Source organism: Cytobacillus oceanisediminis (assembly GCF_003182355.1).
GTDB classification, from domain to species: domain Bacteria; phylum Bacillota; class Bacilli; order Bacillales; family Cytobacillaceae; genus Cytobacillus; species Cytobacillus oceanisediminis_A.
On the sequence record NZ_QGTW01000001.1, the window covers coordinates 806,168 to 863,838 of the forward strand.

Annotated in this window: 58 protein-coding genes and 3 pseudogenes (2 of these 61 running past the window's edge); 9 read left to right on the plus strand and 52 right to left on the minus strand. The window is 40.3% G+C overall.

Going from position 1 to position 57,671, the window contains the following annotated elements:
• From DFO73_RS03860 to DFO73_RS29150, 19 genes and pseudogenes are all read right to left on the minus strand, one after another.
• Positions 1-736: the 5' portion of a PhnE/PtxC family ABC transporter permease gene (locus DFO73_RS03860; protein ID WP_110063426.1), read on the minus strand. 122 nt of this gene lie to the left of the window's left edge; only the first 736 of its 858 coding nucleotides appear in the window; its start codon is at positions 734-736; its stop codon lies beyond the left edge, outside the window.
• Entirely contained in the window at positions 736-1,521 is a 786-nt protein-coding gene (locus DFO73_RS03865) for a PhnE/PtxC family ABC transporter permease (RefSeq protein WP_110063427.1), read from the minus strand. The genes DFO73_RS03860 and DFO73_RS03865 overlap by 1 nt, the downstream gene beginning before the upstream one ends.
• Positions 1,511-2,299 (minus strand): phosphonate ABC transporter ATP-binding protein, encoded by a 789-nt coding sequence (gene phnC / locus DFO73_RS03870; RefSeq protein ID WP_110063428.1) that lies wholly within the window; start codon positions 2,297-2,299, stop codon positions 1,511-1,513. Before phnC ends, DFO73_RS03865 begins: the two co-directional genes overlap by 11 nt.
• A 22-nt stretch (positions 2,300-2,321) precedes the next feature.
• Complete coding sequence (gene phnD, locus DFO73_RS03875) at positions 2,322-3,356, minus strand: phosphate/phosphite/phosphonate ABC transporter substrate-binding protein (protein WP_110063429.1); 1,035 nt, start codon at positions 3,354-3,356, stop codon at positions 2,322-2,324.
• A gap of 118 nt (positions 3,357-3,474) precedes the next feature.
• Complete coding sequence (locus DFO73_RS03880) at positions 3,475-4,179, minus strand: phosphonate C-P lyase system protein PhnL (RefSeq protein WP_110063430.1); 705 nt, start codon at positions 4,177-4,179, stop codon at positions 3,475-3,477.
• A 42-nt stretch (positions 4,180-4,221) separates the two neighbouring features.
• Positions 4,222-5,400 carry a phosphonate metabolism protein PhnM gene (gene phnM / locus DFO73_RS03885; protein WP_110063431.1) on the minus strand — a complete coding sequence of 393 codons (1,179 nt, stop codon included), beginning with the start codon at positions 5,398-5,400 and terminating at the stop codon, positions 4,222-4,224.
• Between the two features lie 44 nt (positions 5,401-5,444).
• Complete coding sequence (locus DFO73_RS03890; RefSeq protein ID WP_110063432.1) at positions 5,445-6,290, minus strand: ATP-binding cassette domain-containing protein; 846 nt, start codon at positions 6,288-6,290, stop codon at positions 5,445-5,447.
• Positions 6,291-7,145: an alpha-D-ribose 1-methylphosphonate 5-phosphate C-P-lyase PhnJ gene (locus DFO73_RS03895; RefSeq protein ID WP_110063433.1), complete on the minus strand. Its 855-nt coding sequence runs from the start codon at positions 7,143-7,145 to the stop codon at positions 6,291-6,293.
• Positions 7,145-8,281 (minus strand): carbon-phosphorus lyase complex subunit PhnI, encoded by a 1,137-nt coding sequence (locus DFO73_RS03900; RefSeq protein ID WP_110063434.1) that lies wholly within the window; start codon positions 8,279-8,281, stop codon positions 7,145-7,147. Before DFO73_RS03900 ends, DFO73_RS03895 begins: the two co-directional genes overlap by 1 nt.
• A complete protein-coding gene (gene phnH / locus DFO73_RS03905; protein WP_110063435.1) occupies positions 8,269-8,889 on the minus strand; it encodes a phosphonate C-P lyase system protein PhnH in 621 nt (206 codons plus the stop codon). Before phnH ends, DFO73_RS03900 begins: the two co-directional genes overlap by 13 nt.
• Positions 8,890-8,905: 16 nt before the next feature.
• Complete coding sequence (gene phnG, locus DFO73_RS03910; protein ID WP_110063436.1) at positions 8,906-9,328, minus strand: phosphonate C-P lyase system protein PhnG; 423 nt, start codon at positions 9,326-9,328, stop codon at positions 8,906-8,908.
• Positions 9,329-9,472: 144 nt separating this feature from the next.
• Positions 9,473-10,174 carry a GntR family transcriptional regulator gene (locus tag DFO73_RS03915; protein WP_110063437.1) on the minus strand — a complete coding sequence of 234 codons (702 nt, stop codon included), beginning with the start codon at positions 10,172-10,174 and terminating at the stop codon, positions 9,473-9,475.
• Positions 10,175-10,312: 138 nt separating this feature from the next.
• The gene (locus DFO73_RS03920) at positions 10,313-10,948 is read right to left on the minus strand and encodes a DapH/DapD/GlmU-related protein (RefSeq protein ID WP_110063558.1); all 636 of its coding nucleotides are present in this window, start codon (positions 10,946-10,948) and stop codon (positions 10,313-10,315) included.
• Positions 10,949-10,995: 47 nt separating this feature from the next.
• The gene (locus tag DFO73_RS03925; RefSeq protein WP_110063438.1) at positions 10,996-11,859 is read right to left on the minus strand and encodes a PHP domain-containing protein; all 864 of its coding nucleotides are present in this window, start codon (positions 11,857-11,859) and stop codon (positions 10,996-10,998) included.
• Positions 11,860-12,093: 234 nt separating this feature from the next.
• Positions 12,094-13,500 carry a metallophosphoesterase family protein gene (locus DFO73_RS03930; RefSeq protein ID WP_258309206.1) on the minus strand — a complete coding sequence of 469 codons (1,407 nt, stop codon included), beginning with the start codon at positions 13,498-13,500 and terminating at the stop codon, positions 12,094-12,096.
• Between the two features lie 121 nt (positions 13,501-13,621).
• Complete coding sequence (locus DFO73_RS03935; RefSeq protein WP_110063439.1) at positions 13,622-14,824, minus strand: metallophosphoesterase family protein; 1,203 nt, start codon at positions 14,822-14,824, stop codon at positions 13,622-13,624.
• A gap of 225 nt (positions 14,825-15,049) precedes the next feature.
• The gene (locus DFO73_RS03940; protein WP_110063440.1) at positions 15,050-15,619 is read right to left on the minus strand and encodes a competence protein ComK; all 570 of its coding nucleotides are present in this window, start codon (positions 15,617-15,619) and stop codon (positions 15,050-15,052) included.
• 593 nt (positions 15,620-16,212) lie between these two features.
• Positions 16,213-17,220, minus strand: a complete 1,008-nt coding sequence (galE, locus tag DFO73_RS03945) for a UDP-glucose 4-epimerase GalE (RefSeq protein ID WP_110063441.1) — start codon at positions 17,218-17,220, stop codon at positions 16,213-16,215.
• A 61-nt stretch (positions 17,221-17,281) separates the two neighbouring features.
• Positions 17,282-17,377, minus strand: a pseudogene (locus DFO73_RS29150) (hypothetical protein); the annotation flags it as partial.
• 249 nt (positions 17,378-17,626) lie between these two features.
• On the opposite strand from DFO73_RS29150, the gene DFO73_RS28445 reads away from it, so the two are divergent.
• Positions 17,627-17,785 carry a hypothetical protein gene (locus tag DFO73_RS28445; RefSeq protein WP_181395907.1) on the plus strand — a complete coding sequence of 53 codons (159 nt, stop codon included), beginning with the start codon at positions 17,627-17,629 and terminating at the stop codon, positions 17,783-17,785.
• Positions 17,786-17,835: 50 nt separating this feature from the next.
• On the opposite strand, the gene DFO73_RS03955 is transcribed toward DFO73_RS28445, so the two are convergent.
• The 3 genes from DFO73_RS03955 to DFO73_RS03965 form a co-directional block, all read right to left on the minus strand.
• On the minus strand, positions 17,836-18,558 hold the full coding sequence (locus DFO73_RS03955) for a YwaF family protein (protein WP_110063443.1): 723 nt from the start codon (positions 18,556-18,558) through the stop codon (positions 17,836-17,838).
• Positions 18,559-18,826: 268 nt separating this feature from the next.
• Entirely contained in the window at positions 18,827-20,257 is a 1,431-nt protein-coding gene (gene aspA / locus DFO73_RS03960) for an aspartate ammonia-lyase (protein ID WP_110063444.1), read from the minus strand.
• A 23-nt stretch (positions 20,258-20,280) separates the two neighbouring features.
• Positions 20,281-21,270: an asparaginase gene (locus DFO73_RS03965; RefSeq protein WP_110063445.1), complete on the minus strand. Its 990-nt coding sequence runs from the start codon at positions 21,268-21,270 to the stop codon at positions 20,281-20,283.
• A gap of 201 nt (positions 21,271-21,471) precedes the next feature.
• On the opposite strand from DFO73_RS03965, the gene DFO73_RS03970 reads away from it, so the two are divergent.
• Positions 21,472-21,879: a helix-turn-helix domain-containing protein gene (locus tag DFO73_RS03970; RefSeq protein WP_110063446.1), complete on the plus strand. Its 408-nt coding sequence runs from the start codon at positions 21,472-21,474 to the stop codon at positions 21,877-21,879.
• 176 nt (positions 21,880-22,055) lie between these two features.
• Here the strand turns inward: DFO73_RS03970 and DFO73_RS03975 are convergent, their stop codons facing one another.
• The 3 genes from DFO73_RS03975 to DFO73_RS03985 form a co-directional block, all read right to left on the minus strand.
• On the minus strand, positions 22,056-23,288 hold the full coding sequence (locus DFO73_RS03975) for a PucR family transcriptional regulator (RefSeq protein ID WP_110063447.1): 1,233 nt from the start codon (positions 23,286-23,288) through the stop codon (positions 22,056-22,058).
• A 160-nt stretch (positions 23,289-23,448) separates the two neighbouring features.
• A complete protein-coding gene (pruA, locus tag DFO73_RS03980; protein WP_110063560.1) occupies positions 23,449-24,996 on the minus strand; it encodes an L-glutamate gamma-semialdehyde dehydrogenase in 1,548 nt (515 codons plus the stop codon).
• A gap of 23 nt (positions 24,997-25,019) precedes the next feature.
• Positions 25,020-25,937 (minus strand): proline dehydrogenase family protein, encoded by a 918-nt coding sequence (locus DFO73_RS03985; protein WP_110063448.1) that lies wholly within the window; start codon positions 25,935-25,937, stop codon positions 25,020-25,022.
• 445 nt (positions 25,938-26,382) lie between these two features.
• Between DFO73_RS03985 and DFO73_RS03990 the strand changes: the two genes are divergently transcribed.
• Positions 26,383-27,129 carry a YqcI/YcgG family protein gene (locus tag DFO73_RS03990; protein ID WP_110063449.1) on the plus strand — a complete coding sequence of 249 codons (747 nt, stop codon included), beginning with the start codon at positions 26,383-26,385 and terminating at the stop codon, positions 27,127-27,129.
• 69 nt (positions 27,130-27,198) lie between these two features.
• Here the strand turns inward: DFO73_RS03990 and DFO73_RS03995 are convergent, their stop codons facing one another.
• The 4 genes from DFO73_RS03995 to DFO73_RS04010 form a co-directional block, all read right to left on the minus strand.
• Complete coding sequence (locus DFO73_RS03995; protein ID WP_110063450.1) at positions 27,199-27,453, minus strand: sporulation protein; 255 nt, start codon at positions 27,451-27,453, stop codon at positions 27,199-27,201.
• A gap of 57 nt (positions 27,454-27,510) precedes the next feature.
• Positions 27,511-28,269: a TraR/DksA C4-type zinc finger protein gene (locus tag DFO73_RS04000; RefSeq protein ID WP_110063451.1), complete on the minus strand. Its 759-nt coding sequence runs from the start codon at positions 28,267-28,269 to the stop codon at positions 27,511-27,513.
• 783 nt (positions 28,270-29,052) lie between these two features.
• Positions 29,053-29,169 carry a biofilm-forming protein gene (locus DFO73_RS04005; protein ID WP_110063452.1) on the minus strand — a complete coding sequence of 39 codons (117 nt, stop codon included), beginning with the start codon at positions 29,167-29,169 and terminating at the stop codon, positions 29,053-29,055.
• Positions 29,170-29,251: 82 nt separating this feature from the next.
• Complete coding sequence (locus tag DFO73_RS04010; RefSeq protein WP_110063453.1) at positions 29,252-29,947, minus strand: YetF domain-containing protein; 696 nt, start codon at positions 29,945-29,947, stop codon at positions 29,252-29,254.
• A gap of 375 nt (positions 29,948-30,322) precedes the next feature.
• Here DFO73_RS04010 and DFO73_RS04015 point away from each other — a divergent pair, with 375 nt between their 5' ends.
• On the plus strand, positions 30,323-30,532 hold the full coding sequence (locus DFO73_RS04015; protein ID WP_110063454.1) for an alpha/beta-type small acid-soluble spore protein: 210 nt from the start codon (positions 30,323-30,325) through the stop codon (positions 30,530-30,532).
• A gap of 454 nt (positions 30,533-30,986) precedes the next feature.
• On the opposite strand, the gene DFO73_RS04020 is transcribed toward DFO73_RS04015, so the two are convergent.
• The 7 genes from DFO73_RS04020 to DFO73_RS04055 form a co-directional block, all read right to left on the minus strand.
• Entirely contained in the window at positions 30,987-32,177 is a 1,191-nt protein-coding gene (locus DFO73_RS04020; RefSeq protein ID WP_375137301.1) for a cytochrome P450 family protein, read from the minus strand.
• Between the two features lie 212 nt (positions 32,178-32,389).
• The gene (locus tag DFO73_RS04025; RefSeq protein WP_110063455.1) at positions 32,390-33,214 is read right to left on the minus strand and encodes a manganese catalase family protein; all 825 of its coding nucleotides are present in this window, start codon (positions 33,212-33,214) and stop codon (positions 32,390-32,392) included.
• A 282-nt stretch (positions 33,215-33,496) separates the two neighbouring features.
• Complete coding sequence (locus DFO73_RS04030) at positions 33,497-33,958, minus strand: hypothetical protein (RefSeq protein WP_110063456.1); 462 nt, start codon at positions 33,956-33,958, stop codon at positions 33,497-33,499.
• Positions 33,959-34,747: a hypothetical protein gene (locus DFO73_RS04035; RefSeq protein ID WP_110063457.1), complete on the minus strand. Its 789-nt coding sequence runs from the start codon at positions 34,745-34,747 to the stop codon at positions 33,959-33,961. It abuts the gene before it with no gap.
• Positions 34,748-35,480: 733 nt separating this feature from the next.
• Complete coding sequence (locus tag DFO73_RS04040) at positions 35,481-36,053, minus strand: hypothetical protein (protein WP_110063458.1); 573 nt, start codon at positions 36,051-36,053, stop codon at positions 35,481-35,483.
• Positions 36,054-36,135: 82 nt separating this feature from the next.
• Complete coding sequence (locus DFO73_RS04045; RefSeq protein WP_258309209.1) at positions 36,136-36,630, minus strand: MarR family winged helix-turn-helix transcriptional regulator; 495 nt, start codon at positions 36,628-36,630, stop codon at positions 36,136-36,138.
• A gap of 577 nt (positions 36,631-37,207) precedes the next feature.
• Positions 37,208-38,041, minus strand: coding sequence for a carbonic anhydrase (locus DFO73_RS04055; protein WP_110063460.1), 834 nt, complete (start codon positions 38,039-38,041; stop codon positions 37,208-37,210).
• Positions 38,042-38,286: 245 nt separating this feature from the next.
• Between DFO73_RS04055 and pdxR the strand changes: the two genes are divergently transcribed.
• Positions 38,287-39,723 (plus strand): MocR-like pyridoxine biosynthesis transcription factor PdxR, encoded by a 1,437-nt coding sequence (pdxR, locus tag DFO73_RS04060; RefSeq protein WP_110063461.1) that lies wholly within the window; start codon positions 38,287-38,289, stop codon positions 39,721-39,723.
• Positions 39,724-39,793: 70 nt separating this feature from the next.
• Here pdxR and DFO73_RS04065 read toward each other — a convergent pair whose 3' ends face one another.
• The 7 genes from DFO73_RS04065 to DFO73_RS04090 all read right to left on the minus strand — a co-directional run bounded on the left by DFO73_RS04065 (position 39,794) and on the right by DFO73_RS04090 (position 45,581).
• Positions 39,794-40,237: a YfmQ family protein gene (locus DFO73_RS04065; RefSeq protein ID WP_110063462.1), complete on the minus strand. Its 444-nt coding sequence runs from the start codon at positions 40,235-40,237 to the stop codon at positions 39,794-39,796.
• 58 nt (positions 40,238-40,295) lie between these two features.
• Positions 40,296-40,487: a hypothetical protein gene (locus DFO73_RS04070; protein WP_110063463.1), complete on the minus strand. Its 192-nt coding sequence runs from the start codon at positions 40,485-40,487 to the stop codon at positions 40,296-40,298.
• A gap of 625 nt (positions 40,488-41,112) precedes the next feature.
• Positions 41,113-41,454: a hypothetical protein gene (locus tag DFO73_RS04075; protein WP_110063464.1), complete on the minus strand. Its 342-nt coding sequence runs from the start codon at positions 41,452-41,454 to the stop codon at positions 41,113-41,115.
• 23 nt (positions 41,455-41,477) lie between these two features.
• Positions 41,478-41,690 carry a hypothetical protein gene (locus DFO73_RS28450; protein WP_181395908.1) on the minus strand — a complete coding sequence of 71 codons (213 nt, stop codon included), beginning with the start codon at positions 41,688-41,690 and terminating at the stop codon, positions 41,478-41,480.
• Positions 41,690-44,014 carry a hypothetical protein gene (locus tag DFO73_RS28455; protein WP_181395909.1) on the minus strand — a complete coding sequence of 775 codons (2,325 nt, stop codon included), beginning with the start codon at positions 44,012-44,014 and terminating at the stop codon, positions 41,690-41,692. Before DFO73_RS28455 ends, DFO73_RS28450 begins: the two co-directional genes overlap by 1 nt.
• A gap of 119 nt (positions 44,015-44,133) precedes the next feature.
• The gene (locus DFO73_RS04085) at positions 44,134-44,349 is read right to left on the minus strand and encodes a hypothetical protein (protein ID WP_110063465.1); all 216 of its coding nucleotides are present in this window, start codon (positions 44,347-44,349) and stop codon (positions 44,134-44,136) included.
• 611 nt (positions 44,350-44,960) lie between these two features.
• A complete protein-coding gene (locus DFO73_RS04090) occupies positions 44,961-45,581 on the minus strand; it encodes a YitT family protein (protein WP_110063466.1) in 621 nt (206 codons plus the stop codon).
• A gap of 316 nt (positions 45,582-45,897) precedes the next feature.
• Between DFO73_RS04090 and DFO73_RS04095 the strand changes: the two genes are divergently transcribed.
• Positions 45,898-46,545, plus strand: coding sequence for a 2OG-Fe(II) oxygenase (locus tag DFO73_RS04095; protein WP_110063562.1), 648 nt, complete (start codon positions 45,898-45,900; stop codon positions 46,543-46,545).
• A 57-nt stretch (positions 46,546-46,602) separates the two neighbouring features.
• Here DFO73_RS04095 and DFO73_RS29155 read toward each other — a convergent pair whose 3' ends face one another.
• The 6 genes and pseudogenes from DFO73_RS29155 to DFO73_RS04120 all read right to left on the minus strand — a co-directional run bounded on the left by DFO73_RS29155 (position 46,603) and on the right by DFO73_RS04120 (position 52,286).
• Positions 46,603-46,734 (minus strand): hypothetical protein, encoded by a 132-nt coding sequence (locus tag DFO73_RS29155; RefSeq protein ID WP_258309212.1) that lies wholly within the window; start codon positions 46,732-46,734, stop codon positions 46,603-46,605.
• A gap of 137 nt (positions 46,735-46,871) precedes the next feature.
• Positions 46,872-48,041, minus strand: coding sequence for a tryptophan synthase subunit beta (gene trpB / locus DFO73_RS04100; RefSeq protein WP_110063467.1), 1,170 nt, complete (start codon positions 48,039-48,041; stop codon positions 46,872-46,874).
• Between the two features lie 78 nt (positions 48,042-48,119).
• Positions 48,120-48,422 (minus strand): annotated as a pseudogene (locus tag DFO73_RS04105) (flavin monoamine oxidase family protein); the annotation flags it as partial.
• 144 nt (positions 48,423-48,566) lie between these two features.
• Positions 48,567-49,649 carry a Ger(x)C family spore germination protein gene (locus DFO73_RS04110; RefSeq protein ID WP_110063468.1) on the minus strand — a complete coding sequence of 361 codons (1,083 nt, stop codon included), beginning with the start codon at positions 49,647-49,649 and terminating at the stop codon, positions 48,567-48,569.
• Entirely contained in the window at positions 49,636-50,739 is a 1,104-nt protein-coding gene (locus tag DFO73_RS04115) for a GerAB/ArcD/ProY family transporter (RefSeq protein WP_110063469.1), read from the minus strand. Before DFO73_RS04115 ends, DFO73_RS04110 begins: the two co-directional genes overlap by 14 nt.
• A gap of 20 nt (positions 50,740-50,759) precedes the next feature.
• Complete coding sequence (locus DFO73_RS04120) at positions 50,760-52,286, minus strand: spore germination protein (RefSeq protein WP_110063563.1); 1,527 nt, start codon at positions 52,284-52,286, stop codon at positions 50,760-50,762.
• Between the two features lie 357 nt (positions 52,287-52,643).
• Here DFO73_RS04120 and DFO73_RS04125 point away from each other — a divergent pair, with 357 nt between their 5' ends.
• On the plus strand, positions 52,644-52,814 hold the full coding sequence (locus DFO73_RS04125) for an aspartyl-phosphate phosphatase Spo0E family protein (RefSeq protein WP_110063470.1): 171 nt from the start codon (positions 52,644-52,646) through the stop codon (positions 52,812-52,814).
• Positions 52,815-53,916: 1,102 nt separating this feature from the next.
• On the plus strand, positions 53,917-54,135 hold the full coding sequence (locus DFO73_RS04135) for a hypothetical protein (protein WP_110063472.1): 219 nt from the start codon (positions 53,917-53,919) through the stop codon (positions 54,133-54,135).
• A 131-nt stretch (positions 54,136-54,266) separates the two neighbouring features.
• On the opposite strand, the pseudogene DFO73_RS29755 reads toward DFO73_RS04135, so the two are convergent.
• Positions 54,267-54,384 (minus strand): annotated as a pseudogene (locus DFO73_RS29755) (universal stress protein); the annotation flags it as partial.
• A 253-nt stretch (positions 54,385-54,637) separates the two neighbouring features.
• Between DFO73_RS29755 and DFO73_RS04145 the strand changes: the two are divergent.
• Positions 54,638-55,009, plus strand: a complete 372-nt coding sequence (locus DFO73_RS04145; RefSeq protein WP_110063473.1) for a DUF5367 family protein — start codon at positions 54,638-54,640, stop codon at positions 55,007-55,009.
• 283 nt (positions 55,010-55,292) lie between these two features.
• On the opposite strand, the gene DFO73_RS04150 is transcribed toward DFO73_RS04145, so the two are convergent.
• On the minus strand, positions 55,293-55,850 hold the full coding sequence (locus DFO73_RS04150; RefSeq protein ID WP_110063474.1) for an isochorismatase family protein: 558 nt from the start codon (positions 55,848-55,850) through the stop codon (positions 55,293-55,295).
• 591 nt (positions 55,851-56,441) lie between these two features.
• On the minus strand, positions 56,442-57,671 hold the 3' portion of the coding sequence (locus tag DFO73_RS04155) for a malate:quinone oxidoreductase (RefSeq protein ID WP_110063475.1). The gene runs 273 nt beyond the window's last position; only the last 1,230 of its 1,503 coding nucleotides appear in the window; the start codon falls outside the window, past its right edge — the gene reads right to left on this strand; its stop codon occupies positions 56,442-56,444.

The following is a 57,671-nucleotide window of genomic DNA, read 5'->3' on the forward strand; positions in this document are numbered from 1 at the left end:
TGAACATATCATATCCGATTCCCCCTGCTCCTGCGGCAGCTCCCATGGCAACAGCTACCGCAAAGTTGATCTCAAAGCGCAGGAATGTCCAGGAGATCATGTAGGTGATGGAGGATGGAATGACTGCTTGGAAAACAATTTGCCACCAGTTGGCTCCGCTTGCCTGCAGCGCTTCGATGACTCCCCTATCCAGTTCTTCAAACGACTCGGAATAGGCCTTAATCAAGTAGCCAATGGAGTGAAAGGTCATGCCGATTACAGCTGCAGTACTTCCAAGGCCGGCAGCAACCGCAAAAATTAACACCCAAAGGACCGTTGGCACCGCTCTAATAAAAGCTACCATTCCCTTTATCATCATCGAAACCCGTTTTGAAGAAAGATTCTCTGCGGCCAGCAAACCAAAAAACACAGCGATGACCGCTCCAAACAAGGTAGTCAAAAAGGCAAGTCCCAGTGTTATTAAAACTTGATAAAGGGCATGGCCAAAGGAAAAATGCTCTAAATGGGGCTCAAGAAATATGACTTTCAGATTGGCGAATGTCGCCAGAAGCGCTTCTGTCAAATCCAATTCCTTATAATCAAAGCTGTAAAAAGCATATACTGTAAGCAAACCCAGGACCATAAGCGTCAGCCCTGCTACAATGGCCGCTTTATTTACAGGTTTGATCTTAATCCTTTCCCCAAGTAAATGTTCAGCAGGTGTAGATACGTTATTGAGCTGTCCTTTCACCTCCATTACAAAATCACCCTCCTAACATAATTGGATACATACTCAATGCCTAGTATGGCAGCGATGATCACAACCACGACCAAACTCGCAATATCATAATTCAGGCTTTTATAGTACAGGTTGAACGTAAAGCCAATTCCGGAGCCGGTCAGTAACCCAATTAAGGTCGCGCTCCGGATATTCGTTTCAATCATGAAGAGGACCCAACTGATTAATTGCGGAATGCATGAAGGAATGACCGATTGAAAGATGATGGAAAAGTAACCTGCTCCCGTGGCTTTTAAGGCTTCCACTGATCCCCCGCTTACCTCGTCAATTGTTTCCGTAAAGGCCCTTGTCAAAAATCCGAACGATCCAAAGAATAAAGCAAAATACCCTGTTAATGAGCTTTGCCCAAAGGAAAAAAGCAAAATCAGCGCCCATGCTGCAACATCGATATTCCTGAATACTGCGGCAATTCCTCTTGTGATGGCGCCAAAAAAGCCATTGACCCTCGTAGTATTGGAACCTAGAATGGCAAACAAAAGGGCGAAAACAGCAGCAACCGTCGTGGCTGCAATGGAAACAAGGAGTGTTTCCTGCAGCTTTTCAAGAATTGCTGGAAGCTTCTCCAGTGATTCAGCCGTTGGATAAAAGTTTGCAAGTCCCCATTGGACAGCCTTGGGGACAGATGTGAAACCTTTTACAGCATTGTATTCCGTTATAACCATGGCAAGAAATGTAACAACTCCAAGCAGGACAAGGAAGGCGAGCGTGTTTCGCTTCTTTTTTGCAAAGATATCAGCCTGCATGGATGCCTCCAAAGTCAAAGATTAACTCATCCGCTTCAGAACCATAAATGCGCTGAATGTCTTCAGAAGTCATTAGTTCTGCCGGTCCGTTATAAACGACCTGTCCACTGTTAATCCCGATGATTCGATCCGAATACTTGACTGCCACATCTACCTGATGAAGATTTACCATTACGGTAATGCCCATGGTCGTTGAAATCTTCTTCAAGTGGTCCATTATGACCTTGGCTGAATTTGGGTCCAGTGATGCAATCGGTTCATCGCATAAGAGCATCCTCGGATTTTGGATAAGGGCGCGGGCAATGCCTACGCGCTGCTTTTGCCCACCGCTTAATTGGTCTGCACGCTTATAGATCATTTCCTTCAACCCAAGCACGTTAAGAATCCTCACTGCCTGCTGTTTTTCCTCCTGGCTGTATAGCCCAAGCACTCCAGCTATTGTTGACTTTGTTCCCAAATTGCCGTGAAGGGTATTTTCAATAACAGATAAACGATTAACCAAATTGTAATGCTGAAAGATCATGCCGATTTTCGTTCGCACCTGTTTTAATTCTTTCTTCTTCAGGTTCAAAACACTTTTATCCTGAAAGCGAATTTCACCGCCGGTTGCATCGATCATCCGATTAATGCAGCGGAGAAGTGTGGACTTCCCCGCTCCCGATGGTCCGATAATCGAAACAAACTCTCCTTCTTGGACAGAAAAATTAACATCGGATAATGCTTTTGAATCCTTGCCGAATTGCTTTGTCAGGTGATTGACTTCCAATAAAGCTGCCATACGTTAACCCCTCCTTATCCATTTATTTCGCAAGCTCACGGATTGGGTTAAACCACTCATCATCCACTTCCACCAAACGCTCATTACCAGACTTTTTGCTGAATAGACCGGAAAATTCAGAGTCCTCTGGTACAAAGATTTTTTCATTTTTTGCCACTTCATCTGAAGTCATGATTTCAAGCAGCATCTTCTGGTCTTCTTCGCTTACTGTACCTGTATTGATAACAAATGGTGCATTTAAAACAGGCGTTACAGAGATCAAGCTGAATTCTTTCCCGGCAACCGTGTTAAGCGGCTCGGCAGCATCTTCCTTCACTTTATATACAGCGCCTGGCTCGTTCATTTCACCGTCTGCCAATTCAACATAGTTGTTTACACATGTATCACAGAATGCCGCGACATCTGCTTTACCGCTTAACAAATTTACTGCAGAACCCTGGTGGGAGCCTCCAAATAGAACCTCGCTAAAGAACTTGTCCTCTCCGCCCTCAAGTAAATCCTCTGCTGTTAAACTCTTAAACTCTTCCTTTTCCGCAAAGTAATCTGTTATCCCAGTAGATGGAACCTTGAATCCTGATGTGGAACTATTGGAAACAAATGAGAATCGCTTTCCTTGAATATTGTCAATCGCAAACTTATCGCCATTCTTAAATTGATCCGTATTATCTTTCTCTACTGCGAGCCAGCTGTAATAAACAGCATCCTCCAAAGTACCTGACTCGCCGCTGGGAACAACTAATGGAAGTACCTTATCATTTTTGTTATTTGCTTCTATATATCCTTGTGCGCCCAGGAAGGCCATATCCGCGTTGCCGTTTGCAATGGCTTCGATTGCAACAATGTAATCAGTTGTTGTTTGATGCTCTACCTTTTTTCCCGTTTTCTCTTCTATCATTTTTCCAATCTCTTCACGGGCTTCAACCAGATCAGCTCCTGATTCATTCGGAAGCCATGCAATTGTCAGCGTATCGTCACTTTCCGAATTAGCTGTAAATGAACAGCCTGCAAAAACTACAGTCATAGCCATACAAAGTAACATTAATGCCAATTTCTTCATGATTTTTCCCCTCTCTTATTTGGAAAACTTTTTAATATTACCATCGACCTAACTATATCGAAGAATTATGAATCTACTGATAAGGATTCGTGATGAATCGTAAAGCATTGGTAAAAGATTAGCTTGATAATGTAAAAGCGCCATTTTGCATGTTGTATTCCCTGTCAACCAAATTGTTCATAAACGCAAGATCATGGAAGATTCCAAGCATGGTTGTGCCTTCATTCATCAATTGTTCGATCAGAATTTTAACCTTCAGCTTCGAGTCATAATCCAGGCTGGCTGTCGGCTCGTCCAGCAGCAGGAGCCTTGGTTTTTTGACCATGGCCCGTGCTATATTCAGCCTGAGCTTTTCCCCTCCTGAAAATGTCCCGGGGTAGCTGTCCCAAAGCTCCTGGTCCAGCTCGAAATGCAAAAGGATCTTTACCGTCTCCCTTTCTGCCATTTCATGATCCGTTCCCATTTCAAGGATCGCTTGCTTCACAAGCTGCCTGGCTGTCGTTCTTGGCATAACATTTAAAAATTGTGACACATAGCCAATTTCATGCTGTCGCAGGTATATCATTTGTCTATTTGATGCATCTGCAAGATTAATAGGGCCAAATTTTTTGGAGTTATACCAAATACTTCCCTGCTCAAGCCTGTACGTTCCGTAAATACACTTTAAAATCGTGGATTTTCCGCTTCCGCTTTTTCCGGTAATCCCGATGAATTCCCCTTCCTTCAATATGATATCAATGCCGCTAACTGCACGGATGTTTTTGCCCAGGTTATGAAGGGTAAATGATTTTGCCAGATCCTTGATTTCCAATAGATTTTCCATTAATCCACCTGCTTTCTGCCAGTGTTGTACTTAGAAACATCGCTAAATTCTGTAATTCGTTTTTTGGATCAGCTTCCCGTCCACAAATACTCCAGTGATGACCGGGAAATCATCAGCTATTTTTTCAATGATAAGCAAATCCGCTTTTTTTCCGATTTCAATTGAACCGATTTCTTCGTCCATTTTCACCGCTTTTGCCGGATTAATGGTGACGAGCCTAATCATGTCGGCCAGGTCCATGCCATAGGTATTAACCAGATCAAAAATCGCATGCAGCATGGCTGCCGGATAATAGTCACTGCACAAAATATCAATCGAATCATTTTGAATCGCTTCGGCCGCTCCCAGATTTCCGCTGTGCGAGCCTCCCAGCAGCACATTTGGCGCACCGGCAACGGTATACATGCCAAGCGCCTTCGCCCTGTATGCCACCTCCTGGGTGATCGGGAATTCACTAATCGTCGTGCCAAAGCTGCGGACAAGGTCCAATTTTTCAAAACTGTCATCATCATGGGAGGCAACCGCGATATTATGTTCCTTTGCGTGCTGGGCAATTTCCCTCATGTCTTCAACAGTCAGCTTCTCCTTTGTCTGGTGATTGCGAATCAAAACATCAATGGCTGCATCACTCATACTGTTATAGCTTTTCACCGTGTTCCGGTAGATTTCCAGGTGACGGTACTGCCCTTGCCCCGGGGTATGATCCATGAAGGATATTAAATGCACCTTGTCTTCGCTTATGTAGCTTTTAAGATTCTCAATTTCTTCAACATTATCAATCTCCATTCTTGCATGGAATCGATGGCGCACCAGATGCTTGATAGTATGGGTCTCATCAATCAAGTCAATGAGCTTCCTGACATTTTCCGGTTCCCGGATCGGTTTATACGCATACTCTGTTTCTTTATAAAGAGACAGTGAATGGAACATGGTTGTAATCCCATGGGAAATGAGCTCTTTCTCCGCTTCTCTTAAACTTAGGTTAAAGTTCATCAAAGAAGTTGGCCTTGGTGCTGCCATATGTTCAATATAGTCGGAATGGATATCGATAAAGCCTGGCGAGACATAGCCGCCTTCCGCATCAATCACATCTGTATTTTCTCCAAACATCATTTCACCCTTTGGAGCGATCCGGCTGATTCGGTCATCCTCAATAAGGAGATCATAGCCTTGCAAAACCGTATCCTCTGTAATAAGCTTTCCATTTGTAATGACGTACAAAGTGCTTCCCCCTTTATGAAATGGTCTTTAAATAGGATGGCAAGTTACAGAAGCGAATGAACCAATTGCTGTGTAAAGGCATGCTGAGGATCCTCGAGTATTTGATCAGTCAGGCCCTGCTCAATCACTTGCCCATCAAGCATAACCACTGTTCTGTCTGCGAGCATACGAATGACGCCCAGATCATGTGAAACCAGCACAATACTAATATTTAACTCTCGCTGCAGGCTCTTAATTAAATCCAAAACACTTGCCTGTACCGATAAATCCAATCCTGTCGTGACCTCATCTAAGAGAAGGATGGGCGGGTTATTAGAAAGGGCTTTAGCAACTTGGACACGCTGCTGCATCCCCCCTGAAAAATTCTTTGGCGCTTCTTTGCGTCGATGAATAGGTATATTCACTTTCCCGAGCAGCTCAGTTCCTCTTTCTTCCATCATTTCCACGTTTCTGATTCCGGCTGCAATCAGCTTCTCAGCAATATTTCCGATCGATGAAAAATCTATTTTCAATCCTAATAAAGGGTTTTGATATACTTTCCCCATTAAGTTGTTCCGGATATATCTTTTTTGCTGTGAAGATTCCTTGAAGAGATTTTTCAGCCCATTTTGATAGGAAGAAATATAAGCCTCTCCGGAGGTTGCCTCCTGGTCAAAGTAGAGGCACTGCATCAAAGTGGATTTTCCGCTTCCGCTCTCCCCCACAACCCCGAGCACCTCTCCCGGATACACATCAAAGGAGACATCCCTGCATGCGAAGACGGTGCCGCACACCTTGCAGTAATTTTTTATCAAGGCATCCGGTACATGTTTCATGCAATGGACGCAGCCGGAGCCAAATTGTTTGTTTAAATGTTTAATAGATAAAACGGGAACCTCAAATTCAGTCATTTAATTCACTCCTGCTTTTCCGGCTTTATTTAAAACTTCATAACAGTAGCTCGTATCATTGCATTGATAATAGGTTTCTCCTGTATTCTCATCAATCAGCTCGTCCAGGAACACTCCCTCAGAGCCGCACAATCTGCAGCATTTCCCTTCAAAGCTTTCCTCTTCAAATGGATAATCTTCAAAATCAAGGGAGACGATATTCGTGAAAGGCGGGACGGCATACACCTTTTTTTCCCTTCCTGCCCCCAATAAAATAAGCGCTTCATTTTCGTGCATTTTATGATTATCAAACCGCGGGATCGGGCTTGGCGCCATTACATAGCGATCATGCACCATCACCGGATGATCTGCTCCTGTCGTCATGATTCCATATTTCATAATCTGTTCAAAAAGCATAAGCCATGCTCCGCTATATTCTTTTTCTGCATGAAGCTTTTTGGTTTCTTGTTCACTTGGTTCAAAATAGCGGAGCGGTTCAGGCAGCGGCACCTGCAGCACAAGAATCTGCTGCTTTTTTAAAGGGACCTCTGGAATCCTGTGCCGCGATTGAATAATCGTTGCCTCAGAAGTACATTCCGTTAGCTGGACGCCGGTCGTATCGGAGACAAGCTTCTTGATGCTGACGGCATTAACCGATTCATCAGACCCTTGATCGATTACCTTTAAGACATCTTTCTTCCCTATTAAAGAGAGTGTCAGCTGGAGTCCTCCAGTTCCCCAGCCTCTTCCGATCGGCATTTCCCTTGAAGCAAAAGGAACCTGATAGCCTGGGATCGCAATTGCTTTTAATGTGGCTCTCCTAATCTCCCTTTTCGAACCTTCATCAAAGAAAGCAAAGTTATAGGCTGTGTTCATTAGCTTCTCACCTCTTGCCTTTCTGCAGTTTCTTCCTCAGAATTCTTTGTTCTTCTGACACTATCAAGCTTTGATTGGAACGTGACATAGTGAGGCATTTTCAAATGTGAAATAAAGCCGGTCGATTCCACAGAGTCAATATGGTAGAGTACAAATTCTTCATTATGGCTTGGGAAGCTATTATCGGGATGCTCCAGGCAATTATCGAGAATGCCCATAGCGATCGCTTTCGTCTCGTTCTGCCCAAAGCAAAGTCCAAAGCCTATTTCGAACTCCAATTCCTTTCTTCCGTTCTCCTTTTCAACCATAAACGGCATCAGCATTTCCGCTTCCGTTGCTTTTACATCGCCAATGTAATAGTCATCTTCCTCACTGCCCACTTCATTCGGGTGGCCGATATAGACTGGCAAGTTCCCGACTCTTAGCTCCCCAACAGTCGGATGAAGTGCCCCGTAGCCTCTGATGACGGCATAAGCCAGTGAGGTGACCGCTCCGGTCTGCCCTCTTGTCAGGATTTGCAAACGCTGGCTTCGGCTTGATGGAAATTCCAGGCTTTCTCTTGTCACATCATCTGGTTCAGTATCATTGTTTTCAAGGGGCGGAATTAAGCCCTCCTTACGCAGATAATCGAGCACCTTTGGCAAAAGGATTTCCGGAGCGTCCAGCTTTTCTTCATTTAAGCTGTTTTCTGCCTCATATTCGGTCAGCCATTCCCGGATCAGCTCTTCCGTTTCCTTCATTAGGCCAAAATCCAGAAGCCTGTGGGTATAATCGGTAGTTGCACCTAAGATCTGGCCTCCCGGAATATCTTTAAAGCTGGCTGAAATCCGACGTTCAACTTTCATGTGCTCGGATTCGATGATTTGTGAGCAGTGCCTCCTTGGCAAGGTTGACCGGTATGCCCGCAGCAGGAAGATCGCTTCTTCCGGATTCCCTTCAGCCTGCTTAATGGCTAATGCTGCAAGGGTTTCATTGTATAAGCTGCTTTCTGACATGACCTGGTCGATTAACCCTCTCATGCCAGCCTCAATTTTTTCTGTTTCCAATACTTGCTGCTTATGCAGCCTTTCATACTTCAACCGTTTAATCGACTCTTCAATCGCATGAGTTCCGCCCTTAACCGCTACATAACCCATTCATTCATCACCACCCTTTTTTCTGTTACTTGAGTTGTTCTGGGCAAGGATAAAAGCTGATTGTCCTGGTCAACAAATATGAGGTCAACCCCAACTGGATACTCCTTATTTTTTTCTTCCCGTCTTCGAATCCAATTGCCATCCATATCCACATTGACTGCTGTGCTTGTCTGAATGCCCGGCCCCTTTAAAATAAGATGTCCGCCCTCACGGATGGCCCCTGTTTCTGCGATAATGACTGCAGATTTATGAGGGTTTAAGAACGTCCCCGGGTTTGCTCTTTGAATGGCATCCTCCAGTGAACCTTTCCCGGCATCGTGAAGGATAAATAGATAATCCGCCTGATCAGCCTCTGCCGTCTTTGCGAAGGTCACCTGATTTATCTCTTTCTCTGCAGCTTCGGCATTTGCAGAGAACACTTTAAACGTTACCTCTTGGTCCAGCAGTGTTAATGCCAGCAGCAGGAGTGAATGGGAGCAGCCTGTCTCATTCTCTCCGTCCAATAATGCGGCCTCTTTCCCCAGATCTGAAATCAGCCCGGGCCGTGAAGTGGAATCGACTAATTTTCTATACACAGATTGCAGGTCATGAACGATATCTAATTTCATCTCTTTTCCCCCTCTGCTAAACATCCATTGTTTCAAAGCTGACTTTTGTTTTTAAGATTGCTTTATTTTTTGCTTTGCTGTTTTCTTCAGTATTCTGCTTCTCACTTTCAAGGATGCTTGACCATTTTGCTGCTTCAGGAAGATTCCCCAGAAAAGCGGCATCAATAATGGCAAGATGATAAGCCAGTTCAGGCTGGTGTCCCTTGACAATGCCAATACCAATCTTTCCTTCAACCTTTGCCCTGCATTCTGTTACCAGCACTTCGCCTAAATAAAATAAGCTTTTCTTGGAGGTCTCCCGAACCTTTAACATGACTAGCCCATTTTCCGGTTCTTGAATGACCGTCACTGGATAATTTTGTTCAATTTCATTAGCCAATAATTTCGCTAAATCTTGAGAGCCGCTGATCAAAATTTCTGTTCTTTGTTTTCTTTTCACCTTTTGGCCTCCATCTGTATTTGTTTCTGCACCTTTAATCTATCTTGTTGCCAAGCTTATGAACGTAAATTAACGGTTAATTTTGTATGGGTTTTGTTAACTTCATTACGTCAACATGCAGAAAAAAATCGGCATAGCGCCGATTTAAACCAGGTATGTAAAACAATCACTTCTGTATTTAATTCTTGAATATTCCAGAATTTTACCAGTTTTTCGATCCATACAGCAGGATTCCAGAAGCAATAATGGAATTAGACTGGAGCATTGCAGGATTTTTCGTTCTGTTTCATTTGGAAAAACCACGCTCAAATGGCTTTTCCCTGATGTGAAATCGGTATAGCCCTGGGTTTTGTAATAGTGAAAAATAGAGGTGATCCCAGGACCATCCTGATCAATATGCGGAAAAACAGCTTGAGGTACATAAGATGTATGTAAAGCAATCGGGCAGTCATCCATTATTCTTAGACGAGCAATTTTATAAACCTCATCAGGCGGATTTGCTTTTAATTCGTGAAAGATACCGGATTTATAGGGGATTTTTTCACAGACAATATTTTCTGTCCGAAAGTCGTAGTCCAGCTCCTTCATCTTTTCACTAAAACTGATATCTCCAGTTAGGATAAGAGGAATTTGCGGCTTTCGATTTTGAACATAACTGCCTCTGCCCTGCCTTGAAAAGATATATCCGAGCTCCTGCAAATGCTCATATGCCTTCCGGACAACTATCCTTGGGACCTTATAGTGGTCGGCAAGCTCATTTTCAGAAGGCAGCTTATCATTCGGCTTAAATGTCCCTTCCTTTATCTTCGAAATCAGCTCATCGACCAGCATCATTTTTTCACTCATACAGGCAACTCCCCTTTCGAAATCGTGAAACAACTTTAGTGTAAACGCTGAATTTAAATGGCAAGTTAAGAGAATGTTATTTTTTAGTAGAATTTAAAAAGACCCAATTCATTGTGAATGGGTCTATGAAGGCCATATTCAGCTTCCAAATTTTTTTATAAAAGCTTCCGCATCATTTAATTCAGCAAAATGGGCTTCTAGCTTTTTTCTTGGCCAATCCCACCAGGCGATTTCAATCATCTTGCGGGCAATTTCTTCAGAAAATCTTCTTTTTAAAGGCTTGGCAGGCACCCCGGCTGCAATGGTGTAAGGCTCAACACTCTTCGTAACGACGGCTCCAGAGCCGACCACCGCTCCGGTGCCGATCTCCACACCTTTCATAATGATTGCACCGTGGCCAATCCATACATCATGGCCAATTTTCACCCGATTTGTCCGGCGCCATTTAAAAATTTCATGATCGTCCTCCTCACCAAAACCATAATCTATTTTTCGATAAGTTATATGATGCTGTGTCACCCGGTCCATTGGATGCTGGACAGGGTTTATACAGGCGTGGGAGGCGATGGAACAAAATTTTCCGATATCAGCATAGTTGACTGTCACATCATCCATCGTATAAGTATAGTCTCCAAATTTCGATTCGATGATTTTATTTCGCTCACCGATTGAAACCCATTCACCGGCATAACTGTCTATTATACAGCTTGAATCATGGACAGTTGGGGATATGGAGAGCTTCTCATCGTGCTTGGGTTTAAAAATAAGAGACATTTGAGTATTCCGCTCCTTCATTCAAATTGCAGCTTCCTTTCACTCTATTAAATATGGCTTTTCAGCTTCTTTCTTCTTGCAGCTAATTCATGTACTCTCTCCACTCCAGGGGACCGGCTTCCAAGCACCACCGGTTTCTCGCCATACGCTCCATGAAAATCAGATCCGCCTGTCATGATTAAGCCATATTTTACAGCCAGCTTCCTGGCCATATCTTCATGCTGGTGATTATGCAAAGGGTGCCATACTTCTATTCCCTGCAATCCGGCTTCTGTAAGGTCAGGAACCATTTCGAAATTCCCGTATTGTCCTGGATGTGCCAGAACAGGCACTCCACCTGCCTCAAGTACGGCCTTAACAGCCTGTCTTGCATCCACATATTCCATCGGGATAAAAGCAAGGCCTGGCACTTCTCCTTTTTGTCCGCGGCTAAACAATTTTTTATAAAGCGGGCCATAGATTGAATCTGTATAACCTGCCTCTATCAGAGCTGCCATAATATGCTGTTTATAGACTCCAGTGCCACCATGTGCAAATTCCTGGCATCGTTCCCAGGTAATGCTGTAGCCTGCTTCAATCAGCCGCTGGACCATTTCTAACGACAGTTTATGCCTTTTTTCGGTTAAAGGACCGCACAATGCTTCAATTGCTTTATGCCCTGGCTCAATAAAATAACCAAGGATGTGAACACGCCGGCCCCTTTCAAAATCAAAGCCGGAAATTTCAATACCCGGGATGACTTCCACTCCATATTTCTTCCCTTGTTCGATCGCTTCCTCCAGCCCCTTTGTCGTGTCATGGTTTGTAATGGCCAGGTGCGACACATCATTGGCAGCCGCTAAGTTCAGTACCTCATCAATCGTCAGGGGACAGTCTGAAATATTCGTATGGCAGTGCAATTCAGCTTTCATTTCTGGACCTCCTATTAATAGCCTTTTTTAATAGAGTAACTTGGTGCCAAGCTGTAAAGGTTACCAATATGTAAATTTCTGTTAAGATTATGTAATGATGCGGCACAGACGCGAAAGAATGGTATAAAGCCAACTGACCGACATATAAAAGGGGCCGAAGTCCTATCCAAAAAGGAAAAAGGCCAACTCCTTGGAGCCGGCCATATGTTTTGAAGTCATTTCACTGATATGTTTTTAAATAGAGATGTTTTCAGCTGCCTTTGTTTTGCCTAATGCCTTCAATGGCGTTTTGCATACATTCCCATATGCATCAAGTGCATGTACTTCAATCTGATATGCAGTATTTGCCTGCAAGCCTTCAATCTTTAATGTTAACGGGTTTGGTACAGGATCTTTATAGAATTCTGAAAAAGCAAGAAGCTGCTTTGCGACTTCTCCGGTTTCAGCATTTTTTGCCACTACTTTGTAGTCATGAACAAGCAGATCATCCTTTGCCTGGTTAAACATAATGGCCAGGGCAGCAGATGATGTCATTTCATTATTAATGGAGAGCATGGCATCTTTTGTAAAAAAGGGGGGCTTTGAATCCCTTGCATCTGTATATTTAAAATTCTGCTTGTTAGCTGGATAGCTGATTTCAAACGGCTCTCCAGTCCAGTCATTATGGTGAATATCGCGGCGCTTAATCAATACTTTGTTGTTATATACCTCTACAATCAATGCCTGATTCAGGATATCGGCACCTTCAGGCACTTCCCCTTGAATTCTTCCTGCATCCAGCCACAGGTAGGCACCAGTTGAAGTTCCGATTGAGGTGAAATCCTTCTGATGGATAATCCTCGGATCATCAAGCGGATAGTGGGTATGACCGGAAAATGAAATGACTTGCGGATATTCCTTCAACGTATCGTAAAATAGATCCCTATTCTGATTAAAGCCCCATTCGCTTCCATAGACAGTACCTTTGATCGGCTGATGATGGAAAACAAAGATCGGCTTTTTCGGATCATCTTCGTTTGCATTCTTCAATTGCTCGCTTAGCCAACTAATTTGTTCAACTGAGAAAGTTCCCTCTGTTTTCCCGTCTTCTGTGCCAAGGACAATGAAATGATAGCCTTTCATGACCTTATGATAGTAGATCGATTCCATTCCCGTTTTATCCAGGAAGCGTTTTTGGGCATCAGCTGTTGATAAGCCATTCCAGTAATCATGATTACCGATGGCAAACATGGAAACAGTACCCCATTGCTTTTGTACATTAAAGGCTGACATGAACTTATCATATTCGGAAGAATACCCATAATCAGTTAAATCCCCAACAACTACAAAAGCATCCTGCTTTGGAACAACCTTATTTAATTGTTCCAATGTGACAATAAACTTTTCCAGCGTCTTATCGCTGGAATTATGAATATGGATATCACTGATCACCGGAAAAACCAAATCCGGCTTCGAACCGCTTACATTCATCATGGAAGACGAAGATGCTGCACTTGCTGAAATGAAATGGAACGAGTTTGCAAGCGACAATCCTATTGTCGCACCAGCAGCCATGGTTGTTTTTTGCAAAAAGGCACGGCGGTCTATTCCTTTTGTTGTAAGGTTTTCGTCTTTTTGTTCCTTCGAGCTATTTTTCATCATTCTCTGCCCTCTCCTCTTATCATCTTTCCGCAGTATTCATTCACCAGGCTTCATTTAACAGCAGTATGTATGCTATGCATAATTCAATTATTCTAATGTGCTCTGGTAATCATTTAGCCTATTATTTACCTTCCAATGGCAGCGGATCAATGCTTTGATCATTTGCAGTTAAATCAATTCCATAATCTTTTGCAAATACCATATGCGTGTCAACCAATACACCTTCCTGGTTTTCATCCAAGTTGAATACTCTTGCACCGCGGAGTCTATTTTTGTCCGGGCCTGAAAGACCATAAGTGCCGAAGCCGGTATTGCCTGAGTATCCGAGCAGAATGCCATAATAGTTTCCGCAATAGGTATTAATATGATCATGTCCGCAGAATACGCCCTTTACATCTCCCCTATCCAGCATGGCTGTAAACAATCCGCTGTTAATCGGTCCCGGGCACTCATCTTCATTCCGTTCTCCTGTGATCTGATGCCTTGCCACCGCAAGATTATGGCCTTCATTTGTTCGGCTGTCCACACTTCCCCACCACATAAACCGGTGCTCCCATAAAGGAATATGGATGAATACCAGCGAAGGAACTTTATAGCCATATTTCTTTTCAATCACCTTTGACCTCTCATAATACCAATTCACCTGGTTGAAACGAAGCCAATCCCATGTTGGATAGCCTTTAAAATCCTGTCCGGCAATTGTTTTCGGAGCATACCGGCCGCTATCGAGCAGCCATAAATTGAATGCCGCTTTATTCCCGCTGGATTGTCTGATTAGCAGGTTCATATTTCCTGTACCCGTAAGGCCTTTTTTACCAGGAACGTTCATATTGTGTTTGTACTTCATATAGAAATTAAGCATTTCCTCTTCATCCATGCCGCTCTTTGCTGTTGAGTCTTCATCATGGTTGCCGAATGTGGCCGCCCAGCGGATCCCTCTTTTTTCCATAGGCTGAACAACATTGTTCATTGCTTGCTTCATTTCTAATTCAGTATCACAGCCGCCGGTGATATTGTCTCCATTCAACACGACAAAGTCAGGTTTTTCCGCATCAAGAACCTTTTCCATCAGTTCGATGGTTCTTCGGTCAATCCGTTCATCGTCCTGAGTGTCGTTAAATTGTACAATCTTATACTTGCCATTCGAATTAAATGCAAGCTTAGGAGCTTCAAGCTCTTCGCCAAGTTCTTCCGCTTGGGCTTTGCCTACCAGCAAGTCTCCCGGCAAGCCTGCAGCAGCCATCGTTAAAGCAAGTGTCCCCATACCTCCAGCTTTAATAAAAGACCTTCTATCAAGCCCTTTGTTTTCGTTCTGATTACTCATTCATTCCGCCTCCAATGATTTAATCGGGAGCATTCCCTGCCCCACCTTTAAAATCGTAGAATAAATCTATTAATGGCGTATTAAGAATACTAGATTGTTTAGTAAAGAACGTAAGGATAATGTAAAGGCTTTTTTAATAGATTGTTCTTTGCATAACAAAAGCCTGCCTGAATTCAGGCAGACTTCCGAGATCCTGCTCAATTTAGAAGGTTAGGAAAGCTAACATTACTCTGAATCATCACCCTTGCTTACTGTATAGTTCCGATTCTCCTCCTTTACAAAATGAACCCCGCTTCCTCTCTCCATTATATATTGCATTTTATATTGCGTCCTTTTGGTGATCTTTACTTCCAGCTGTTCGGCCCGGTCATATCGGTCAGACAGCTTTCTCTCAGGGATATCCAGAATGATCGATGGTCCATCAATTAACATGACCTGTGCGTGGTTTTCAGATTCAGGCAGAATGCGATGCACCTGGTGAACAGCCATCCACACACAATCATCATTTTTTGATGATATATGCGGAAACCAATACATATCAATATGCCCGGGTATGCGAATAGGCGTTGCCTGGCATGCCCCTATAACCGACTTTGCACCGCTGACGGCACCTTCCAGTTCAAATCCGTAATAACTAAGACTTTCCTGGATAATCTCGATTGGTTTCATTGTGATAATAAACATTTGGCTGCCCTGAATGACTTTGCTGTAGCATCTCCCATTTGCATCAAACTCTGGCAATATCGCTTTTGTTTCCGGGTGGATAACATAATGCGGTAAATAAATCATTGTCATGTGTATGCTCCTTTTTCGTCACTTACTATTTTAAAATGGGTCATTAAGGAGTATACTTAGCAAATGAGCTGGTATACTCCATCTCGTAAGAACTCTCAGGCGATTGTCTTTCCCGGACCTGCCTGGGGGTTTTTTTGTTTTTACACTTTCCTCTTTGTGCCGGTGACTGGATGGTTGATATTTCTTTTAATGATTTGACATTTAAAAGACCCTCTCGGTTATTCGGCATGATTTGACAAAATTCACCTCTTCCCTCATTATAATGGGTATTTTTTACTATTGTAAAAACTTATTTTTCCTCCGTCGTAAATTTTTTTGTGGCGTGAAATCGATCTCAGCAGACGTTATTGACAAATTTGTGTGAATTTTTTATAATATTTAATTTTATTGATTTTTTTAGTAAAAACATCTTTAAAAACTGAATTTTCATTCATTTTGTGACATAGGTCATATGGATAGAAGAATATCATTGGCTGGAAATTCTGTCACAAAAATTTCTTTTTTACGAAGGGAAACACTTTCATGGAGACCGTAAAGCACTAATCTCCCAAAAAGCCATTGGCACCCTTTAGGCCAATGGCTTTAATGATTGATTAAATATTTTTGTTGATTGTCTCCGCATTATAGCCCGACGGATTATTCTGATGCCACTTCCAGGCATGAGCTATAATCTGCTTCAGTTCATGGTATTGAGGTTTCCACCCGAGTTCCTTCTGCGCCTTTTCCGACGAAGCAACCAGGATGGCGGGATCGCCGGCACGGCGGGGAGCTAAGACTGCCTGAATGTTTTTTTGCGATATAGTCAAACAGGCATCAATCACTTCTTTCACCGAATAACCAGTGCCATTTCCAAGATTATAGATGCCGCTCTCTTCCTTTGCACGCAGTCTTTTTAGTGCAAGATAATGGGCATTAGCCAAATCCATGACATGGATATAATCACGGACACAGCTCCCATCCGGTGTAGGATAATCCTCCCCATAGATGGATACCTGTTCGCGCTGTCCCAATGCTGTCTGAAGGATGATCGGGATTAAATGCGATTCTGGTGTGTGGTCCTCCCCAATTCTGCCCTCAGGATCTGCCCCTGCGGCATTGAAGTAACGCAAACAAATAGATTTTAACCCGTATGCATCGTCTGCCCATTTCAACATTTTTTCAATCGCAAGCTTCGTTTCGCCATAAGGGTTGGTTGGGACAGTCGGGTCCTCCTCTTTAATCGGCACATTCATTGGGTTTCCATAAACCGCTGCGGTTGATGAGAAAACCATTTTTTTCACCTGATGTTCAAACATTTTCTTCACAAGATGGTAACTTCCGATTACATTATTCTCATAATATTGCAGCGGTTGTTCTACACTTTCGCCTACAAGTGAATCGGCTGCAAAATGCATGACTGCTTCGATTTGATGGGTGGTAAATATCTCATCCAGCAAATCCCCGTCTTTTAATTCCCCTAGGTAAAAAGCTGCATTCCTTACCGCTTCACGATGGCCTTTTTTAAGGCTATCAAGAACGATAACTTCTTCACCAAGCCCATTTAAATATAAAACAGTATGGCTTCCTATATACCCTGCACCGCCAGTCACTAGGATGGCCATGATATCCCGCTCCTTTTATAAGAATTAAGATTCATCAGGCTTTCAACGAGCAGCTTCAGTTCTTCCGTAGTCTGCCAGGAACCGTAAGCCCTATGACTTCAATTAATCCTATGTTTTCTTTCTTCATATCATGTACTTCCTGATGAGGATAGAGGATCCACTTTACACTTTCAGATAAAAACAAAGTCCCCTTGGACCTCGCAGATAGAATTAAATCTTTAGTACAGAAGAGGAATTTGAACAATTGTTTGAGATCCATTTCCCTCAAAGCTTAAAGAAGCTATAGGACAGTTAATACTAAGAATTATTTGATTAAGAGGCTTTTATAATCCAAGCTGTAAAATCAACGCCAAATGGGAACAATAAGCAACAAAATAGAAATTCTTATTACTCAGGAGGCTAAACCATGACCGATAACACCCCACAGGATGTAAACCGTATCCAGGAGGAAGCACAAAAACAGGATCGCGAGGCCAAAAAGGCGCAGGAAGTTGTAGATGATGCCATTTCCAAAATGAGCCCTCAAAGGCAGTATGAAAAAGACAAGGAACAGAACAAGCGATAATGTAAAAAAGCCTTCTTCCATCATCCGGCTGGAATAAGGCTTTTTCTCTGCTATTCTCCTTCCCCTTTCAGATTCTTGTTTTCTTCTTTTTGTAAATAATGCATGGGGATATAGGTGATATAAAAAACAATCAGTGCAGTTATTTCAAGGGTTACATAATACCAAATGCCGCTGCCGAAAAATGATAATAACGTTTTGGTTTCTGTCGGGCTGGCTAAATAAAAGAAATTAGTACCTAGCAGCTGGTTTAAGAGGAAGCCCGGCACGGCAATTACGTTAAGCATTAAAAAGCTATTTAATACAGCTTTCTTTGGGACCCTGTTCCCTTCAAATAGAATGAAGTACAAAACGGCTAACGGAATGGCTGAATGATGAAGGAAGTATTTGATGTAGCGGAAGTGAGGAAATTGGTAGATCATATCAGGTGTAACCATACTTAAGATGGGAGGAATTGTACCGATAAAGTACAGCAAATAAAATGCTTTTTTATTGCCTCTTAAGAACAGAAACAATGCAATAAAGGTACTAAATGAGCAAAGCTGGAGCGGAAGATCCGCAACATCCCACTGATCGGTTAGGACCAGCCACAAATGATAAGTTACTTCACACGCCAGCAGTGTGACAAACAAAGTCCACCTTATTATTTTCTGGTATGGCCTCAGCGCCTGCCTGTAATATACCAGCCACCAGCAGGTAAAGAAAAAAACCACTAACGTAACAAGATGCATCAACGAAAACAGCTCAAAGCCTTGCATTCCCGTTACCGAAAACATGATGTTATCACCCCTTAATATGCATGGAAGTGCTGTTTCATTCATTGTATTCACGGGGAGGAAATTTACCACGGCATTTAAAAGGTTTCATTAAAAGTCCCTTCCCGGTATATAAATTTTTGTATCTAATGCCTTGTTATAATTGTTTGTTTTCCTGTTAATTATTGCTTGTGCAGCTTCGTGTTAAATAAAAAATGAGGGGATGCCCACTCCCCTCACCTTTTAATAACGTATTAAATACCTTACCTTATTATTAATTAGTAGCTGTTTAGTTTCTATTTAACAACGCATTGCCAGCTATACCCGGATTCGTCATTTCGTACGGGTTTAAAATCAGTTCAAGCTCCTCTTCTGTTAGAACGTCATATTGCAGGCAAAGCTCTCTAACCGACTTTCCTTTAAGGATGGCTTCCCTGGCAATCCTTGAAACAACCTCATATCCCAGGTGCGGGTTAACAGCTGTAATGATTCCTACACTCTTTTCCACATATTCCCTCATTCGATCTTCATTTGCCTCGATTCCTGATAGGCAATAGTCTGTAAAGCTTCTAAAGGCATTGTTCATAATACTGATCGATTGAAGCAAATTAAAAACCAGGACAGGCTCCATTACATTCAGTTCAAGCTGTCCTGCTTCGGACGCAAGACAAATCGTATGATCATTCCCGATTACCTGAAAGGCAGTCTGGTTAATAAGTTCCGGCATTACGGGGTTAATCTTTCCTGGCATAATGGATGAACCTGGCTGACGTGACGGCAGATTAATTTCGCCTAGCCCGGCACGGGGACCTGAGGCCATTAACCGCAAGTCATTGGCTATTTTGGACATATTGATCATACACACCTTTAATGCTGCTGATACTTCCGTATAGGCATCCGTGTTTTGTGTTGCATCTACCAGATATTCAGTCCCGGCCAGCGGCAATCCGCTAATACTTGCCAGGTGCTTTACCACATTTTTAATATAAAGAGGATCAGCGTTTAAACCAGTCCCTACAGCTGTTGCCCCCATGTTTACTTCATAGAGGTGCTCGCGTGTTTGTCCAATGCGTTTAATATCCCGTTCCAGCACCCGGCTGTAAGCTTCAAATTCTTGGCCCAGACGAATGGGAACAGCATCCTGAAGATGGGTACGGCCCATTTTTATGACAGAATCAAATTCCTGTGCTTTCCTTTTAAATTCAAGAAGCATGTCATTCATCGTATCCAAAAGCTTGTCCAGAAGATTAAGGACAGATATATGTATGGCAGTTGGGAACACGTCATTTGTCGATTGAGACATATTTACATGGCTGTTTGGGCTTATCCTGCCATATTCGCCTTTTTCATGGCCAAGCAGCTCAAGCGAGCGGTTTGCAATTACTTCATTTGCATTCATATTTATAGAAGTGCCTGCACCTCCCTGAATCGGGTCAACAATAAAAAACTCATGCCATTTTCCTTCAAGAATTTCATCGGACGACTGGATGATCGCGTTGCCTATTCCTTCATATAAACGCTTTGTATCCATATTTGCCAGTGCAGCGGCTTTTTTGATCATCGCCAGTGCCCTAATCATCTCCGAATGAATCCTATATCCGGTAATAGGGAAGTTTTCAACTGCCCGTAAGGTTTGAATGCCATAATACACATCTTTGGGAATTTCCTTTTCACCAAGGAAATCTTTTTCAATTCTAAAAGCTCTCTCGGTCTTAATCATTTCCTTATTCTCCTCTTGGATCTTTAGATTGTAATATCATTTGCAATTGGTGTTTCCATTAATTCCTTAACCCTTTTCAAATCATGTGTCTTGCCCAGCACCCACATCAATTTTGGAACAATGGCTTCCGTATTCATATTCCTGGAACGAATAATCGTATTCTGATTCACTTTCCTCCCAACTTCATAGATTTCCATGTCCTCTCCTTCTTCTAAACATTGGGTAGCTACAACAACAGAAATGCCGCTTTCCGTAAGCTCATTCAATTTCTCCAAAATATTTCTTCCGTGAAAAGGGATTCCGCCGCTGCCATAGCTTTCAACTACAATGCCCTGACAGTGTTCTTTCAGGAAATCAAAGTATTCCGGCTTAATGCCCGGGAATAGCTTCACTAAAGATACATCTGTACAAAGGGAGGTATCGAGCTTAATTTCTTTTTTCTCTTCCGTTTGTATTGGGTTACTATATTCAATATTATTTCCATAAATGGAAGCTACATAGGGATAATTGATGCTTTCAAATGAATCATAGCTTTTTGTTCTCAATTTAATGGCCCTTGTCCCCTGTATGACTCGCCCATCAAACACAATAAATACTCCGCCTATCTTTTCGCAGGCGAATCGAACGGCATCACTTATATTTTTTTTCGCATCTGTTTTCTGAAATGAAATGGGAATTTGAGACCCTGTGATGACAACAGGCTTGTCCAGGTTTTGCAGCATATAGGAAATTGCAGCAGAACTGTAGGCCATTGTATCTGTGCCATGGGTAATCACAAAGCCATCGTAGTTGTCATAATTCTCATAAATAGCTTTTGCCATTATCCCCCAATATTCCGGCTGCATATTTGTGCTATCAATATTCATCAAGGGCTTGCTTTCGATATGATAGAGAGTATTTAATCCCGGCAGGTAACTTAAGATTTCATCGGCTTCCAATTCAGGTACCAGTCCGTTATCCCCTTCTAATGAAGCAATTGTTCCACCGGTTGTCAGCAGCATTAATTTTTTCAAAACGGGGTTCCACCTTCCATCCTGTTAAAGGATCAGTTACTTTAAATAAAGAAATGAAAACTTTTAGATTTTTATACGCGAATCGCGTACTATGGAAGTAATTATATGGAGGAAACAAGAAGAAATCAAGAAGATATTATTCATTTCGCGTACTTTTTTCTATTTTATGATGGTATACTGAAATAAAAGGAGAGTAGAAAAATGATTTTAAATAGATTAACAATATTAAGAAAGAGGAACAACTGGTCCTTGCAGGAAACGGCAGATCTTCTTGGCATAGCCAAAAGTACATATGCAGGATACGAATCAGGGCACCGAAGACCTTCACTAGAAGCAATTAAATTAATGGCAGACCTATTCCAAACCTCAACCGATTACATTCTTGGCAGAGTGGAAGATCCTAAATTTCAGCCAGCCTTTGAAAAGACTGCTATCGAATTGGCAGACTGTCTGTTTGTAGATTTATCGGTAGATAGAAACTCTCTTTCCCAGGAAGAAATCGAGTACGTGATTGCATTTATAAGGGCAAAGCGTGAGTTAGGACAGCGCAAGGAACAGGGCAAAAATTCAGTTGGTGAATCAAGTTATTTAAACGAAAAGACAAATTAATTAGAAGCTTATTAATTATCTTAAAAGACAGTTTCAGTCGTTGATCCAGCTACGGTTATTGGAAAAATCCAGCTGCCCCGTTTGCAGAAAGCAGCCGGAATAATCATGATGAATGAATGCCTATTAAAGGGAGCATAGTTTTAAAAAATCACTATGCAGATGTTTAGCTTTTTTTCTCAGCCTTCCTTCAATAGCATTAAATCAAGATAGAGCTGGCATTTTAGATTAAAATCCGAGAAATTGATTGTTGTAAGTTCAGTTATTTGCTTAATCCGGTAGTTTAACGTATTAGGATGGATAAACATTTGTTCAGCAGTTGGCTTTAATTTACAGTTATTAACCAAATAATATTCCAGTGTTTTGAGAAGCTCCGTTTGGCTTTCCTGATCCTTTTCTTTTAAAATCTGCAAATTTTTATTTACATATTGATTTTTCTTGTTTTTCTCGTTAATGATATCCAGGTACCGGATAATCCCCAGCTTTTCATATTCGTAAGGTATATTTTCCTGGGTTCCCAGCCTTTCTGTTAGTTCCACAACTTCAAGTGCTTCTTTATAGCTTTTATTAAAAGATAAAAGCTGCTGATATTCATTGCCAATTCCGATATAGATCTGGGAATATCGATTCGCATCAAAATTAGTTAATAGATTTTCTACAATCTGTAAAGAAGCAGCTGCAGGAGAGTATTGGGTAGAGTAGCAGCCTACAGCAATAATGATATTGGAACGATCGATTAACACGTGACTTGTATTATCCTTCAGGTTTAGATAAGACCTTATTGTTTCTTTTAATTCCTCTACCAGCTCATCCTCTGCATTGATGACATTCACAACCATAATGCAAAATATTGAGGGCAGGACGATGTTTAACTGGCTGGCTTCCCATCTAAAATCCTTTTCATTTGTATAACGATTATTGATTGCATTTCTGAATAAATTTTCAATCTCTATATCTTTTTGATGAATGATTTTCGTTTTTTTATGAATGATTTTTCCTACATGACCGGAGACCTCAGATAAAAAATGCATCTCTTCATCCGTTAGATTTTCATTTATTTCCTGGACCCAAATATAGCCCATGATGGTGCCTTTATACCTGGCACTTACGACGACACGCTGATTCAGGCCAATTTCTTTCATATCGTTGATTCTAAATGGCGTCGGGATGGTTTTTAGCTGATCAATAATTCCGGTTTCAACAAAAGCTTCAAATATATTTAATGGACATTTTTTTGAAAAAATGGTTTGCTGATTTGCTTTATCAAATTGATCAATATAGTAAGAGTTGTAAGCTACTAGGAAGAAATGATCATTTTCCAAAATGACCGGTTTTTTTAACGTATTGCTGATCAAATCGATTATTTTATCCAAATCCGATAAGGTAAGGATTTGCTCCAATTGCTCCTTCATTTTCGTGCCTCCTGCCCCTTGTTTCCCCTTATCATACTTATCAATTTGAAGATTGTATAGTATTTTTTAAGTTACTAAATATTAGCTTTTCATTTTCTTAACTAAACACAAAACAGCGGATACCCATGGATATCCGCTGAATCTATGAATTATTTATATGCTAAAGCATTTCACTAATGGTTTTTGCCTGCATATGAAGTGCCAAATAGTCCGGTCCGCCGGCTTTTGAATCTGTACCAGACATTTTAAATCCTCCGAATGGATGATATCCAACGATCGCTCCTGTACATGTCCGGTTAATATATAGATTTCCTACATGAAACTCCCGTTTTGCCCTTTCGATTAGCAGTCTGTTATTGGTGATGACGGCTCCTGTTAAACCGTATTCAGTGTTATTGGCAATCTTGAGCGCTTCATCAAAGCTTTCAGCCTTTGAAAACCCAACCACAGGGCCGAAAATTTCTTCCTGCATCATTCGTGAATTTGGATCCAAATCTGCGAAGATTGTTGGTTCAATAAAGTAGCCTTTTGAATTGTCGCCTTTTCCGCCGCTTACTAAACGGCCCTCTTCCTTGCCAACTTCAATGTATCCCATAATTTTTTCGAATGACCCCTGATCAATAACAGGTCCCATATACGTATCATGGTTTTCGGGATTTCCGACGATTTTTTGCTCCGTAATCTCTGCTACACGCTCCAGCACCTGATCATATACATCAGCATGAACAACTGCCCTGGAACCTGCAGAACATTTTTGGCCAGAAAAACCGAATGCAGAAGCAAATATGGATTGGGCTGCCAGTTCAATATCACAATCCTTGTCAACAACGACTGTATCCTTTCCGCCCATTTCTGCAATGACACGCTTTAGATGCTGTTGTCCTGGCTGAATTTTTGCTGCACGTTCAAAAATGCGTGTTCCTACTTCACGGGATCCTGTAAAGGTTATAATACTTGTTTTCGGATGATCAACTAAGTAATCTCCAACCTCAGCTCCGCTGCCCGGAACAAAATTCACTACACCTTTTGGCAGGCCTGCCTGTTCCAAAATATCCACAAATAATGCGGCAATAATAGGTGTTGCACTGGCCGGTTTCAGCACAACGGTGTTACCAGTCACGATTGGCGCTACAGTAGTCCCTGCCATGATAGCAAATAAAAAGTTCCAAGGCGGAATGACGACAGTAACCCCTGTTGGCGTGTAAATATATTTATTGCTTTCCCCTTCACGGCTGTTTACTGGTTTTCCGTTTGCAAGTTCAATCATCTGGCGAGCATAATATTCCAGGAAATCTATAGCCTCTGCTGTATCAGCATCTGCTTCATTCCAAGGCTTCCCTGCTTCTTTTACTAATAGAGCAGAGAAAAAATGCTTTTTACGGCGAATCATCGCAGCTGCTCTAAATAGAATATTCGCTCTCTCCTCCGGATTCCAATATCTCCAATCCTCAAAAGCATCAGCCGCTGCTTGAATCGCCATTTCCGCATGGTCTTTGTTTGCTTTTGAAACCGAACCAACCACTTCTTCCTTGTTTGCCGGATTTGAGGAAACAATTTTTTCTTTCGTTGTAATTCTTTCCCCGTTGATGACAAGCGGATACTCCCTGCCCATTATTTCATTCACTTCTGCCAGCGCCTGTTCAAAAGCTTCCTTGTTTGCTTCATTTGTAAAATCAGTAAATGGTTCATGCTTGTAAGGTATTGTCATTTTCATCTATCCCTTCTATTTATCTATTTAATTGCCATCCCTTTAAGAGCAAATGCTATATTAGCCGGACGTTCAGCAAGTCTTCTCATAAAGAATCCATACCAATCACATCCATATGGAACATACACTCGAGTTTTATATCCTTCTTTCACTAGCTCCTGTTGTGTAGTTGTTCTCATTCCATAAAGCATTTGAAATTCAAAAGAGCCCAAGCTGATGTTATGGTCTTTTACAACTCTTTTAGTGTAGTCAATCATCTTATCATCATGTGTAGCAATTGCTGTATAATGCCCATTTAATAGCTGGGTTTTGATGAGCCTTTTATAATTTTCATCCACATCCGTTTTTTCCGGAAAAGCCACATCAGGTGATTCCTGGTAAGCTCCTTTTACCAACCGCAAAAATGGCTGATAGGGAAGTAAATCATTCAAGTCATTTTCCGTCCGGTATAAATAGGCTTGAAGGACCGTGCTAACATATGAGTAGCGTTTTTTAAAATCTTTAAAAATATCAAGCGTTTTTTGACAGCGCTGCTCATCTTCCATATCAATGGTAACCATGATCTTTTGCTTTTCGGCTGCATCCAGGATTCTTGCCAGATTTTCATAAACAAGCTGGGCATCTATGTCTAAACCTAATGATGTAAGCTTCAATGAAACCTGTGAATCCAAGCTTCCGGATGCGATCATTTCAATCGTCCGGATACACTCATCTGTTCGTTCTCTTGCGACAGCTTCATTTGTTACAAACTCGCCTAAATGATCAACCGTAACAGCCAATCCTTGCTCGTTAAGTGTCCGGATGAATGGAACGGAGCTTGGGAAGTCCGTTCCACCAATAATTTTACCGGCAGCAATATTGCCTCCCCATTTTTGGGCAGCACGATTTAGTGCCTTGTTTTTCGATAAATATAAAAAAAAGGATCTGGAACATATATTCATTCATAACACCCCCAATGGTTATAGCAGCTATCCACCACCCAAATTATCTTAATTCAGCAGGCTACTACCAAAGATGCAACCGGATCACATCTTTGTTTTCTATCATAGTTAGTACTCTACATTTCTGAATAGTCTGTAACAATGTATAAAAAAAACAAATATTTCATTGTTTTTTGTGTTAGAAACACAATAGGAAATTTCACTGCAAAAAGCTATACCTTTGGAACCTCCTCACTTAGAAACTAAGACCTTTCTCATTACTAAGCACCTATTTTCGCCGTTATGACAGCTCTATGGGGACCATTCTTCTCCCTCGATTTTCGTCACCATAACCGCCCCATTCCCCATGGCTTACTTCTTCTGTCCTGCCCATTTTACCCATGGACACTCACCTGCCTTATCCCACTTAGAATATACTGTAGGAGTTATTGGGGGTGAAGATGTCATGATTTTATATACAGATAATTCCACCGACCGGTATCAGCTAAAAGAATGGGAACGAAACGCGCTGGAAAAGTTCGAAGTGAAGTTGACGGATAAAGCTAAACCATTCCCTTGCATCCCGGCAACCATCGGATTTTCCAAAAAACAGCTTCGTTATGGATTTGCGGATGACCCAAGGGAACCGGCCTCCATCGAACAAGTGGCTAAAATGCTGAAGGAATTCACCCATCATTCAAGAACATTCGGAAACTACACTTCTCTCATTGTCTTCTACAAAACTCCGAAGGATTTGAGAGATTCCTATAAAGTGGAACAATTTGAACAGATGTTTTGGCAGCACCTCACCAACCTGAGTGAGTTAGACGAAGTTGAATGGCCAAGAAATATCCCCAAAGACCCACATAATCCAATTTGGGAATTTTGCTTTCATGGGGAGCAGTATTTTATGTATTGTGCCACTCCTGCACACGTGAATCGGCAGAGCCGGCATTTTGATTGCTTCATGCTAGCCATCACCCCGAGATGGGTGCTGCAAGAGTTTTCTAAAAAAGAATCTTTTGTCCGCAGGATCAGATCCCAGGTGCGAAAAAGGCTGGAAAAATATGATAGTACCCCGATCCATCCAGACCTAAACAGCTATGGAGCAGATGATAACTTTGAATGGAAGCAATATTTCCTGAGGGACGAAGACACCACTATATCGGAGTGTCCCTTTCACAGGTTTTTGGGAATTGCCAAGAAGACCTGAACATCCCCAAAATAAGTAATATGGAAATAAATAAAGGGAGAACAGAATCCAATTCTGTTCTCCTGCAGCTTAAATAAACAACTGCTCATATACCTCATTCAACTGACGCGCTCTTTCTTCATCCTGCTCCTGTTTGGAATACTCGATTGCTTCCTCAAGCACCTTATTAAGGTAATTGCTTTCTTCCTGTGTTAACTGCCAGGCAAATATTTGATCTGATTTAAACTCATGGGTAGATAGCCTTTTATAAAGCCTTCTGCCTACAGCGTCGTTTTCGGTATGGGCAGATAAAATCTCCCGTAAATAACTCAAGGATTGTTCCATCAGAGTCCTCTCCTTCGGGTTTACTAAAACAGCTATTGGCATGTTATTGGAAAAAAGTCACTTGTCATCATCGACATATGCATCATGTTCAAAAGCCGGCAAGTCCCCAAATGAAGTCATGATTCCTTCTTCATCAAGGGTTTCTTCATATTTATCATGCTGGTCATTCGGGAAAACCGTAATATTCTTTCCATACATATCATTGCCAACAAAATTTTCATAATCTTCTACATAACCCACATTTTCATCATACTCAATGTAGGTGTCATTATAATGCTCGGAAGGGACGGCTAAATCGGATGGCGTTTCCGATGTCCCCCATTTAGCAACCTCCTGCCAGGAATCTTCGGCATCATAAGCGACATTTTCATCCTGTTCATCCATATCGAATTTGCCAAAAGGAGGCATTAATACACCTTCCTCAATGGGACGGTTTGTTGAAATCGTCTGGTCAGGAGAATGCTCCTTGCAATATAGGGTTTCCGGGACTGCTTCAAGTCTCTCCAGAGGAATTTCCTTATTGCAGGCAATGCATTTGCCATAGGTCCCCTTTTCGATGGAAGCGAGTGCTGCTTCAATCTTCTCAAGTTCGTAATCTAAATGCTGATGCAAGGCAATGTCCTTTTCGCGCTCAAACAATTCAGTGCCCTCATCAGCTGGATGGTTATCATAACTTGATAACTCCCCCATTGACTCATGAAAAAAGTCTGATTTTAAATCAAATTCATCATTAGCACCCTGTCTTTTATTTATGTCTTGTTTCATCTTTATTAAGGCTGCACGGAAGTCAGCAATTTGATTTTGATTTAACGGCATTTTATCATTCCTTCTTAAGTGACATTTTCTTACCTTAGTTTTAGCATTTAATGAAAAGAAATGAGGGAGTTTTTGTACCGGTTAAACCATTTTTTGGACTGAGAAATTAGGGTTTCCGGTGATTAAATGACCGGCTTTTCGGGAACTTTAAGAAATTATCCAGCTAATTTACGATTAGACATTTGAACCCATGTAATCTGGGAGCTAATCTTACTGATTAACGACGATAAGTCTTTCTCCTTCGGGGTATGGTAGCTATTCACGCTGATTAACGACGATAAGCCATACAACCTTCTAGGTCTGGGAGCTAATCACGCTGATTAACTACGATAAGCCATACAACCTTCGAGGTTTGGTACTTAATCATGCTGATTAACGACGATAAGTCTTGCTACCTTCTGGGTTTGGTAGCTATTCACGCTGATTAACGACGATAAGTCTTGCTACCTTCTGGGTTTGGGAGCTAATCACGTTGATTAACGACGATAAGCCATACAACCTTCGAGGTTTGGTAGCTAATCATGCTGATTAACGACCATAAGTCTTGCTACCTTCTGGGTTTGGTAGCTAATCACGTTGATTAACGACGATAAGCCATACAACCTTCGAGGTTTGGTAGCTAATCATGCTGATTAACGACCATAAGTCTTGCTCCCTTTGAGGTTTGGTAGCTAACCAGCTATTCAAGCGATTATCGGCAAAAGGGGTTCAGCCCTTAATATAAACAAAACAAGAAGAAACAAGGAACTTTCCTTCGCTTCTTCTTACCTGGCTTGTATTGTATTATTTATTTTTGTTAGTCTTCCCTTTTTTAGGGTTATCTGCCTGAAAGGCAGTTTCGGTTTCATGATCTTTTTGAACTTGTTCAATGCTTGAATTTTGTATTCCCTTCTTCTCCATTCAATTCACCACCTTTTTTGACAAGATTTAATTTACCCGCCACAATAATTCCCATTCAAATCATAACTGGGATTTATTAGTCTTAATGGATATCATCCCTTTTATCAAAGTAAAGGCTTCCATCTTGTTGGACTTCTGCATAAAACACATCACTGACTGATTGGATATTGGCATTCTTAAGCTCTTGATCCAGCCAGCTGTGGTCAAGTTTAAGTTTGGAAAGATTTTCTTTGTTTATTTTTCCATCTGAAATAACTTCTGTTGCCAGTGGAAATATAGTGGTGGTTGCACTAAATCCGCTTATATCACTTTTGGTAGCAGGCTGTTTGTTCACCTTTTTTAGGACAGACAGCTGCCCGTTGGTTTCTAAAATAGCGTAATCGACATCTGTTAGTGAAAAGGCATTTTTCTGCCTTAACATCGCCCGAAGCGAATCAATATCAAGGCGTGAATTTTTAAGAGCACCTTCCATAATTTGTCCATTACGAACCACTATTAGGGGATCGCCCGTTGTAACTTTCCTTCCCCGTTTTGATTTTATATCCGCCATACCCATTAATAGTGTAAAAAAGGTCCAAACGATTAAAGCAATGACTCCATTTCGAATGCTTAAATTTTGATTCACAGCAAGGTTTGCGGTGATGGAACCAATCCCGATGGCGGATGTCCAGTTAAAAAATGTCATTTGGCTTATTTCTTTTCGTCCCATCATTCTTGCTAATAAAAATAGTACTAAAAATGATATGGTTACACGGAGAATAACCTCGATTACAGACATTGTTGATCACCCTTAATTTAATTCACTAGTTTTAGTAAAAATAAAAACGGATTTAGCCCGGCCCTAATGGCCCGGGACTTTTCTTTGGTTGTAAAACTCACTTGTCATCTTAGTGAAAAACCACAAGAGATGAAACTGTTTTAGGATTGGGGGAAACCCAATCCTTCCCCTATCACCATGGCATAATGATAAGAACTACAAAGAGAATGAAAAATAAAGGATCTTCCTTTTATTAATCACTAAAGCTTAGTATTATTCGCTTGCTCCTTATTATTCAACATTGCCTATCTCACTTATACACCCAAATATTAACAAGTATTTGTTTATCTATATTAAGGAAAATTAATTTTATATAAATCCAAGGAGGTGATTTACATGGCACGAAGTGGTGGAAATAACGAATTATTAGTTGATGGCGCTCAGCAAGCTATTGATCAAATGAAAGTCGAAATCGCTCAAGAATTTGGTGTTCAGTTAGGAGCAGAGACAGTTTCTCGCGCAAATGGATCTGTAGGTGGAGAAATTACAAAACGCCTAGTTGCGACTGCTCAATCCCAATTAGCGGGCGGCGGACAATTCCGCTAAAAAACTTAATAAATTGGCTAATTAATAGCTGCCTGCATAAGTAGGCAGCCTTCCGGTATTAACCTTGTTTTATAACCATGACATTATCGAATTTATCTTTTAAACAGGACACATAAATAGAAATTAGGAGTGGTTATGGGCTTTTTAAGCAGCAATCTCAACCCAATTAAAATCTATTTATGTATATATTGATAAAGAAAAAACACCCTTAAAATTGCCAAGGGCATTTGGATATATAGCTTTCATTATTGTTCTACTGAATTTCTTTTTTATTCCTTAATCTAAAAAAAGTCACAGCCCCTGAATAAAATGCATATATTGCTTATACGTTTTTTCCGGGAGGGTTAAAAAGAAAAGATAAACTCCCAAAAGCTAATTTATAAATAACCCAGCCATAATTGAAAAAAATCCCCTTGATAGAAAGGGGATTTTAAATTTGCAAAGCAGATTTCAATTATTTTAAAAGAAGCGGGATTTCCTTCACTCCTCTTACAATCATTCCCGGTCTCCATTCAAGCTGGTCAATGCTGATGTTAAGTTTCATTTCCGGGAATCTTTGGATGATGCTTTGGATGGCGATTTCTCCCTCAAGCCTTGCCAAAGGAGCACCCAGACAAAGATGGATTCCTTTTCCGAATGCAAGATGCGGGCTTTTTTCTTTTGCAATATCAAAGATTTCAGGGTCCTTAAATTGGTTGGAATCATGATTGGCAGAATTTAAAGCAACGATGACTAAATCTCCTCTCCGGATAGCTGCACCTCTGAAATCCAGATCCTCACTCGCCCAGCGGGATGTGCTGAATTCAACTGGCCCGTTGAAGCGGAGTGATTCCTCGATTGCATTATGTATGAGTTGTGGATGATTTTGAAGCAAGACAAGCTGTTCCGGATTTTCAAGGAGAGCGAGAATGCTGTTGCCAATCAGATTTACTGTCGTCTCATGGCCAGCGATGATTAATAGAGTGACGACTCCAAACAGCTCTCGTTCAGTGAGATGATCGCCTTCATTTTCGGCCATTATTAACTGGCTTATCAGATTCTTCCCTGGATTTTGCCGTACTTTTCCAAACCACTCGCTTAGATATTGAACAAATTCATTCATATGCTGAAACATCTCTGCTGCATGCTCGCCATTGGACCCTTCAATTAACGAATTGGACCAAACCCGAAATTTATGACGGTCTTTAGCAGGAACGCCAAGAATCTCGCAAATGACGATAATCGGCAATGGAAAGGCAAAATCGTCAATCAAATTCATCGTTTCCTTATCTGCTGCTTCCTCAAGAAGTTCATTCGTTATCTCATGAATCCTTCCGCGCATTCCAGAAATCATTTGCGGTGTGAAAGATTTTTGAACAAGTCCGCGCAGTCTCTTATGATCTGGCGGGTCCGAAAAAAGCATATTATTCATGAAAACACTCTGGTGCTCCATGCTTCCGCCAAAAAGCTTGGACACATTCTTAATAAACCGATGATCCTTCAACACCTCGACTGCATCTTCATATCTGGTAATAAGCCAGCCTTCCTGTCCATCGGGGAACCTCATTTTAAGGACTGGCTCCGTCTCCCGCAGATTCTTATAGGCCGGATAAGGATTTTTAGTGAATTCATCAGAAAATACTTTAAATTTGGGATTCAACTTTATTCTCCTCTCATTTGCAGGCTGCATTAAAAAATTCAAGTTTAAAGGATCTTTTTAAGGCGAGGGCTCCTATTTTATTACAACACCATTTACTTTTTTAGTCATAAACTTCTCCAGAAGATTTAGCATAAACCGCTTCTTTCTACACATCTTACCCAATTCTGCAGCTGATGTAAGCATTTAAATAAGCCCCCAGTTCCTGGGAGCTTTATCGTTCACTTTTTACTTGGCGGTGTACCGTGAATATACCCTGGTGCAGGCTCGAGTTCAGGTGCCTGTCCTGTTGCCACTGGTTTTGCTTCATACTTAAACTCACTTAAACCGTCCATGGAAGGCCCTGAAGCCCAACGCCCTTGCTCACTTTCTGTTCCCTCAGAACAGCTCATAAAGGTATAGGAGACATCCGATTTTTCATATTGGCGATTGAAGGTGCTTGGTACTACTATGCCTTCCTTTTCCTCTAATTCTGCAATTGCAGCCGCCCATTGATTTTGGTGGTACGAATCACGGGCAATCAGGAAGGAAAGCATGTCCCTTACTCCCGGATCATCCGTCATTTCATATAAACGGACAACCTGCAATCGCCCCTGTGATTCAGCATTCAAGTTGGCTCTGAAATCGGCCAGAAGGTTTCCGCTCGCAATGATATAACGCGCAGTCCAGGGAAAGCCTACAGCATCGTTAGGGCTAGCCCCCAATCCATTTACAATGGCATGCTGCGGATTCATCCCGCCCATTACACTGGCAATGATAGGATCCTTTGCTGCCTGCTCCTGCTCTTCAACAGGTGCCTTATCAAGAAGCTGGGCAATCATTGTGGCCAGCATTTCTACATGGGCCATTTCTTCGGTACCAATGTCCATAAGCATATCACGGTACTTTTGTTCACCCCGGCAGTTCCACCCTTGAAAAAGATATTGCATCATAACGGATATTTCACCAAACTGGCCGCCCAGTACCTCCTGCAGCTTTTTCGCATAAACCGGATCAGGCTTGCTTGGTTTTGATCTATATTGTAATTCTTTCACGTGAAAGAACATAGGTTACACCTCCGTATTTTTTAACAATACGATGTTAGTGTCTCTCCCCTCACGTATCCTATTCTATCCAGATTCATTTTAAATCTGATTAACCGTTTCATCAGTCGTTACAATCGTTACCATGGTCGGAAACTCTTTATGCATTCAATCTCCACTCGGTCAGAAGAAAGGAAAATTTCATTCTCTGCATGCTGGTTAATTTACCTTCCCCAATAGGGATCATCAAACCCTTTTTGGACATCTAAACCATCAGGGCCGGTGCATTGAGAAACTGATTCATCTTTATTCCTTCTCTCCCTTTACCCTCGCAACCCCGAGTGCTAAATGCTCCCATAGAATTTTTTCAACCAGTTTACCCTCTTCTTCCTTACATTCTATGATCAGAATGACCTCTGATTTTTTTCCCTTTAAGGGCCGCTTGTTATTTTTCATTTTTACAATGGCTAAATCGATGACAAAACCCAATAGAAACCCCCCGCCAGCTCCGATCAAGCCCCAATAGATCGGTCCCCATTCCAGGATAAATCCTCTGCTGGCGCCAATGACTGAGAAAATAACCGCAAACAGCATCCCTTTGTTTATCAATGTTGCTCCATCAGATTGATGGAGTGAATCAAAGATCTTTACATCCTCAGTCCGATTATCCAATGGGACTGCAAAAATATCCTTTATCCCGTTTTGTTCAAGCTTTCTTATCGCCAGTTCCAAATATGGGGAATGGTCAAATGTAGCAAAAACTTGCATTTATTCCACCTTAATCCCTTTCTTAATGGTAAAAGAATTTGGGTTATAATATTTCCTTAAGTAACGTTTTTGCTCAGCGTCATACAAATTATTGTTTTCTACGGCATTCATATATGAATCATAGATCGTAAAAAAATAAAAGGATGGCAAATAAAGAAGCCACTGTGGATTTAAAACCTTACTCGATTTTTCAATATCTCCAATTAAGAGATAATGAAACCCTTCAAGAAAATGAGAATAATGGATAACGACAACAGTCATGACAAGTGTAAAAAGAGCGGAAAAGATCCGATGTATATATAATTGCCCGACACTGGGGATGGTCATGGACCAAAGAAAAGCTGCAATAGGCTTCCTTTTATCAAGGTAATTTATTTCAAAGGGTTTTATGGTGATTTTCTCTACAGGAGCAGCGTCCTTCTCGTTCAATAAATAAATGACGTTCATATCCACTGTAGAGCGATAACTGTCCCAAATCGAAAATAAGTAAATAGGGATATAAAGATGAAGGTACTTGACATCCAATACCTCCTTCGCTTTATCAATATCGCCAATAAAAGTATACACCATTGCTGAATTCAGCTTGATTAGCTGATTAATGAAAAGTTCCCAAATCACCAGTGAGAAGCCCCTGAAATACTTATTCAAAAGCAAATGCCCATATCCCGGAAATACAACTGACCACATGGCAACGATATAAGGACTTCGCAGATGGATCTGTGAAGTGCCAAAAATGCTCAAATGTGCAAGCTTATTAGAAGGTTTCTTTATTTTATATGATTGGCCCATCCACTCACCCCAAGAATTGAACATCGATACTGGTAGTTTCTTTTAAAACAGCCCGTTTCATTCAATCTTTCGGTTTCCTCGATTTATTTTCACTGCACTATTGTGTATTTCCCCGCTAATTAGCTTCTCTGGGCAATTGTAAACAAAAGTTGATCTTAAATTTATGTACATTTTGTAAGATTACCATTGTAAAAGGTTAATGAGGCTTCAACTTATCAATGCTTCTAATGATGCTTTTGTAAGTGGTATAATATGCTTTTAAATATATCTCCTGTTTCTCTCCAATCATCAATAATTGCTTCTGGTGACATTTTCGATTGTATGACCATTTTAGCATCCACTTTTTATCTTTATTTTATTATTTTAACCTGCCTCTTTAGTCAATAAATTTAAAGCCCTGATAAATAGCGATAAAAAGTGGAATAGGCGGCATATAGGAGCCAAACAGAACAGGAAATCTTAAAGAATCTTAATCCGGATTCCACTTGCCGCCTCTCTTGCCCAATCAGGCAGCAAGTAAGGACAAAAAGCAAACAAAAAATTCCAAAAAAAATAGCCAGCTTTAAAAAGTGGTTGTTCCCCGTTTCATACTGCACCTCATTTTTTAATGTTGGCTTATAACAAATCATTATTTATCGTTTTTCAATAAATTTTTTAAAATTGATATACCATTTCCAAAAGGTATTTCACCTTAAAGAAAAAGCCGCCAAAAGGGCAGAAGATATTAGTCATACTACTCATCAAGCGGCTCATTCTTTCTCATTTTTTTCACTAATTTGGTTAAGAAGTAAGCAGTGTAGGTAACCCCTACATCGATAAGAAACAAATAAAATTGATTCATCCCTTTATTAAATTCAAGCACGCCTATAAGTGCTTCGATGGTTGCAAATCCAAAGGCAAACAATGCACTTAAAAGTAAAGTATAAACGAGGAAGTTTTTCTTATGATTTAAGCAGTATTGATAAAGGAGCAAGAACCCAACCGGAAGTGCGGATGCTGTCATATTGAGGGCATGGGGAAAAATTGGTGCAAAAAAGTATGTGTGGACAAAAAAACTATACCTTTGCAAAACAATATCAATGTAGGCCCATAACATATGTACGGTATATCCAAAGAAAAACAACTCAAAAATTCTTCTGCGGTCTACTGTAAAATAAAGCAGAATGAGCGGGAGAACCAGCAGGGATACCACTAACCAGAACTGCCACGTTCCCATATTGGAATAATCATGCCAGTAGGAAGTGATTAATGAATTCATATCCTTATTCTGTTGGAAGATCTGATCCCAGTATTCTTTGTAACTCATACAATGACCTCCTAAAATGCTCATAATTAAGAAATTCTCCAGTAGGCAACTCGCAGCTTATATAAAAATGATCATTCCGTTATTATGCATAATCGTAGTTCTTTACTCTCGCCTCTTGCAGCATTTTCCTAAATTGATCCCCTTTTTGAATGCCTAAGATCCTTTGGCCATAATCCAGAAAAGCTTTCAGCTCTCCCTCTGAAAAATGGCTTAAACTAAAGGGAAATTGCTCCATATCCCGTACGGCATCCATAATTTGATTGAGTACTTGTTTTCCCTTTACAGTAATAGTAACCTGCTTATATCTGCGCTTATCTTTATTAACGGTTAATTGGATAAAGCCCTTTTCCTGAAGTGGCTTTAATAATCGCGTAACTGTTGAGATATGCCAGCATCCTAGTTCACTTAACTGTGTTGGACTAAGCACACTTTCATTCGTTGCCAGCAAAAATAAAATATGCTGCTGAGCGGTTGAAAGATTGAACCTCTTCTCCAGCTCCGACCACTTCTTTTCCATGCAAAAATACAGGGCCCTAATGACAAGAACAGTTTGTTGCTTCAGCAAAATATCCATCATTCACATCCTCACTTGCAAATACAATTGTAATTACAAGTATTTTTTGACTTTCGAAAAAAAATATGCATAAAAAATAGAGGCGGAAATTATCAGCCTCTGAATCAGTTAATCAGCTCAGAATTTTCTTTTTATTGGCAAATGTCATTTTGTTATAATGTCCGCTCGCTGCTCCAGCGTGATCTGTTGGCGGAGAACCGTTATAGTTCGATCTATTTGTTCATGCCAAACCAAATCTTCAGCTATAGGTTTCCATCCATTTTTGTAAAAGATAAAGAGATTCTTCTGCTTAATTCGGCCACCGGATTTAATAGGTCCGGATCCTGATGACCTGTAAAACCAAGACCTTGTCCTGCTTTTATCCATACGTCATCAAAGCCTTTATCATTAAGCAAATTGTTTGTGTTGCTGCCAGGAGTTGAGTTAACATCCCGTCATTGATCACAAGCAATTTAATATTCGCTGGTCCGTCAAGGATTTCCATTGCCTGATTATTCCTTACTTCAGAATAGGAGGCTCTAAATAGGTGTTAATCACACGAAAGACTCGCCCGTCCATACTTTAGCATACCTAATTTATTCTAGTTACTTAATATCTTTCTTTCATTGGTTGGCTGAACAGGTCGATGATTTTCTTGGAAAATATTACGAAAAGTTTCTATCTGTTGATTAGACATTTGAATTGGTTCTTGCAATACAATCCAAGTAACACCCTCTGTACATGGAGGAGTTGTCAGGGACCCATTATAGCGAAATAACTGTTTATCTTTAGGGAGAACTTTCATTAAATCAATTGTCTCTTCAAGAGTAACCTCTCCGGATTTGTTTTTTGGTGCATTAGACCATATAGTTTCCAATTCGTTATTACTATCTCCTGCCTTTATTATTACCCCAAGAACTGCTAGCCGGCCATTTTTGTTTTTATGTACTAAATGTAATTCCATATCAAAATTTCCCCCATCAAATTGATGTTCGCTTGGTGTATGGAAGTGAAACTGTTCTAACTTATACTCTATTTTATCCAAAATGATCGAGTTCTGGTCTTTAATTGAATTTGCCTGAATGGTATGCCCATTATTTACGAGTGTAAACATAGCAGGAGAATACTTAATTTCTAATAATGTTTTGCTATTATTTTTTGATAATTCTTCATTCTTAACGTTTATTGGAGATTGTTCTTTGCCTTGTTTACAAGCTAAGTTTGCAGAATCTAATTCACCCCAGTGTTTAGGACCTGTCTCCCCTTCGTAGGACCAATCATTTGTCTGTGTTTCAACAGATAAATGGTCTCTTTCATTCTCTGTTTCAATCTGCTGTTCAGGTATAGATGTTTTTTGTTCACTTTCTGAACAGCCAATTAAAAAAATTAGCAGCGATAAAAATAAAAAAGAAAAGAAAATAGTGTTCTTCACCATATTAACCTCCTAAATTTTAGTATTTTCCTTGGGTTTATACCCATCCTATTAACATTTATTCCTATTAATGTAAACCGACACAAAATAGACAAATTTAAATATGTTCCTTAATGAGAGTAATGTAGCTCAAGAAGACTACAGGTGTAATTTACCTCTATAATTACGCAAACAGTTTAGGAATGGATTATTCAGGGAGAATGCTATTATAATTATGAAAGCTTAATTTTAAAAAAAGGATGTTTCAATTGGATTGGAAACCTGACAGAAAATCTAAAACACCCATTTATAAACAGCTGGCCATGTATATCGAGAACGGGATTGCTGATGGGACTTTTCCCCCTGACAAACTGCTTCCCTCTGAAAGAGGATTGGCAAAGCAGTTTGATATAAATAGAAGCACGGTTGTTGCTGCCTATGATGAACTGGAGTCCAATGGGATCATTAATCGAAATAGAGGCAGCGGAACAACGATTAGTAAAGATATTTGGGGGATGGCTAAGAAAAGAATTCCAAGCTGGAACAGGTACATTGAAGCGGGTTCATTTTTGCCCAATATGCCTGTAACCCAAAGGATCCATAAAGAACTGGCAGAGACAAAGCTGATTAATTTAGCCAGTGGGGAATTGTCTCAGGACCTTTTTCCGATGGCTTCACTAAGGGAGATCACTTCGAACAGATCCTTTATCGGGACTTTGGGATATGACCATCCCCAAGGGAATGAAATTCTTAGAGAAACCCTTGCTGCCCATGTTAAAAAATGTAGAGAAATTGAGACGAATGCATCATCAATCTTGATTACATCCGGTGCACAGCAGGCCTTGCATCTTGTTGTTCAATGCCTGTTAAAACCTGGAGATGCAGTTGCGATTGAGGACCCTTCCTATCACTACAGCCTTCCGATCTTTAAATCAGCAGGAATAAAAACCTGTTATTTAAAAGTAGATAAGGATGGACTAAACCCAAACGATATTACTGCACTATATAAAAAGCACCGAATAAAAATGATCTTTTTAAATCCTATTTTTCAGAATCCTACAGGTACTTTATTGCCTGAAGAACAGCGCAGAAAAATTCTTAAATTGTCTTCTGAGTATGGAATTCCTGTGGTGGAAGATGACCCTTACAGCTTAACACCTTTTACCGGGAAAAGAATGAGGACCCTTAAATCAATGGATGTAAACGGAAATGTCTTATATATTAGCTCACTCACAAAAATCATCGCTTCAGGGCTGAGAATTGGTTGGATTATTGGTCCAAAATCCGTGATTGAAAGATTATCAGATGCAAAGCAGCAGGTCGATTTTGGACACGGCAGTTATTCTCAGTGGATCGCCAATGATTTTTTAGAATCCAAGAACTTTGAATCACATATTACTAGCTTAGTTAAGCAATTAGAAGAACGAAGGGACCAAATCGTTAAAAGTCTTCAGATCCTTCTAAAAGATCAAGTTGAATTTACCATTCCTCAAGGAGGAATACATATTTGGTGCAGGATCAAAAAAGAGCACAGTGAAATTCAATTGCTCGAAGAATCTATAAAGAGAGGAGTCATCTACGTTCCCGGGGCAACAATGGGATCTGAGAAAGGATTTGTCCGGTTTACTTATGCCAGGGAAAAAGAAGAAAACATACATGAAGGAATAAAACGGTTTGCTGATGCCCTTGCATCTATAAAAAATTAAGAACTCTCTATCTATTTACAAGGAAAAAGACAGCCCATAAAAGACTGTCTTTTTCCATTTTCCTATTACACTAACTCCCGTGCACTGCCAAAAAACTATTTTGCAGGCTCTCGGACATCAAGCTATACGCAATTACTTTTTTCTTATTCAGTTTGACAACTTCAATGCGGTCGTTGTAACTGTATATCCATAGCCTGACATCTTTATTTCGGCTCTTAACATCAATAACGATTGGTGTTCGACTATTCACTGGATGTGAAAAATTTTGCTCGTTCCCCGGATGTATATAATGTTTTTTAATAAATATCGCTTCGTTGAAGTAATTGATAATACTCAGTTTTTCCTCACCTTCCAATCTCATGCCAGAGATGGTTATCGTAACATCTTTCTCATTTAGCTTGGAATGAGTTTCAAATATACCGATAAGCCAATTAACTGTGCCAGTTGGCAGACAGGTCAAAAGTATTTTTAATAAACTTACGAGTATGATTGGAACCAAAACAGCCCATGTCATATTTCATCATCTCCGTTACACCCTGCAATATAGGCTAGACTCAGGGGCTTTTTATTTACTAAGCCCGCCAAATGTAGATTCCAAGTGAAGCTAATGCTATAAATAAAATCACCACATATATTAAAGTTAAATTTGTTGTATTCCTTTTTGTCGAACTTCCATAGTTTTCATCGGCCTTCTCTGTTAGCAGCAAAGTCGAAACCACGGCAAAAATTAAAATTAAAAGAACCAATCCAAGCATTAATTCCATGCTGCACCTCTTCATTATTATGATTAATTTTACAAAAAAAGCTATAAATAAATTTTTAAAGCTTTTTTATAAATAAATCATAACGCACATGAATCGATAAATAACCATCCACTTTGGCATAAAATTGCCCATCCACTTCTTTCTTCTAACTTCCAAGCAGTGTAACCGGGTCTTATATTCACCCGATTCTCTTCTTTGTAGAAGACTAAATTTTATTTATTTTGCAATTAACCTCTTAAGTATAAGTATGACACAAACCATCGTTTGTAATGAGGGCTTAAGGACTAATATCAATTAATGATCCTGTAAAATGTCCACCGTAAGGGGCATAAGTGATAAGTGTTATAAATAAGCTGTCAATTAAAGCAACAACCTATTTAAATCTATGAGAAAAAGCCTCTCAGACTAGCTAGAGGCTTTAATTAATAAATTTTATTAATTTTTCTATATCACGTTTGTTAAACCATTAAACCCTAATAATGTCAGAACGATAGCCACAATGGTTAATAGGAATAGCGGCATAAATATTATTGATATCTACGTCTTCGTTAATTATTAAGCAAATAGAATAGGTGCCGGATCAATAGGAAATAAAAGCACCTATTGACCAGCTCCTATTATTTTTTTATTTTAAAGTAATTTGAATATTTGATGAGCCTCTATTTTTGCTGGAAACAGAAATTCCAGACCCACCCTTCTCTTGAATAATTTCTAAAACCACTTTCCTTTTTACACCTGCCGCGTCAATACTGTACACTTTCTCAGAACCAGGTGCAAGAGTATCTTCGTTTTTAGGCTTATTATTGAAAAAAACAGGCAAGGATTCTTGAGTCTCTGAATCTTTATCGTAGGCTTTTAGCTTAAATATCCGGCTTTTTTCTTCGCTGCTATTGATTATTTTTACAAGTAAATTTTCTTTGCCGTTTTTAGCAGGAATGCTACAGCGCGAGACTTTCCTTTTTGCCATCTAATCTCCTCCTTCTCTTCTTATTAATCTTCTTTTCTGAGGGAATTAATAGCATCAAGGATTGCTTGACGATTGCTGTTTCCATCTTGCTGCATTAAATTTAGTGTATTTTTCAAGCTGGAAATCAATGAGTCTTCATAATTAGCATCTTGCTTCCCCCTTAATGCTTCAAGAAGTGCAAGTTGTGACATAGCTATTGCTAAAAAGGAAGCATTGTTATCACAATAACCTACCATTATATTATGCCCGGTTCGTGCAATAATGTTATTGTTTTCAAAACTATTATTTGCTTCTGCCTCTGCCTCTGCTTCCGCTTCCGCCTCCGCTTCTGCCTCTGCTTCCGCCTCCGCTTCTGCTTCTGCTTCCGCTTCTGCCTCCGCTTCTGCCTCTGCTTCTGCTTCCGCTTCTGCCTCCGCTTCTGCCTCTGCTTCCGCTTCCGCTTCTGCCTCTGCTTCCGCTTCTGCTTCCGCTTCTGCCTCTGCTTCTGCCTCTGCTTCTGCTTCCGCCTCTGCCTCTGCTTCCGCTTCTGCCTCTGCTTCCGCTTCTGCCTCCGCTTCTGCTTCCGCCTCTGCTTCCGCTTCTGCTTCTGCCTCTGCTTCCGCTTCCGCCTCTGCTTCCGCTTCCGCCTCTGCTTCCGCTTCCGCCTCCGCTTCCGCTTCTGCCTCTGCTTCTGCTTCTGCTTCCGCTTCTGCCTCTGCTTCTGCTTCTGCCTCTGCCTCCGCTTCTGCTTCTGCCTCTGCTTCTGCCTCTGCTTCTGCCTCTGCTTCTGCTTCCGCCTCTGCTTCCGCTTCTGCCTCTGCTTCCGCTTCCGCCTCTGCTTCCGCCTCTGCTTCTGCCTCCGCCTCTGCTTCCGCTTCCGCCTCTGCTTCCGCTTCTGCCTCCGCTTCTGCCTCTGCTTCTGCCTCCGCCTCTGCTTCCGCTTCCGCCTCCGCTTCTGCCTCTGCTTCCGCTTCTGCCTCTGCTTCCGCTTCTGCCTCTGCTTCTGCCTCCGCCTCTGCTTCCGCTTCCGCCTCTGCTTCTGCTTCTGCTTCTGCCTCTGCTTCCGCTTCTGCTTCTGCCTCTGCTTCCGCTTCTGCTTCCGCTTCTGCTTCCGCTTCTGCTTCTGCTTCTGCTTCCGCTTCTGCTTCCGCTTCTGCTTCCGCTTCTGCCTCTGCTTCTGCCTCTGCTTCTGCCTCTGCTTCTGCTTCTGCCTCTGCTTCCGCTTCCGCCTCCGCTTCTGCCTCTGCTTCTGCCTCCGCCTCTGCTTCCGCTTCCGCCTCCGCTTCTGCCTCTGCTTCCGCTTCTGCCTCTGCTTCCGCTTCTGCCTCTGCTTCTGCTTCCGCTTCTGCTTCTGCTTCCGCCTCTGCTTCTGCTTCCGCGCTTCTGCCTCTGCTTCCGCTTCTGCCTCTGCTTCCGCTTCTGCCTCTGCTTCTGCCTCCGCCTCTGCTTCCGCTTCCGCCTCTGCTTCTGCTTCCGCTTCTGCCTCTGCTTCCGCTTCTGCCTCTGCTTCTGCCTCCGCCTCTGCTTCCGCTTCCGCCTCTGCTTCTGCTTCTGCTTCTGCTTCTGCCTCTGCTTCCGCTTCTGCTTCTGCCTCTGCTTCCGCTTCTGCTTCCGCCTCTGCTTCTGCTTCTGCTTCTGCTTCCGCTTCTGCTTCCGCTTCTGCTTCTGCTTCTGCTTCTGCTTCCGCTTCTGCTTCCGCTTCTGCCTCTGCTTCCGCTTCTGCCTCTGCCTCCGCTTCTGCCTCTGCTTCCGCTTCTGCGTCAGCCTCTGCTTCTGCCTCTGCCTCTGCTTCCGCTTCTGCCTCTGCTTCTGCTTCTGCTTCCGCTTCTGCTTCCGCTTCCGCTTCCGCCTCTGCTTCCGCTTCTGCCTCTGCTTCCGCTTCTGCGTCAGCCTCTGCTTCCGCTTCTGCTTCTGCCTCTGCCTCTGCTTCTGCCTCTGCCTCCGCTTCTGCCTCTGCTTCTGCTTCTGCCTCCGCTTCTGCCTCCGCTTCTGCTTCTGCTTCCGCCTCTGCCTTCGCTTCCGCTTCCGCTTCCGCCTCTGCTTCCGCTTCTGCCTCTGCTTCCGCTTCTGCGTCAGCCTCTGCTTCTGCTTCTGCTTCTGCCTCTGCCTCTGCTTCTGCCTCTGCCTCCGCTTCTGCCTCTGCTTCTGCCTCTGCCTCTGCCTCCGCTTCTGCCTCTGCTCCTGCCTCTGCTTCTCCCTCTGCTTCTGCATCAGCCTCTGCTTCTGCCTCTGCCTCTGCTTCTGCCTCTGCTTCTGCCTCTGCCTCTGCTTCTGCCTCTGCTTCTGCTTCTGCCTCTGCTTCTGCCTCCGCTTCTGCCTCCGCTTCTGCTTCCGCTTCTGCTTCCGCTTCTGCTTCCGCAGTGGCTTCCGCTATTGCCGTGGCTTGAACTTCTGTATCTGCTTCTGCTTCCACTTCAGCTTCTATCATGGTGTAGCCTAATTCATATAATCTCTCAAGATATTCATTCCTTAGACTTTGAAAATCTGTAGTTGATAAGTCATTATTATTCTCAAGCGCCTCTAAATTAGCTAGCAACTTTTGAATTTTCTTCAATTTACTTTTTTTCTTTTGCCAACCCATTACTTCCTCCTTTCTGATTATAAGAATGCTCCTGGCCTGTATGGTTCTAGGATTAATAAAACATATACTATTGGAGTGAAGGAACTTAATTAATAATCAAGCTTTTTAATAGATTTCCATTATCCTTCTGTTGTTGGGACTTGCTCTTCTTCTGATGACTCTTCTTCTGTATCTGTATCTGTTTCTGCATCTGTTATTTGATTTTGTAACTTTTCCACTTTAGACTGCAGCTTTTCCCTGGCTTGTTCATTTTCTTCTGTGTTTTCTAGCTGGTTTAATACATCAAGCAAGGTTTCCATTTTAGCTCTTTTTCTGCTTAACCTTTTCTCGCGCAATATAATTCCCCCCTTTTTTTAAGCTACTTTATTATAGTTTTAATGACTTTGTTTGTTGTGGGACATTTCCTCAGTTATTGGCGGATTTTTTATAGTACTTGTATAAAAAATTTCTATTTAGAGTACAAAAGTCTACAGGAAACATATTATTTAATATCCTAAAAACATTTTCATGGCGAATGCACATAAAAATAGTCCAAGGTCTAACCCGACATTTATAAAAATTGTTGTTCTAACTTTTCAATATCATGTCATATCTTTTGATTTTGGCGGATTAATAACTTAATTACATTTCCTCCTTACATAAAAAAATAGCCTCAACTCTTTATAGGAGTTGAGGCTTGCACGAATAGCTATTCATTTAAACAAGATATTTGTCTTCAAGTGGTGGATCCATACTTTCATCTAAATTTATTTGTTAAGGGCGCTGGTCATTTTATTTGTGGTGTTTAACCAAACTATAGTATCTAGGCAGCAGCAAATTGCCTATTCTCTAAAATGAAATACTCTAGGTAAGGGAGCTATTTTTCATTTCAGCCCTGCTGAAGAAACACAAGCCAATAGCAATCCAGAAAGCTATATTCCAAATAGCCATAAAATCAAGATACTGCCTATTCCTTCATTATAATGGAGTCAATCGTTTTATAAGCTACAAAAAACGTTGCCAATGAATAGGCAGCTTCCCTAATCCCAAATAGGAAAATGGAACTTGTAAAAATAATAAAATTAAACAACAAAATGCATTGTCCAATCGTAAAGGGAGATTTTTCACTAAATAAAATCGCTAAAACCTCTGTTCCATCTAAACATGCACCAAAACGGATGATCATGCCGACCCCACATCCTAAAATAAGTCCTCCAAAGAGAATGACCAGAATTGGGTTATTCGTCAATTCTTCGAAGGGCGCCAATATGTAAGTGCCTCCTGCCAATATGGAACTGGCATAAAGACTTAATATCAGGAACCTGGAGCCAAAGCAGAAGTAACCTACTATTAAAAACGGTATATTAAATAATAACAGCAGCGCGCCAACATCCACATGGATAATATGGGAGAGCATAATGCTTAAGCCAACAATGCCGCCGTCAATGACATAATTTTTCACCAGGAACAATTGCAATGCGACTGCTACAAGATTGGCTCCGCAAAATATAAAAAAGCCATTTTTAAATAAAGAATCCTTCCGAAAATGGTTTTGATTCACATAGTAATGTGCCCTTCTTCTATACACATGACATCTCCTTTTGTTCAGACAATGCCTCTTATGTATTGAATTATATTCTTGGAAAATCATAAAATGCACCACGTTTTCTGCAGAATTTCCAAGGAAGTCTATGAGGATGTAAAAAAACCTATTTTATAAAAATAAAAAGATAGAAAAACATCATGTCACAGTGTAAAATTAGTTCAGTAAGAAATCCAAACATAGGCATCCATTTTGAAATGTAGGAGGAAACGAAAAACTTACCTAAATCAATTACCATTTCCAGCCGCTAAATATCTTAAATTTTCAGAAAACTAAATATAAGAGGTCGATGAAATTGACAATGGATGTTAGAGAGTTAACCACAAAAGAACCTACTATTTTTCATCATGTTGGAAATAAAATTATAACAGAAGATAGAGATATTCACATAATTGCCAGATTAGAAGAACCATTGGTCGTAATATTAGGAAATGTTTTAAGCGTTGAAGAATGTGACGAGCTGATTCGATTATCAAAAGATCGAATGCAGCGTTCGAAAATAGGAAACATACGTGAAATAGATGATCTTAGAACAAGCAGTAGTACGTTTTTCCAAGAAGGCGAAAATGACGTTGTTGCAAGAATTGAAAAAAGAATTTCTTACATCATGAACATACCTGTTGAACATGGTGAAGGCCTGCAAATTCTAAATTATAAAATTGGGCAAGAGTATAAAGCTCATTTTGATTTCTTTTCATCAACCAGCAAAGCAGCAAGCAATCCAAGAATAAGCACACTTGTCATGTACTTAAATGATGTAGAACAAGGCGGAGAAACGTATTTTCCTAAACTTAATTTTTCCGTCTCTCCCCAAAAGGGGATGGCGGTGTACTTTGAATATTTCTATAATGATCAAACTTTAAACGACTTAACCTTACATGGTGGAGCACCCGTTGTAATAGGAGATAAATGGGCTGCAACACAATGGATGAGAAGGAAAAGAATTTAGAGTATATTCAACAAAAAAACACTTGGGTGAGCGCACCCAAGTGTTTTTTATAATTTTTTAAAACCACAATCTCTTATGATAATCATAATCAGAGGTATCGAAATTCTCTTCCCCTTCTGTTTTGGGGGTCCACTCTTCACAAGGTTCTTCTGATTGGTCATGATCAACTTGTTCCATTAAAAGTTCCATTGGTTTGCAACCCCTTTCCTATCTCTTACCTCTATTATAATGTAAGCGTTTACATTTGTCTTGTAACATTTATTGGAAACAGACTTTGCTAGAAATAATGAAAGAGGATATCTGAAACCCAGATACCCTCCTTTAAATCAGTTTCTGTTCAGCATCTTAAAGACCTGCTCCACGTCCTTGTCGCCTCGTCCTGATAGATTGACAATGATCGCATCCTCTTTTGATAATTCTTTTGCCAATTTCAGTGCATAGGCCATTGCATGGGAGCTTTCAAGCGCCGGAATAATTCCTTCTGTTTTTGATAACAGCTGAAAGGCTTCGAGAGCTTCCTGGCCTGTTGCTGTCACGTATTCCGCCCGGCCGCTCACTTTTAAATGGCTGTGCTCCGGTCCGATCCCAGGGTAATCAAGCCCTGCTGCGATTGAATAAGTTGGTTTTGGCTGCCCTTCTTCATCTAGCAAAGTTAAGCATTTGAATCCATGGATGACCGCCGGAACCCCTTCAGACAGGGTTGGAGCTTCTTTTGGTTCAACACCGATCAGACGTACTTCCTTTTCATCCAAGTAATGTGCAAAGGCACCAATTGCGTTGCTTCCGCCGCCTGTGCAAGCGATGACTGCTGCCGGCAGCTTCCCTTCCTGCTCCAGAATTTGGCGTTTTGACTCTTCACTAATCACTGACTGGAAGTGTTTCACCATCGTTGGGAATGGATGAGGACCAACCGCAGAACCCAGCAAATAAAACGTATTTTTATAGTTTTGGACCAAGTCTCCTAATGCTTCGTCAACTGCATCCTTCAGGCGGCCCTGCCCTTTTTCCACTGGAACGACTTTAGCACCCAGCAATTCCATTCTGAATACATTGAGAGCCTGGCGTTCCGTATCCAATTTCCCCATATAAATGATACATTCCATCCCAAACATGGCACATGCAGTTGCTGTAGCGACGCCATGCTGGCCCGCTCCGGTTTCGGCAATGATCCGTTTGGCTCCCATCCTCTTCGCCAGCAGAATTTGTCCGATCGCGTTATTAATCTTATGGGCGCCTGTATGGTTTAAATCTTCCCGTTTTAAATAGATCTTGGCTCCGCCAATTTGCCTTGTAAGATTCTCGGCAAAAGTCAATGGATTTTCCCGGCCAATATATTGCTTCAGATAGTAGGAAAATTCCTTTTTGAACTCTGGATCATCCTTATATTTTAAAAATTGAGCATCTAAATGGTCCATGACCTCCTGTAGATCTTCGGGAATAAAGCTTCCTCCAAACTCGCCAAAGTAACCTTTTGTTTCTTCGCTCACACTCGTCATTCTCAGCTCATCTCCTTCTCAACTTTCGAACTATTATACTCTATTAATTGAAATATTCCAATAATTTAATATGGAAATCTACCAGCCAAAGTACGTTCTCGGCAAATTCGTCACTTCATGTGCAACCCTGATCCCGGATTGGACGGCGCCTTCAACCCAGGCGGGAGCAGTGGAAGTATGTTCTCCAGCAAAATGGACTCTTCCTTCAGGAGCACGGATATCGGGAAACAGCTCTGTTTCCTGATGAGGCTTAAACATTGAGAAAGCACCGCCAGAAAACGGGTATTGGGACCAGCTATGGAAAGCACCTGTTAAGAAATGCTCATAAACCTGCTTTCCATGGACAGTTGCCATGTTATCCAGTGCATTCCGAATCCGGTCTCCTTCCTCTATAGGACAATGTATCATCTTGTCCAAATTAAATTCAAAAATAAAAGCCTTTTCCCGGATGGAAAAAGGCTTTGTACTATTTGTTTACACATCACTAAGTACAAGGAAATATATAGCTTTTAGTATGTCAAACTTTTATTCGATTACTCCCGCCTCCAGTATTTTCACTTTGGCCTGAACGGTTATTTTGATTTCTGGATATAATTCTTTCCATTTTTTCTGATCCCATTTACGAGTCCGAGTACGCACTTCTTCCCCAATTCCAAGAGGATCAATTCCCTTTTCCTGGAATTCACGGATCATTTCTTCTGATTTTTTTTCAATCTCCTCCTTCAGTTCATTTTCTATCTTTTTGATTTTTTCTTTATTTACAGTACCATTGCTGTATTCACGGATAATCGCCTTTATATTAATGTTTATTTTTATCTCAGAGCTCGTCATAGGTTTTGGTATATCGTATTTTCTGACAGACTTTATGTTTTCAATAGAAGCTTTTCTTCCTTCTTTCGTCTTTATGGCATAGGCATCCTTCTGACCTTTAGGTTCTAATAGGAGTGTCAGAAAAAAGAATTTTTCCTGTTCTATTTGATCCACCAATTTGTCATCTTCAAACAAACCGATGGCTTTAATATTAAGCTTCCCTTCTTTTTGTTCAATTATAGGAAGCATAGGGTCAATCCCTTCAGCATATAATTTATACTTAAATATATGCAGGTTTGTTTTATGGATCAACCCTGTTTCAACATTTTGTTCAATTAAATTGGATAAAAATATACCATTATCTATATTTCCATACTGTTTACTTAACACTTCCTTTGGGTTCCCATCTAAGATAGCCAGGTAAACATTCGCACCAATCGAAGGATCTCGTGATAAAGTATCCATTAGCTCTATGATCCCTTTTTCTGCTGTTTCCCTGTCATATAATGCTACTTCCAATTTCCCGCTAACCATTGGTTTATCTGATTGTAAACTTTGCTTATCCCGATTTTCTTTATTTAAGATAGCAGTAGTAGTTAACGTTTCATTTTTTACAGACCCATCAGGCTGATAATTGGGAAAAACAGCTGTTAACTCTATCGTATCGTCATCTACATACTTGTAGGCAGCCCCCGTTACTAATTGAACATCGTCCAAAATATGCTGGTCGATATTCATACATCCTGTCAGAAATACAGGCAGCAGAATAATTTGTACCATCTTTTTAAGCTTTTTCAATGTTCCCCCTCCTTATCCTTGATATAAGGAAAGACACAAGAGTTAGAAAAGGAAGATACACAAAGACTAAATATAATCCTAATAAAGACATATATTTATTTAACTTCTCGATATTTTCTCTACCTTCAATCGCTACCGTTGAACCAAGTATAATGAGCAAAATGACCACAATGATCCACACTACTTTTTTAGGGTTAATATTAAAGATTGTTTCTACCCCTTTGGTCGCAGCCCATACAGATATACAAATATTAGGAAGGATGATTAAAACCCAGGATGTTATTCCTATATACTCAAACCTTTCTACAAATGGGAGTTCGACAATTTTCCACATGGATAATGTAGCCCAGGTGTGTCTGCTTATTTGATTCTCGCTAAAATAACCGATTGAAATGATGAGAATGAATAAATAGATGAATCCTGTCAGAAGATTCCCAAGGTGAGCCCACTTTTGTGATCTTTTGGGATGTTTTATATAAGGGTAATAAATAAGCAAAGTAGAAAATCCCAAATAGCTCAACATCATGTCTTTGGTAGATATGGTTATATCTTTGATAGAATGGTTCCATATAGGAAGTAAGTTTCGAAAGTGAGTATATTCAATGGGAAATAAAAATGTTAAAAATATATAAAAGGGAATAAGGACTCCCAAGAAGCTGATTCCCGTAACAATGCGAAATCCTCCTGTTACACAATAATAGACGAGAATAAGTAAGATGATGCTAAACATGATAATATTAATCAGCGGAAATAACCACACCTGAACAATTTCAATGTAGCTTCGAAGGACGACTATACCAATCATCAGCCAATATATGATCCAAATAAGACTTAAAAGTCCCCCAATCCACTTTCCAAACAAATCCCTATGTATTTGAATAAGATCTTTTTGATGCCTATTTAGCAGCAAGTACATAACCCAGATGATCATACTTACCGGGATTCCTGCACCAATGACCGCCATCCAGGCATCATTTCCCGCAGACTTCATGACTGTACGCTGGAATCCAAACACGCCCACTCCTAATTGGACAGAGTGAATTAAAAAGAACACAAGAAAAGGTGATATTTGAAACTCTTTCTCTTCCAATATAAACCAGGCTTCCTTTCTTAATTTCTTTTGGAATCATGTTTCTCTTTAGCTTTTTTTGGATTGAAACGCATGGTATCTTCCGTTTGTTCCTGAATTGGGCGCTTTGATTGCATTGAAAAGGGTAAACGAATAAGAGAATCCTTAAGATCTTGAATCCTTGGCGGATAAAAGGGCTCAAGAAACGGTCTGCCTAAAGAAGACAGCCTCAACAGATGAATCAGTAAGAAACAAAAACTTACCGCTACTCCTATTAAGCCAAGATAATGCGCCATCAGCAAAAAAGGGAAGCGGATTAAACGAATCGTATTACCCATTTGATAGACAGGTGTTGTAAAGGATGCCAACGCTGCTAACGCAACGATAATTAATAAAACATTGCTTGTTAATCCTGCTTCAACGGACGCTGTTCCAATAACAATACCGCCCACGATACCAATTGTCTGGCCAACCTTTGTTGGCAGCCTTGCTCCTGCCTCTCTTAACAATTCAATAGCTAACTCCAGAATAATGGCTTCCAAAATCGGCGGTAATGGAATGGCACTTCTTGATGTAACTAACGTACTAACTAAGTCCTTAGGAATTAATTCATAATGATACGTTAGGACGGCCACATATATAGGAGTAACCAAGATGGAAAATATTACAGCAAAAAAACGGACCAGACGGAAAAATGAGGCTACAGCCCAATTCAAATAATAGTCCTCAAAGGCATAAAAAAACTCAAAAATGGTCGTTGGACCGATCAATCCGTGCGGTGCACCATCAACTAAAATAGCAATTTTCCCTTCACCTAGCACTGATGCAACACGATCAGGTCTCTCTGTATCAATCAGCTGTGGAAAAGGAGAATTCTGATTGTCTTGAATTAATTGCGTGATATAAGAACTATCCATGATTTGATCAATATCTAAATCGGATAGCCGTTGAATGACAGTATTGACATTTTCTTTATTGGCAATCCCGTCAATATAAAGGACAGAAACCCTTGTCTTAGATAACTTGCCAATTATCAACTCTTTTACGGTAAACTCCGGCATCGGCAATCTCTTTCGAATCAGGTTAATATTTGTATCAAGTGCTTCCACAAAGGACTCTTTAGGTCCAACAACGCTAAACTCAACCTCAGGAAGCGAAACTTGACGTGTCCTTTCCACACCAGCTTTCACTAAACAAACTTGTTTTAAGTTATTTACATTAAAAATAAAAATATATCCTTTTAAAAGATTTTCCTGAATTGTTGCTGCATCGGCTGTAAGGATCACTTCTTCAATTGGAAGCACTGATGACAAAGAAGCAAATGACTCCCATTTTTTTAAATAAGGCAGTATATCTCGATGTAAAATTTCCGTATCGATTAAAGGCGTGTAGTAGCCTATGCATAGCGAAGTCTCATTCACGTGATATGTAAACTGGGTAAAATCATTGGATAATGCTAATTGCTTAAGCAAATCCGCTAGTGAATCATCTTCTTCTGTGTTTTTTGGGGTACCGATTTCACTTTCTTTATCCTTAAATAAGCTTCTTCTGTTTCTCCATTTTTTCATTCTGCATTCCCCATCTAAAATTAGAAATAATGAATGTTTACTTCTTACCATCCTTGCCAAGAAGGGGAAATGGTATTCTTCCTTTTCTAGATAGCGGGCATATTCCGTAAAAACGGAAAGTGCCTTTATGACGAGGAGCATCCTCTTGATCGGATGAATTTTTAATCCGAACTGCTGAACAAAATCTCTTATTTTGATATACGTATCCATCAAGCAATTATATAAAAAAGCATGAACAACATGGCAGTTACTTTTTTTGACTTGTTTTGTCGAATCAGTTTCTTTTGTGTTAAAAAATATGGATAATAGTGTTTGTGTTTATTTTATTAAAGAAAAAGCACTAAAGAAAGGTGAACAATGTTACAGGAAAATAAGCAAGCGAAAAGGGAAAAGCTTTTATTATTAATTGTCAGAAAAAGAAATGAAATGATTCGTTTAGCAAATTCAAATGGACTTTTAAGTAACGAAACAATCAGATGCAGTCAAGAGCTTGATTTGCTATTGAATAAATTTCAACTAAAAGAATAACCATTAGTGCCTGATCTAGACTGCAGGATAATACACAAACGGCACTTTTCCCTCTTGTTAAGTTAGATTGCCCCCTTTGTCAAAAATGGCATAAGGGCAGCTTAAACTGTTTATCTAAACCACAACAATTTTCTTATTTTTATTTCAGCAGTTCTCTATATTCCGCAGTTATTTGCTCGACCTTTTTAACCCCGATGTTCCTAATCCCCTCTGAAAAGCCATCGTCCAGAAAAAAATATCAAACTTGCAATTATTCTTTATAACCTTCATAAGATTTTTTCCCAATGAATACGTGCTGCTTTATATTCTTTCAATAAGCGTGGCAGTCTTTTATTTAAGTGAAGGGGATTAACAAGATCAAATCTAGTTCCGTTCTTAAGGAAAACCATATCTTGATCCTTAGAATTTACTCTGAATCCGTTTTTCTTAGTAATGCAGGGAAGTTATCCCCTGTCTCCCTATTTTCTTTCCAGCAAATTCCCCATTTTTAATGAAAGAACTGCGGCAGGATGGACTATTTTCCTTCAAAACAACGATAGTTGTATTTATCTCTTGTACTTTTTTTAATGTGGCGTATGATTCCTTTAAGTAAAGGTCCTTACATCTTCCTCTGAATTTGCAATTATTTTTGCTTTACCGCCCAAAACCTATTCTCCATCTCCAGATTAGTGTTAATCGATAAATTAACGACGATTTTCAGCTTCCATCTCCACATTTGGGAGTTATTCAAACTGATTATCGACCATAATAAGCAGCCATCTCCACATTTGGGAGTTAATCGAACCGATTAACGACCATTATTAGCTCCCCTCTCCAGCTTTGGGAGTTATTCGAACCGATTAACGACGTTTATCTGCTTCCCTCTCCAGATTTGGGAGTTAATCGAAGAGATTAATGACAATAAAATGCTTCCTCTCTTCAAGTTTAGGAGTTATTTAACTGATTAATGCTCAGATATCAAAATCAATAGATAAAAAATGAACATTTTTAAATACTTTTGCGACAAATATTTGTTTAATTTGTGAAATATATCACAAACATAAAGAAATCCATTATAATAAAAATGTAAATAGCGGTCGCATACTTGAAAGGAGCTATTACAATGGGCTTAATTCTTGGCATGTATATTGGATTGTTAGCAGGCGCTGTTTTGGGTGCAGTCATTTCATTTCCTTTAGGTTCAGCAGTGGGAATTTTTATAGAAAGAAGCTTTGAAAGTGGGTGGGCAATAGGCATTGAAATTATGCTGATTGCATTGTCTGCCTTTGTAATTTTTAAACTATTTAATGTCCGCATGAAAAATACTAAAAAAGCATTCTAATCATTTTGGTTATAACTAACAATACGCCCAGAATCAGGTTCTGAGCGTTTATTTTTTTCATATATAACTAAGTGAAGAAAATAGGTTATATCTCGTTTTGAACCAAGATTGATAAAAATGTGTTCTTTAATTTAGTTCCTGCAAACATCATATAAAACAGGTGTACTGATTACTAACACAACATTTAGCTGTACGCACAATCGCCTCGGATACGGAACCAATTAAGAAGCGTCCAACTGCATTTAGCCCTAGTAATCATATTGTTTAAATACGATTCAGAGGGTGCTTTTTCCTTGTCTCATTTTAGTGGGTCACTCTAAAGTGCAGCCGGATCTGAAGCGTCTGTAAGTTTAACAAGATACATTAACATCCAATATCTTCGATGTACTATAACAATATTAATATTCTGTTTAGTATTTACATAAAATTAACCAAATATTAGGAGGAGATAACTTAATAACAGCGAATTATTTTCCTTAAATCTTATCCGGAGGTAAATTTTATGATAAATGTATTATGGGGTTTTTTATTATGGATTTCAGCGACAGTGTTTTTCCGTTTATTCGGGCAAATGTTTCTAATCCCAGGGAATGTGCTTTTATTGCTAGCTACTTTTAGTCTGACAATACCTTTGATTACACTGGTAACATATCCTTACTATTATGCGAGGAGGATACCTATATCAAAACGTCTAATTTCATCAGTCCAAATTGCCCTTCCAGGGATGATTTTAGATATATTTAGTATTATTTACTTTAAAAAAGTGTTTCCAAACTTACATATTGATTCACTACCAATTTTGGCTTCTTGGTTACTGTGGGCGTATAGCTTGATATTAATTTCAGGCTTTCCAATAAAAATAAAATCCAATTAATGAAAGGTTTGCTCTATGTATTTGCTTCAACATTAGTCAGATAACGAAATAAAGAAAAATTGCTAGCCCTCTACTTGAACTAACTTGCCCTATCGGTACAATAAGAAAAGCCGCCTAAAAAAATGGCGGCTGGATCTTAAAGTAATGCACCTTTAGCTGAAGTACAATATTTCATAATCTAGATTTACTTAGAAGTTAAAGTTTATCCAAACTCATTTTAAATAATCGTACTTAATTAGGATATTTTTCATTAATAAGAAATATCTTTGTACCGTATTTTAATTTACCTATATGAATCATGAGTCGGATGAAACAAGTCTTCCTCTGCATTCCTGACCATTGAAAAATGTTCAACATTGTTATGTCCATGAAGAGTTTTATTATGATGTTTTATAATTTGTTCTGCACTTAAAATATCATTGTCCGTTGTTGAATGCCCATCCCCGACTATTGTGACATCCAAACCACTAATGGTGGCTGTTCTGACTGCACTATCTATACAGTGCTGTGTTGCACAGCCCATAATAACAACATGCTTGACTTCCTGGGATCTTAAATGATTTAGAAGCCCAGTACCATGGAAGGAATTCGTTGCAGTTTTATCGAAAATTTTAGCATCCTTTGGAACATTAATTTCGTTGTGAACTTGAAAACCTGTCCCTTTACCTTCAGCAACATCCAAATCTCTAACAAAGATAACTGGAACCTTGAATTTTCCTGCTTTTTCAATAACTAAATTGATATTCCTAATAAGTTGATCCTTATTAAAAACCGCACTTTCCTCCTGGTTCCCATCAATTAATTCTTGTTGAGCATCAATAATTAATAATGTTTGATTCATTTTTTCCCCTTTCAAATGTGGGGGAACGCTATATAGTTAATTATTTAGACGTAATCCCCTTAGTATTTTTCAAACCATTGTTTTTTTTGTCAGTCATAATATCTACCTCCTAAATTAATATTGTCTATAAATAGAAATTTCAATTTTCGGACAATTAAACTTTAACACAAATTCTTTTAAAATGACACTTTTAAATAAAGTTTTGTAGTCAAAAAATTTTTATCTAACCTAAAGGTGGACTCTTAAGAAGCAAACACAGGTTTTAAGGGGATTTTTGAATTAAATAATAGATATCCAAAGTTTTATTAATTACATGAATTTTTTGCATCTTAGCGTTTTTTTATCACCTGCTTAGTTCATCTTAGCCTCTCTAATTGCGAATTTGTAAAAAAGAACCTTCAATCCAGAGACAGATTAAAGGTTCTATATTTTACTTCCAATGATATTCTATTTATTTACTTAATTCCTTATTTTATCTCTAGTTTCTTCAATCTTTACCTTTTTAATCTCTTCTTCATAGAAATGCATGTCTATTAATGAAAAATGTTGTTTAATCTTATTCATTCAATACCTTTGTTTATTCATTAAGGATTAACTAAGGACCAGCTCTTTTTTGCTTAGACCAAGCGTTTCTGCTGTTGAAGTATGAATTTCGTGCAGAAGCTCTGGGTTTTCCATTAGTGAAACGCTATAAGAAGGAATCATATCTTTGATTTTGGTTTCCCACTCTTTCATATGTTGAGGGAAGCATTTTTGGATTACCTCTAGCATAACGTGAACCGCAGTAGAAGCACCTGGGGAAGCGCCCAGTAATGCTGCGATCGAACCATCAGCAGCAGTAATCACTTCCGTACCAAATTGAAGCGTTCCTTTACCGCCTGCCTCTGTATCTTTAATCACTTGCACACGTTGGCCCGCTTCCACTAAATCCCAATCCTCGCTTTTTGCGTCTGGGATAAACTCCCGTAACTCTTCCATGCGCTTTTCTTTCGATAACATAACTTGTTCGATCAGGTATTTTGTCAATGACATGTTTTTGGCACCTGCCGACAACATTGTTACGAGATTATCCGGTTTTACAGAAGTTACCAAATCAAACATGGAACCATTTTTTAAAAACTTTGGTGAGAAGCCGGCAAACGGTCCAAATAGCAGCGATTTTTTATTGTCGATAAATCTTGTGTCAAGATGCGGAACAGACATTGGCGGAGCCCCAACCTTAGCTTTGCCGTATACTTTTGCATGATGCTGCGCTACAACATCCGGATTATTACACACCATAAAGATTCCGCTTACCGGGAATCCTCCAATATGTTTTCCTTCAGGAATACCGGATTTTTGCAGTAAATGCAGGCTTCCTCCCCCGCCTCCGATAAAGACGAATTTTGACGTATGGCTCTCTACGCTACCGCTATCCAGATTTTTCACTTTCAATTCCCACGAGCCATCGCTTGAACGTTTAATATTATCCACACTATGTTTGTATTTGATATCGACATTTTTAGTTTTTAAGTGGTCAAACAACATGCGTGTTAAAGCACCAAAGTTGACATCCGTTCCAGAATCGATTTTTGTTGCAGCAATTGGTTCATCCCATCGACGGTCTTGCATAATAAGCGGAATCCATTCCATCAGTTGTCCCGGGTCATCGGAAAATTCCATTCCTTTGAATAGAGGATTGTTTGACATCGCTTCAAAACGTTTCTTTAAAAATGTTACATTCTCTTCCCCTTGTACCATACTCATATGAGGCAATGGCATGATAAAGTCATGTGGGTTATTTATCAGCTTCCTGTTTACAAGATAAGACCAAAACTGCAT

Bases quoted from the DNA above. Each gene is read 5' to 3' on its own strand.
- DFO73_RS03935 (WP_110063439.1), bottom strand. From the start codon at position 14,824: ATGAGTAATCAGAACGAAAACAAAGGGCTTGATAGAAGGTCTTTTATT.
- aspA (WP_110063444.1), bottom strand. From the start codon at position 20,257: ATGATTAAGACCGAGAGAGCTTTTAGAATTGAAAAAGATTTCCTTGGT.
- DFO73_RS03970 (WP_110063446.1), top strand. From the start codon at position 21,472: ATGATTTTAAATAGATTAACAATATTAAGAAAGAGGAACAACTGGTCC.
- DFO73_RS03890 (WP_110063432.1), bottom strand. From the start codon at position 6,290: ATGACTGAATTTGAGGTTCCCGTTTTATCTATTAAACATTTAAACAAA.
- DFO73_RS03880 (WP_110063430.1), bottom strand. From the start codon at position 4,179: ATGGAAAATCTATTGGAAATCAAGGATCTGGCAAAATCATTTACCCTT.
- DFO73_RS04150 (WP_110063474.1), bottom strand. From the start codon at position 55,850: ATGAATCAAACATTATTAATTATTGATGCTCAACAAGAATTAATTGAT.
- DFO73_RS04055 (WP_110063460.1), bottom strand. From the start codon at position 38,041: ATGGTGAAGAACACTATTTTCTTTTCTTTTTTATTTTTATCGCTGCTA.
- DFO73_RS04135 (WP_110063472.1), top strand. From the start codon at position 53,917: ATGGGCTTAATTCTTGGCATGTATATTGGATTGTTAGCAGGCGCTGTT.
- galE (WP_110063441.1), bottom strand. From the start codon at position 17,220: ATGGCCATCCTAGTGACTGGCGGTGCAGGGTATATAGGAAGCCATACT.
- phnD (WP_110063429.1), bottom strand. From the start codon at position 3,356: ATGAAGAAATTGGCATTAATGTTACTTTGTATGGCTATGACTGTAGTT.
- DFO73_RS04065 (WP_110063462.1), bottom strand. From the start codon at position 40,237: ATGACATGGGCTGTTTTGGTTCCAATCATACTCGTAAGTTTATTAAAA.
- pruA (WP_110063560.1), bottom strand. From the start codon at position 24,996: ATGACAATACCTTACAAGCATGAACCATTTACTGATTTTACAAATGAA.
- DFO73_RS04145 (WP_110063473.1), top strand. From the start codon at position 54,638: ATGATAAATGTATTATGGGGTTTTTTATTATGGATTTCAGCGACAGTG.
- DFO73_RS04045 (WP_258309209.1), bottom strand. From the start codon at position 36,630: ATGATGGATATTTTGCTGAAGCAACAAACTGTTCTTGTCATTAGGGCC.
- DFO73_RS03915 (WP_110063437.1), bottom strand. From the start codon at position 10,174: ATGAGTGAAAAAATGATGCTGGTCGATGAGCTGATTTCGAAGATAAAG.
- DFO73_RS04030 (WP_110063456.1), bottom strand. From the start codon at position 33,958: ATGCAAGTTTTTGCTACATTTGACCATTCCCCATATTTGGAACTGGCG.
- DFO73_RS03900 (WP_110063434.1), bottom strand. From the start codon at position 8,281: ATGGGTTATGTAGCGGTTAAGGGCGGAACTCATGCGATTGAAGAGTCG.
- DFO73_RS04120 (WP_110063563.1), bottom strand. From the start codon at position 52,286: ATGAAAAAATGGAGAAACAGAAGAAGCTTATTTAAGGATAAAGAAAGT.
- DFO73_RS04125 (WP_110063470.1), top strand. From the start codon at position 52,644: ATGTTACAGGAAAATAAGCAAGCGAAAAGGGAAAAGCTTTTATTATTA.
- DFO73_RS03930 (WP_258309206.1), bottom strand. From the start codon at position 13,500: ATGATGAAAAATAGCTCGAAGGAACAAAAAGACGAAAACCTTACAACA.
- DFO73_RS03940 (WP_110063440.1), bottom strand. From the start codon at position 15,619: ATGACAATGATTTATTTACCGCATTATGTTATCCACCCGGAAACAAAA.
- DFO73_RS04070 (WP_110063463.1), bottom strand. From the start codon at position 40,487: ATGGAATTAATGCTTGGATTGGTTCTTTTAATTTTAATTTTTGCCGTG.
- DFO73_RS28455 (WP_181395909.1), bottom strand. From the start codon at position 44,014: ATGGGTTGGCAAAAGAAAAAAAGTAAATTGAAGAAAATTCAAAAGTTG.
- DFO73_RS03975 (WP_110063447.1), bottom strand. From the start codon at position 23,288: ATGAAGGAGCAATTGGAGCAAATCCTTACCTTATCGGATTTGGATAAA.
- phnC (WP_110063428.1), bottom strand. From the start codon at position 2,299: ATGGCAGCTTTATTGGAAGTCAATCACCTGACAAAGCAATTCGGCAAG.
- DFO73_RS04040 (WP_110063458.1), bottom strand. From the start codon at position 36,053: ATGAGTTACAAAGAATACTGGGATCAGATCTTCCAACAGAATAAGGAT.
- DFO73_RS03920 (WP_110063558.1), bottom strand. From the start codon at position 10,948: ATGTCTCTTATTTTTAAACCCAAGCACGATGAGAAGCTCTCCATATCC.
- trpB (WP_110063467.1), bottom strand. From the start codon at position 48,041: ATGACGAGTGTGAGCGAAGAAACAAAAGGTTACTTTGGCGAGTTTGGA.
- DFO73_RS03895 (WP_110063433.1), bottom strand. From the start codon at position 7,145: ATGAACACAGCCTATAACTTTGCTTTCTTTGATGAAGGTTCGAAAAGG.
- DFO73_RS04025 (WP_110063455.1), bottom strand. From the start codon at position 33,214: ATGTTCTTTCACGTGAAAGAATTACAATATAGATCAAAACCAAGCAAG.
- DFO73_RS04075 (WP_110063464.1), bottom strand. From the start codon at position 41,454: ATGGCAAAAAGGAAAGTCTCGCGCTGTAGCATTCCTGCTAAAAACGGC.
- DFO73_RS04015 (WP_110063454.1), top strand. From the start codon at position 30,323: ATGGCACGAAGTGGTGGAAATAACGAATTATTAGTTGATGGCGCTCAG.
- DFO73_RS04000 (WP_110063451.1), bottom strand. From the start codon at position 28,269: ATGCCGTTAAATCAAAATCAAATTGCTGACTTCCGTGCAGCCTTAATA.
- DFO73_RS28450 (WP_181395908.1), bottom strand. From the start codon at position 41,690: ATGGTAGGTTATTGTGATAACAATGCTTCCTTTTTAGCAATAGCTATG.
- DFO73_RS03925 (WP_110063438.1), bottom strand. From the start codon at position 11,859: ATGAAAGCTGAATTGCACTGCCATACGAATATTTCAGACTGTCCCCTG.
- DFO73_RS28445 (WP_181395907.1), top strand. From the start codon at position 17,627: ATGACCGATAACACCCCACAGGATGTAAACCGTATCCAGGAGGAAGCA.
- DFO73_RS29155 (WP_258309212.1), bottom strand. From the start codon at position 46,734: ATGGAACTTTTAATGGAACAAGTTGATCATGACCAATCAGAAGAACCT.
- DFO73_RS03990 (WP_110063449.1), top strand. From the start codon at position 26,383: ATGATTTTATATACAGATAATTCCACCGACCGGTATCAGCTAAAAGAA.
- DFO73_RS03865 (WP_110063427.1), bottom strand. From the start codon at position 1,521: ATGCAGGCTGATATCTTTGCAAAAAAGAAGCGAAACACGCTCGCCTTC.
- DFO73_RS03985 (WP_110063448.1), bottom strand. From the start codon at position 25,937: ATGAATATATGTTCCAGATCCTTTTTTTTATATTTATCGAAAAACAAG.
- DFO73_RS04005 (WP_110063452.1), bottom strand. From the start codon at position 29,169: ATGGAGAAGAAGGGAATACAAAATTCAAGCATTGAACAAGTTCAAAAA.
- DFO73_RS04035 (WP_110063457.1), bottom strand. From the start codon at position 34,747: ATGGGCCAATCATATAAAATAAAGAAACCTTCTAATAAGCTTGCACAT.
- DFO73_RS03955 (WP_110063443.1), bottom strand. From the start codon at position 18,558: ATGTTTTCGGTAACGGGAATGCAAGGCTTTGAGCTGTTTTCGTTGATG.
- DFO73_RS04095 (WP_110063562.1), top strand. From the start codon at position 45,898: ATGGATGTTAGAGAGTTAACCACAAAAGAACCTACTATTTTTCATCAT.
- DFO73_RS04010 (WP_110063453.1), bottom strand. From the start codon at position 29,947: ATGTCTGTAATCGAGGTTATTCTCCGTGTAACCATATCATTTTTAGTA.
- DFO73_RS03995 (WP_110063450.1), bottom strand. From the start codon at position 27,453: ATGGAACAATCCTTGAGTTATTTACGGGAGATTTTATCTGCCCATACC.
- phnH (WP_110063435.1), bottom strand. From the start codon at position 8,889: ATGAAATTAGATATCGTTCATGACCTGCAATCTGTGTATAGAAAATTA.